At 64.9% G+C, this 55,844-nt stretch carries 52 protein-coding genes (1 of these 52 cut by a window edge); 35 read left to right on the plus strand and 17 right to left on the minus strand.

Annotated features, from left to right (window positions below; genetic code table 11):
- From MRBLMC3_RS12850 to MRBLMC3_RS12890, 9 genes are all read left to right on the plus strand, one after another.
- Nucleotides 1-1,048: the 3' portion of a PepSY-associated TM helix domain-containing protein gene (locus MRBLMC3_RS12850; protein ID WP_363829334.1), read on the plus strand. It extends 2 nt beyond the left edge of the window; 1,048 of the gene's 1,050 nt are visible here — the last part of the coding sequence; its start codon straddles the left edge of the window (only 1 of its three bases is visible, at nucleotide 1); its stop codon occupies nucleotides 1,046-1,048.
- Nucleotides 1,045-1,971 (plus strand): 2-hydroxyacid dehydrogenase, encoded by a 927-nt coding sequence (locus MRBLMC3_RS12855; protein WP_363829336.1) that lies wholly within the window; start codon nucleotides 1,045-1,047, stop codon nucleotides 1,969-1,971. Before MRBLMC3_RS12850 ends, MRBLMC3_RS12855 begins: the two co-directional genes overlap by 4 nt.
- Before the next feature lie 139 nt (nucleotides 1,972-2,110).
- On the plus strand, nucleotides 2,111-2,779 hold the full coding sequence (locus MRBLMC3_RS12860) for a haloacid dehalogenase type II (protein ID WP_133651522.1): 669 nt from the start codon (nucleotides 2,111-2,113) through the stop codon (nucleotides 2,777-2,779).
- A gap of 203 nt (nucleotides 2,780-2,982) precedes the next feature.
- Nucleotides 2,983-3,840 (plus strand): GNAT family N-acetyltransferase, encoded by an 858-nt coding sequence (locus tag MRBLMC3_RS12865; RefSeq protein ID WP_363829339.1) that lies wholly within the window; start codon nucleotides 2,983-2,985, stop codon nucleotides 3,838-3,840.
- A complete protein-coding gene (locus tag MRBLMC3_RS12870) occupies nucleotides 3,837-5,300 on the plus strand; it encodes an NAD-dependent succinate-semialdehyde dehydrogenase (protein WP_363829341.1) in 1,464 nt (487 codons plus the stop codon). Before MRBLMC3_RS12865 ends, MRBLMC3_RS12870 begins: the two co-directional genes overlap by 4 nt.
- A 91-nt stretch (nucleotides 5,301-5,391) precedes the next feature.
- Nucleotides 5,392-6,462: a tartrate dehydrogenase gene (locus MRBLMC3_RS12875; protein WP_363736571.1), complete on the plus strand. Its 1,071-nt coding sequence runs from the start codon at nucleotides 5,392-5,394 to the stop codon at nucleotides 6,460-6,462.
- Nucleotides 6,463-6,603: 141 nt separating this feature from the next.
- On the plus strand, nucleotides 6,604-7,989 hold the full coding sequence (locus MRBLMC3_RS12880; RefSeq protein ID WP_363829343.1) for an aspartate aminotransferase family protein: 1,386 nt from the start codon (nucleotides 6,604-6,606) through the stop codon (nucleotides 7,987-7,989).
- A gap of 18 nt (nucleotides 7,990-8,007) precedes the next feature.
- The gene (locus MRBLMC3_RS12885; protein ID WP_133651527.1) at nucleotides 8,008-8,502 is read left to right on the plus strand and encodes an Lrp/AsnC family transcriptional regulator; all 495 of its coding nucleotides are present in this window, start codon (nucleotides 8,008-8,010) and stop codon (nucleotides 8,500-8,502) included.
- A gap of 9 nt (nucleotides 8,503-8,511) precedes the next feature.
- Nucleotides 8,512-9,660, plus strand: a complete 1,149-nt coding sequence (locus MRBLMC3_RS12890; protein ID WP_363829346.1) for a M20 aminoacylase family protein — start codon at nucleotides 8,512-8,514, stop codon at nucleotides 9,658-9,660.
- Between the two features lie 111 nt (nucleotides 9,661-9,771).
- Here the strand turns inward: MRBLMC3_RS12890 and MRBLMC3_RS12895 are convergent, their stop codons facing one another.
- The 7 genes from MRBLMC3_RS12895 to MRBLMC3_RS12925 all read right to left on the minus strand — a co-directional run bounded on the left by MRBLMC3_RS12895 (nucleotide 9,772) and on the right by MRBLMC3_RS12925 (nucleotide 18,174).
- A complete protein-coding gene (locus tag MRBLMC3_RS12895) occupies nucleotides 9,772-11,097 on the minus strand; it encodes an NAD(P)/FAD-dependent oxidoreductase (RefSeq protein WP_363829348.1) in 1,326 nt (441 codons plus the stop codon).
- 26 nt (nucleotides 11,098-11,123) lie between these two features.
- Nucleotides 11,124-12,584, minus strand: a complete 1,461-nt coding sequence (locus MRBLMC3_RS12900; protein WP_414714643.1) for an aldehyde dehydrogenase family protein — start codon at nucleotides 12,582-12,584, stop codon at nucleotides 11,124-11,126.
- The gene (locus MRBLMC3_RS12905; protein ID WP_363829350.1) at nucleotides 12,581-13,861 is read right to left on the minus strand and encodes an NAD(P)/FAD-dependent oxidoreductase; all 1,281 of its coding nucleotides are present in this window, start codon (nucleotides 13,859-13,861) and stop codon (nucleotides 12,581-12,583) included. Before MRBLMC3_RS12905 ends, MRBLMC3_RS12900 begins: the two co-directional genes overlap by 4 nt.
- Before the next feature lie 38 nt (nucleotides 13,862-13,899).
- The gene (locus MRBLMC3_RS12910) at nucleotides 13,900-15,075 is read right to left on the minus strand and encodes an alanine racemase (RefSeq protein WP_363829352.1); all 1,176 of its coding nucleotides are present in this window, start codon (nucleotides 15,073-15,075) and stop codon (nucleotides 13,900-13,902) included.
- 31 nt (nucleotides 15,076-15,106) lie between these two features.
- Entirely contained in the window at nucleotides 15,107-15,973 is an 867-nt protein-coding gene (locus MRBLMC3_RS12915; protein WP_363829355.1) for a GNAT family N-acetyltransferase, read from the minus strand.
- Nucleotides 15,974-16,246: 273 nt separating this feature from the next.
- Entirely contained in the window at nucleotides 16,247-16,957 is a 711-nt protein-coding gene (locus tag MRBLMC3_RS12920; RefSeq protein WP_363829358.1) for a cupin domain-containing protein, read from the minus strand.
- Between the two features lie 266 nt (nucleotides 16,958-17,223).
- Nucleotides 17,224-18,174 (minus strand): ornithine cyclodeaminase family protein, encoded by a 951-nt coding sequence (locus MRBLMC3_RS12925; RefSeq protein WP_363736584.1) that lies wholly within the window; start codon nucleotides 18,172-18,174, stop codon nucleotides 17,224-17,226.
- Between the two features lie 161 nt (nucleotides 18,175-18,335).
- Here MRBLMC3_RS12925 and MRBLMC3_RS12930 point away from each other — a divergent pair, with 161 nt between their 5' ends.
- From MRBLMC3_RS12930 to MRBLMC3_RS12940, 3 genes are read left to right on the plus strand one after another with little or no spacing between them, the layout of a single operon-like run.
- On the plus strand, nucleotides 18,336-19,079 hold the full coding sequence (locus MRBLMC3_RS12930) for a UTRA domain-containing protein (protein WP_363829361.1): 744 nt from the start codon (nucleotides 18,336-18,338) through the stop codon (nucleotides 19,077-19,079).
- 58 nt (nucleotides 19,080-19,137) lie between these two features.
- On the plus strand, nucleotides 19,138-19,485 hold the full coding sequence (locus MRBLMC3_RS12935) for an ArsR/SmtB family transcription factor (RefSeq protein ID WP_133651537.1): 348 nt from the start codon (nucleotides 19,138-19,140) through the stop codon (nucleotides 19,483-19,485).
- Nucleotides 19,478-19,957, plus strand: coding sequence for an SRPBCC family protein (locus MRBLMC3_RS12940; RefSeq protein ID WP_363736588.1), 480 nt, complete (start codon nucleotides 19,478-19,480; stop codon nucleotides 19,955-19,957). Before MRBLMC3_RS12935 ends, MRBLMC3_RS12940 begins: the two co-directional genes overlap by 8 nt.
- A 281-nt stretch (nucleotides 19,958-20,238) precedes the next feature.
- On the opposite strand, the gene MRBLMC3_RS12945 is transcribed toward MRBLMC3_RS12940, so the two are convergent.
- Nucleotides 20,239-20,919 carry a spermidine synthase gene (locus MRBLMC3_RS12945; protein WP_363736589.1) on the minus strand — a complete coding sequence of 227 codons (681 nt, stop codon included), beginning with the start codon at nucleotides 20,917-20,919 and terminating at the stop codon, nucleotides 20,239-20,241.
- A gap of 71 nt (nucleotides 20,920-20,990) precedes the next feature.
- Here MRBLMC3_RS12945 and MRBLMC3_RS12950 point away from each other — a divergent pair, with 71 nt between their 5' ends.
- The 6 genes from MRBLMC3_RS12950 to MRBLMC3_RS12975 all read left to right on the plus strand — a co-directional run bounded on the left by MRBLMC3_RS12950 (nucleotide 20,991) and on the right by MRBLMC3_RS12975 (nucleotide 24,843).
- Entirely contained in the window at nucleotides 20,991-21,443 is a 453-nt protein-coding gene (locus MRBLMC3_RS12950) for a hypothetical protein (RefSeq protein WP_133651540.1), read from the plus strand.
- A gap of 66 nt (nucleotides 21,444-21,509) precedes the next feature.
- Nucleotides 21,510-22,655: a cupin domain-containing protein gene (locus tag MRBLMC3_RS12955; RefSeq protein ID WP_363829364.1), complete on the plus strand. Its 1,146-nt coding sequence runs from the start codon at nucleotides 21,510-21,512 to the stop codon at nucleotides 22,653-22,655.
- 6 nt (nucleotides 22,656-22,661) lie between these two features.
- Nucleotides 22,662-23,201: a pseudouridine synthase gene (locus MRBLMC3_RS12960; RefSeq protein ID WP_363752530.1), complete on the plus strand. Its 540-nt coding sequence runs from the start codon at nucleotides 22,662-22,664 to the stop codon at nucleotides 23,199-23,201.
- A 76-nt stretch (nucleotides 23,202-23,277) separates the two neighbouring features.
- On the plus strand, nucleotides 23,278-23,451 hold the full coding sequence (locus tag MRBLMC3_RS12965; RefSeq protein ID WP_363736592.1) for a hypothetical protein: 174 nt from the start codon (nucleotides 23,278-23,280) through the stop codon (nucleotides 23,449-23,451).
- A gap of 31 nt (nucleotides 23,452-23,482) precedes the next feature.
- Nucleotides 23,483-23,845, plus strand: a complete 363-nt coding sequence (locus MRBLMC3_RS12970; protein WP_363829366.1) for a hypothetical protein — start codon at nucleotides 23,483-23,485, stop codon at nucleotides 23,843-23,845.
- 176 nt (nucleotides 23,846-24,021) lie between these two features.
- The gene (locus MRBLMC3_RS12975) at nucleotides 24,022-24,843 is read left to right on the plus strand and encodes a MucR family transcriptional regulator (RefSeq protein WP_363829369.1); all 822 of its coding nucleotides are present in this window, start codon (nucleotides 24,022-24,024) and stop codon (nucleotides 24,841-24,843) included.
- A gap of 159 nt (nucleotides 24,844-25,002) precedes the next feature.
- On the opposite strand, the gene yaaA is transcribed toward MRBLMC3_RS12975, so the two are convergent.
- Nucleotides 25,003-25,755 (minus strand): peroxide stress protein YaaA, encoded by a 753-nt coding sequence (gene yaaA, locus MRBLMC3_RS12980; RefSeq protein WP_363829371.1) that lies wholly within the window; start codon nucleotides 25,753-25,755, stop codon nucleotides 25,003-25,005.
- A gap of 307 nt (nucleotides 25,756-26,062) precedes the next feature.
- On the opposite strand from yaaA, the gene MRBLMC3_RS12985 reads away from it, so the two are divergent.
- The 8 genes from MRBLMC3_RS12985 to MRBLMC3_RS13020 all read left to right on the plus strand — a co-directional run bounded on the left by MRBLMC3_RS12985 (nucleotide 26,063) and on the right by MRBLMC3_RS13020 (nucleotide 38,943).
- Nucleotides 26,063-26,392: a hypothetical protein gene (locus MRBLMC3_RS12985; RefSeq protein ID WP_363829374.1), complete on the plus strand. Its 330-nt coding sequence runs from the start codon at nucleotides 26,063-26,065 to the stop codon at nucleotides 26,390-26,392.
- Entirely contained in the window at nucleotides 26,392-27,129 is a 738-nt protein-coding gene (locus tag MRBLMC3_RS12990; RefSeq protein ID WP_363829376.1) for a cellulose synthase operon protein YhjQ/BcsQ, read from the plus strand. The genes MRBLMC3_RS12985 and MRBLMC3_RS12990 overlap by 1 nt, the downstream gene beginning before the upstream one ends.
- Complete coding sequence (bcsA, locus tag MRBLMC3_RS12995) at nucleotides 27,129-31,454, plus strand: UDP-forming cellulose synthase catalytic subunit (RefSeq protein ID WP_363829378.1); 4,326 nt, start codon at nucleotides 27,129-27,131, stop codon at nucleotides 31,452-31,454. The genes MRBLMC3_RS12990 and bcsA overlap by 1 nt, the downstream gene beginning before the upstream one ends.
- A gap of 2 nt (nucleotides 31,455-31,456) precedes the next feature.
- Nucleotides 31,457-34,846, plus strand: coding sequence for a cellulose biosynthesis protein BcsC (locus MRBLMC3_RS13000; RefSeq protein ID WP_363829380.1), 3,390 nt, complete (start codon nucleotides 31,457-31,459; stop codon nucleotides 34,844-34,846).
- Nucleotides 34,846-35,322: a cellulose biosynthesis protein BcsD gene (gene bcsD / locus MRBLMC3_RS13005; protein WP_363752550.1), complete on the plus strand. Its 477-nt coding sequence runs from the start codon at nucleotides 34,846-34,848 to the stop codon at nucleotides 35,320-35,322. The genes MRBLMC3_RS13000 and bcsD overlap by 1 nt, the downstream gene beginning before the upstream one ends.
- A complete protein-coding gene (locus MRBLMC3_RS13010) occupies nucleotides 35,312-36,331 on the plus strand; it encodes a glycosyl hydrolase family 8 (protein ID WP_363829382.1) in 1,020 nt (339 codons plus the stop codon). The genes bcsD and MRBLMC3_RS13010 overlap by 11 nt, the downstream gene beginning before the upstream one ends.
- A 101-nt stretch (nucleotides 36,332-36,432) precedes the next feature.
- On the plus strand, nucleotides 36,433-36,822 hold the full coding sequence (locus tag MRBLMC3_RS13015; RefSeq protein WP_363829384.1) for a nuclear transport factor 2 family protein: 390 nt from the start codon (nucleotides 36,433-36,435) through the stop codon (nucleotides 36,820-36,822).
- Nucleotides 36,823-36,906: 84 nt separating this feature from the next.
- A complete protein-coding gene (locus MRBLMC3_RS13020) occupies nucleotides 36,907-38,943 on the plus strand; it encodes a M3 family metallopeptidase (RefSeq protein WP_363829386.1) in 2,037 nt (678 codons plus the stop codon).
- Nucleotides 38,944-38,979: 36 nt separating this feature from the next.
- On the opposite strand, the gene MRBLMC3_RS13025 is transcribed toward MRBLMC3_RS13020, so the two are convergent.
- The 4 genes from MRBLMC3_RS13025 to MRBLMC3_RS13040 all read right to left on the minus strand — a co-directional run bounded on the left by MRBLMC3_RS13025 (nucleotide 38,980) and on the right by MRBLMC3_RS13040 (nucleotide 42,233).
- Entirely contained in the window at nucleotides 38,980-39,711 is a 732-nt protein-coding gene (locus tag MRBLMC3_RS13025; RefSeq protein WP_363829388.1) for an SDR family oxidoreductase, read from the minus strand.
- 21 nt (nucleotides 39,712-39,732) lie between these two features.
- Nucleotides 39,733-41,022, minus strand: coding sequence for an MFS transporter (locus MRBLMC3_RS13030; protein WP_363736613.1), 1,290 nt, complete (start codon nucleotides 41,020-41,022; stop codon nucleotides 39,733-39,735).
- 116 nt (nucleotides 41,023-41,138) lie between these two features.
- Nucleotides 41,139-42,092: a cation diffusion facilitator family transporter gene (locus MRBLMC3_RS13035; RefSeq protein WP_363829389.1), complete on the minus strand. Its 954-nt coding sequence runs from the start codon at nucleotides 42,090-42,092 to the stop codon at nucleotides 41,139-41,141.
- 6 nt (nucleotides 42,093-42,098) lie between these two features.
- Nucleotides 42,099-42,233: a hypothetical protein gene (locus MRBLMC3_RS13040; protein ID WP_363829391.1), complete on the minus strand. Its 135-nt coding sequence runs from the start codon at nucleotides 42,231-42,233 to the stop codon at nucleotides 42,099-42,101.
- 96 nt (nucleotides 42,234-42,329) lie between these two features.
- On the opposite strand from MRBLMC3_RS13040, the gene MRBLMC3_RS13045 reads away from it, so the two are divergent.
- Complete coding sequence (locus tag MRBLMC3_RS13045; protein WP_363829393.1) at nucleotides 42,330-43,181, plus strand: SDR family oxidoreductase; 852 nt, start codon at nucleotides 42,330-42,332, stop codon at nucleotides 43,179-43,181.
- 187 nt (nucleotides 43,182-43,368) lie between these two features.
- Here the strand turns inward: MRBLMC3_RS13045 and MRBLMC3_RS13050 are convergent, their stop codons facing one another.
- Complete coding sequence (locus MRBLMC3_RS13050) at nucleotides 43,369-45,162, minus strand: putative bifunctional diguanylate cyclase/phosphodiesterase (RefSeq protein WP_363829396.1); 1,794 nt, start codon at nucleotides 45,160-45,162, stop codon at nucleotides 43,369-43,371.
- A gap of 69 nt (nucleotides 45,163-45,231) precedes the next feature.
- On the opposite strand from MRBLMC3_RS13050, the gene MRBLMC3_RS13055 reads away from it, so the two are divergent.
- Nucleotides 45,232-45,519, plus strand: a complete 288-nt coding sequence (locus tag MRBLMC3_RS13055; RefSeq protein WP_363736619.1) for a hypothetical protein — start codon at nucleotides 45,232-45,234, stop codon at nucleotides 45,517-45,519.
- A 127-nt stretch (nucleotides 45,520-45,646) separates the two neighbouring features.
- On the opposite strand, the gene MRBLMC3_RS13060 is transcribed toward MRBLMC3_RS13055, so the two are convergent.
- Together MRBLMC3_RS13060 and MRBLMC3_RS13065 are read right to left on the minus strand one after the other, a co-directional pair.
- Nucleotides 45,647-47,746 (minus strand): TonB-dependent receptor, encoded by a 2,100-nt coding sequence (locus tag MRBLMC3_RS13060; RefSeq protein ID WP_363736620.1) that lies wholly within the window; start codon nucleotides 47,744-47,746, stop codon nucleotides 45,647-45,649.
- A 184-nt stretch (nucleotides 47,747-47,930) separates the two neighbouring features.
- A complete protein-coding gene (locus MRBLMC3_RS13065) occupies nucleotides 47,931-49,280 on the minus strand; it encodes a cytochrome P450 (RefSeq protein ID WP_363829398.1) in 1,350 nt (449 codons plus the stop codon).
- A 136-nt stretch (nucleotides 49,281-49,416) separates the two neighbouring features.
- On the opposite strand from MRBLMC3_RS13065, the gene MRBLMC3_RS13070 reads away from it, so the two are divergent.
- From MRBLMC3_RS13070 to MRBLMC3_RS13095, 6 genes are all read left to right on the plus strand, one after another.
- The gene (locus MRBLMC3_RS13070; RefSeq protein WP_363736622.1) at nucleotides 49,417-49,983 is read left to right on the plus strand and encodes a helix-turn-helix transcriptional regulator; all 567 of its coding nucleotides are present in this window, start codon (nucleotides 49,417-49,419) and stop codon (nucleotides 49,981-49,983) included.
- Between the two features lie 110 nt (nucleotides 49,984-50,093).
- Nucleotides 50,094-50,885 carry an acyl-homoserine-lactone synthase gene (locus MRBLMC3_RS13075; RefSeq protein ID WP_363736623.1) on the plus strand — a complete coding sequence of 264 codons (792 nt, stop codon included), beginning with the start codon at nucleotides 50,094-50,096 and terminating at the stop codon, nucleotides 50,883-50,885.
- Nucleotides 50,885-51,187 carry an acyl carrier protein gene (locus MRBLMC3_RS13080; protein WP_363752566.1) on the plus strand — a complete coding sequence of 101 codons (303 nt, stop codon included), beginning with the start codon at nucleotides 50,885-50,887 and terminating at the stop codon, nucleotides 51,185-51,187. The genes MRBLMC3_RS13075 and MRBLMC3_RS13080 overlap by 1 nt, the downstream gene beginning before the upstream one ends.
- Nucleotides 51,184-52,050 carry a cyclopropane-fatty-acyl-phospholipid synthase family protein gene (locus MRBLMC3_RS13085; protein ID WP_363829401.1) on the plus strand — a complete coding sequence of 289 codons (867 nt, stop codon included), beginning with the start codon at nucleotides 51,184-51,186 and terminating at the stop codon, nucleotides 52,048-52,050. The genes MRBLMC3_RS13080 and MRBLMC3_RS13085 overlap by 4 nt, the downstream gene beginning before the upstream one ends.
- Before the next feature lie 26 nt (nucleotides 52,051-52,076).
- Nucleotides 52,077-53,864 carry a fatty acyl-AMP ligase gene (locus MRBLMC3_RS13090; protein WP_363829403.1) on the plus strand — a complete coding sequence of 596 codons (1,788 nt, stop codon included), beginning with the start codon at nucleotides 52,077-52,079 and terminating at the stop codon, nucleotides 53,862-53,864.
- A 127-nt stretch (nucleotides 53,865-53,991) separates the two neighbouring features.
- A complete protein-coding gene (locus MRBLMC3_RS13095; RefSeq protein ID WP_363752572.1) occupies nucleotides 53,992-54,603 on the plus strand; it encodes a hypothetical protein in 612 nt (203 codons plus the stop codon).
- Between the two features lie 77 nt (nucleotides 54,604-54,680).
- On the opposite strand, the gene MRBLMC3_RS13100 is transcribed toward MRBLMC3_RS13095, so the two are convergent.
- Entirely contained in the window at nucleotides 54,681-55,622 is a 942-nt protein-coding gene (locus MRBLMC3_RS13100; RefSeq protein ID WP_363829406.1) for a LysR family transcriptional regulator, read from the minus strand.
- 83 nt (nucleotides 55,623-55,705) lie between these two features.
- Here MRBLMC3_RS13100 and MRBLMC3_RS13105 point away from each other — a divergent pair.
- Nucleotides 55,706-55,844 (plus strand): CoA-transferase (locus MRBLMC3_RS13105; protein ID WP_363752594.1); only part of this gene is annotated, 139 nt, incomplete at its 3' end.

The raw sequence follows: 55,844 nt of genomic DNA on the forward strand, positions 1-55,844 counted from the left end.
GACCCGGGCGCAATGGCTTCGCCTGCACAAATATACCGGCCTTGCCATGGCGACTCTGCTGGCGGTGCAGGCGATGACAGGCATGCTGCTGCTCTATCGTGGCCCGGTGGCGCGCTGGATCGATCCAGCGGGGATGGTCAGCCACGGATCGGCGCCCGGCATTTCCCCCGGCATGGCGGCAGCGCGGGCGGCGGGCGCGTTCCCCGGCTTTGCCGTCACCCGCCTCTACGCGCCCAGCGGGAAAGGCGCGACCTTTCTTGCCGAACTCACCGGCCCCCATGGGGCACAGCGCTATGCATCGGTCGATCCGGCCGGCGGGCGCATATTGCGGGCCGGATCGACCTGGGCCTTCCCGATCGAGGCCGCGCTCCAGATCCACTACCGGCTGATGACGGGCAAGGCGGGCGCTACTGTCGTACTGTTGAACGCGCTCGCCCTGCTGGCGATGGCGGTGACAGGCCTTGCCTATTGGTGGCCAAAGCGCGGCCCGCTTTCAAAGCAGCTCTCGGTCCGCTGGACGCTGGCGTTTCGACTGGTGCTGCGACAGTTGCACCGGACCGCCGGCGTGGTCATGTCGGCGCTGCTGGCGTTCATGGCGTTGACCGGGCTGCTGCTGGCGACACCCGACCTGTTCGACGCAGCCGCCCCCATATCCTTGCGGCCCACGGCGAGCGCGACGACGATCGACCGGGCACTGACGCGGGCGCACAGGGCCTTCCCGCGCAGCGCCCTGCGCGATTTCCGCCTGACCGGCGATCGCATCATCGTCAATTTCGCCGCCCCCGAACGCAATCCGCGCGCCGTGCATCGCGCGGTGCTGACGATCGCCGGGCCGAATATTGTCCGCGTAACGAGGGCCGAAGACAGCCGCGCGCTCTGGATGACGGTGTTGCCCCTGCATGCCGGCGACAGTTTCGGCGCGATCGGCCCGGTGGTGCTGATGGTCGCGGCGCTGACGCTGCTTGCCCTTTCCCTAACCGGACCGCTGATGTGGTGGCAGGCGCAGGCCGCGCGCCGCCGGTCCTCCTCCAGAAAGCAGACTGCATGACCCTCCTCTACACCTCCGAAACAGAGCGCGGACGCGTATGGCGCGACATCTTCGCGGCGGAGGCGCCCGATGTCGGCTTCATGACGCTGGACGAGATGCGCGATCCGGCGGCCGTCCGCTATCTCGCCGCCTGGGATCCCTCCCGCGAACTGCTCGAACGGTTGACCGGCCTGGAAGTGCTGTTTTCGATCGGAGCGGGCGTCGACCAGTTCGACATGAGCAAGTTGCCGCCGCATGTCCGGCTGATCCGCATGATCGAACCGGGGCTGATCGAGGGCATGGTCGAATATGTCTGCGGCAGCGTGCTGATGCTGCACCGCCACTTCATCGATTACGGCATTGCGCAGCGCGAGCATCGCTGGGACGCGATCAAGCTGGTTCCCGCCGCCGCCCGCCGGATCGGCGTGATGGGACTGGGCCAGATGGGGCAGGCCGTCCTGCAGGCGCTGCGCCCGTTCGGCTTTCCGCTTTCGGGATGGAGCCGGTCGCGCCATGCGATCGAGGGCGTCACCTGCCACGCCGGACCGGAGGAGATGGACGCCTTCCTTGCGGGTTGCGACATATTGATCTGCCTGTTGCCGCTGACGGCTGAAACCAGGGGCATATTGTGCCGGGAAACCCTTTCCGGATTGCCGCGTGGCGCCGCGCTGATCAATGCTGGCCGGGGCGGGCACCTGGTGGAGCAGGATCTGCCGCCGCTGCTGGACGAAGGCCATATTTCCGGCGCCGTGCTGGATGTGACCGAAACGGAACCCCTGCCCCGGTCCCACCCCTTCTGGGACCATCCGCGCATCATCCTGACCCCGCATATCGCCAGCTCAACCCGCGCGGACAGCGGCGCGCGCGCCCTGATCGCCAATATCAGGCGGCTTCAGGCGGGCCTGCCGCCCGATGGCGAAGTCGATCGGAATCAGGGATATTGAAGGCACGGCAAACTATGCCGAAAGGCCCCGACAAAAAGCCCGAACAACCGTCCTGCCCGGACCAATCGGAAACATGTTGCGGGCAGGACGTGGCGTAATGATCCTGTTGAACAGCGACCCAATCAGGGGGAATTGATCCATGACTGATTTCCGACCGAAATATATCAGCTTCGACTGTTACGGAACCTTGACCCGTTTCCGCATGACTGAAATGGCCACCGAATTCATGGCCGATCGCATCGCCGCCGAAAATCTTCCGGCCTTCTGCCAGGATTGGGCCACCTACCGCTTCGATCAGGTGCTTGGCGCGTGGGAACCCTATCAGGAGGTCCTTCGCAACTCGCTGCGCCGCGTCTGCAAGCAGTGGGGCGTGGATTATCGCGAGGCGGATGCCGATGCCGTCTACCACCGCGTACCCACCTGGGGTCCGCATGCCGACGTGCCCGGCGGCCTGTCGAAGATCGGCGACAAGATTCCGCTGGTCATCCTGTCCAACGCGATGAACGACCAGATCCACCACAATGTCGCCCTGCTGGGCGCGCCATTCCATGCGGTCTATACCGCGCAGATGGCGCAGGCCTACAAGCCCCGCCGGCAGGCGTTCGAATATATGTTCGACCAGCTGGGCGCGAAGCCGGAAGAAATGATGCATGTTTCCTCCAGCTTCCGCTACGACCAGAATACCGCCACCGACCTGCATTTCGGTTGCCGGGTGTTCGTGGGTCGCGGGCATGAACCGTCCAACGCCTTCTATCGCGACGTGGAAATCCCGCACATCGGTTGCCTGCCAGCGGTCGTCGGCCTCTGACATTGTCGAGGAAGGCCGCCCTGCCTGCCTTCCCTCTCCCTGGGGCAAGCAGGGCGGCATTTGCCGGGGCGGGCAGGAAAATCTCCGCGATTTTCTTCCAAAAATTGAGCGAAGGCAGCAGCTAATGCTTGTTGGCGCAGCCTAGTTTCCCGGCCATCGATTCAGGATCAAGGGCGGTCTTCGCCGCCGAAGGAGCAAGGTGCATGGTGGCAGGCATAGAAACGAGGGTGGATCTGCGGCGCATGGTCGCCGGGGATCTGGCCGCTGCCCGCGACCTGTCCCGCGAACAGAAATGGCCGCACAGGATCGAGGACTGGGAAATGCTCTTCCAGCTCGGTTTCGGCTATGTCGCGGAATGCGATGGCAAGGTGGTCGGCACGGCCATGGCCTGGCTCTATGGCACGGATGCGGCCACCCTGGGCATGGTCATCGTCTCGCCCAGCGTGCGGGGCGAGGGAACGGGCCGCCGCCTGATGGATGCGGTGCTGGACGAACTGGGCGACCGCACCGTTTTGCTGAACGCGCCCGCTGAAGGCGTGCCACTCTGCCGCGCGCTCGGCTTCGAAGAGGTCGGCCCCGTCTTCCAGCATCAGGGCGCCGCCTTCGCCGTGCCCATGGCCGAACTGATCCCCGACGAACGGGTCCGGCCGCTGGGCAGCAAGGATATGGACATGTTGCGCGCCCTCGCCCGCGAAGCGACCGGAATGAACCGTGACGCGCTGCTCGATGCGCTGGTTCCCGGTGCACAGGGGGTGGTCCTGACGCGCGGCAACCAGCCTGTCGGATTCGCGCTGTTCCGTCGGTTCGGGCGCGGCTATGTGGTCGGGCCGACCGTCGCCCCCGACACCAGCGGCGCCAAGGCGCTGATCTCCCATTGGCTGGGCTTCAACAGCGGCATGTTCTGCCGCCTGGACGTGCCAGAGGAAAGCGGCCTTTCCGACTGGCTGGAGGAGCTTGGCCTCCCCCGCGTCGGCAGCGTGTTGCGCATGCGGCGCGGCAGGCCTGTCAAAGCCGGCTCGTCCGTCAGGACTTTCACTCTAACAACACAGGCACTCGGATGACTCTCTCCCTGAACGACCCCTCGCTGCTCGTGGAACGCGCCTCTATCGGCGGCGAATGGGTCGGTGCGGCATCCGGCGCGACACTGGACGTCGACAACCCGGCAACCGGCGCCGTGCTGGGCACCATTCCCGACTGCGGCGAGGATGAAACGCGGGCTGCCGTCGACGCGGCGCAAGCGGCCTGGGGGCCGTGGCGGTCCAGGACAGCGGGCGAGCGGGCGGCATTGCTGGAGCGCTGGTATGCGCTGGTGATGGACAATGTCGTCGATCTCGGACGGATCATGACGGCCGAGCAGGGCAAGCCGACCGCCGAGGCGGAAGGCGAAATCCGCTACGCCGCCAGCTTCATCAAATGGTTTGCCGAGGAGGGCCGCCGCATCGACGGCAGCATGATCCCCGCCCCTGAAGCCAATCGCCGCATCCTGGTGATGAAGGAGCCGGTCGGCGTGTCGGCGGCGATCACGCCCTGGAACTTCCCCTCCGCGATGATCACGCGCAAATGCGCGCCCGCGCTTGCCGCAGGATGCCCGGTCGTCGTCAAACCGTCCGAACTGACCCCCTTCAGCGCGCTCGCCCTGGTGAAGCTGGCCGAGCGGGCGGGCTTTCCCAAGGGCGTCTTCAATATCGTGACCGGGCAGGCCGCGCCGATCGGGAACGTGCTGACCGGCAGCGACACGGTGCGCAAGCTTTCCTTCACCGGATCGACGCGGGTCGGGGCGCTGCTGATGCGCCAGAGCGCCGACACCATCAAGCGGCTGAGCCTGGAGCTGGGCGGCAATGCGCCGCTGATCGTGTTCGACGACGCCGATATCGACCTTGCCGTCGCCGCCACCATGGCCAGCAAATTCCGCAATGCGGGCCAGACCTGCGTCTGCGCCAACCGCATCCTGGTCCAGGACGGCGTCTATGATCTCTTTGCCGGGAGACTGGCAAAGGCGGTATCCGCGCTGAAGGTCGCGCCCGGCGATCAGGACGGCGCGACAATCGGCCCGCTCATCAACCGGGCGGCCGTCGACAAGGTGGAGGCGCATGTCGAGGATGCACTGGCCCGCGGCGCCACCCTCTATGCCCGCGCGCCTGAGGGCGCACGCGGCGATCGCTTCGCGACGCCCGTCATTCTTACCGGCGCGACGCGCGACATGCGGCTGGCCGATGAGGAAACCTTCGGTCCCGTCGCACCGCTGTTCCGCTTCACCCATGAGGAGGAGGGGATTGCCCTCGCCAACGACACCAGCTTTGGCCTCGCAAGCTATTTCTACACCGAAAACCTCCACCGCGCCTTCCGCGTAGGCGAGCGGCTGGAGGCGGGCATGGTCGTGCTCAACACCGGCGGCATTGCAATGGAGATGGCGCCTTTTGGCGGCATCAAGCAGTCCGGGCTGGGCCGCGAGGGCGCCCATGCCGGGATCGAGGAATATCTGGAGACCAAGACGTTCCACATCGGGGGTCTGAAGCTCTAATCATCCTCTCGTCATGTTCCCGCGCCGTGGGAACATCCTTTGCTGACGACCCATCGAACGCCTGCCCATTTCGCCGAAAGGAACGACCGCCATGACCCGCACCTACTCCATCTCCGTCATACCCGGCGATGGCATCGGCAAGGAGGTGATGGTGGAGGGCATTCGCGTGCTGGAGCGCGCGGCCAGCCTCTACGGCTTTTCGATCGAGCAGAAGTGGCAGGATTTCGCCTGCTGCGATTATTACGCCCGGCACGGCCAGATGATGCCCGATGACTGGAAGGCGCAGATCGGCAATCCCGACGCGATATTCTTCGGTGCTGTCGGCTGGCCGGACACGGTGCCCGATCATATCTCGCTCTGGGGCTCGCTGCTCCAGTTCCGGCGTGAATATGACCAATATGTCAATCTGCGTCCGGTCCGGCTGATGCCCGGCGTTCCCTGCCCGCTCGCCGGACGCAAGCCCGGCGACATCGACTTCTGGGTCGTGCGCGAGAATACGGAGGGCGAATATAGTTCGGTCGGCGGCAAGATGTTCGCCGGCACGGATCGCGAGGTGGTGATCCAGGAAACGGTGATGACGCGCCACGGCACCGACCGCGTGCTGCGCTATGCCTTCGAACTCGCCGCAACGCGGCCGCGCGGGCATGTCACCTCGGCCACCAAGTCCAACGGCATCGCCATCACCATGCCCTGGTGGGACGAGCGGGTGGAGGAGATGGCCAGAAATTATCCCGCCATCACCCATGACAAATATCATATCGACATCCTGACGGCGCAGTTCGTGCTGAACCCCGATCGGTTCGATGTCGTCGTGGCGTCCAATCTGTTCGGCGACATTCTGTCCGATCTGGGCCCCGCCTGCACCGGCACGATCGGCGTCGCGCCATCGGCCAACATCAATCCGGATCGCACGGCCCCCTCCCTGTTCGAGCCGGTCCATGGCTCCGCCCCCGATATCGCGGGCAAGGGGATCGCCAACCCCGTCGGCCAGATCTGGTCGGCGGCAATGATGCTGGACCATCTGGGCGAAAGCGAAGCCGCCGCCGCGATCATGCGCGCGGTTGAAACGGTTCTGGCCGAACCGGCGCTCCGCACCGCCGACCTCCAGGGCAAGGCCAATACCGAACAATGCGGCCGGGCGATCGCGGACGCGTTGAGCTGATCTGCATCAGCGGCCGCGGCATAAAGTGCCGCGGCAGTCGGCGATTAGGCACGCCGCCGGCCGCCGCCCGCCTCAGATCGGACTTTCGCCCTGCGATATCGGGCTAGTTTTACCTTCAGTACCACCAGGGCGAGCCTTCCGATGACGCTGCAAACCAACCGCTCTCTGATCGATATCGACCGCGACCACCTGATCCACCCCGTCACGTCCTTCCGCGGTCATGAGGCGCATGGCGCGCTGCTGCTCGAAAGCGGCAAGGGCATGTGGCTGAAGGACATGGAGGGCCGGGAACTGCTCGACGCCTTTGCCGGCTTGTGGTGCGTCAATGTCGGCTATGGCCAGGAGAGCGTCGTCGAGGCGGCGGCCGAACAGATGCGCCGCCTTCCCTACGCCACCGGCTATTTCCACTTCGGCAGCGAGCCGGCGGTGCGGCTGGCGCAAAGGCTGGTCGAACTCAGCCCAGAGGGCCTCGACCATGTCTATTTCACGCTGGGCGGGTCCGATGCGGTCGACAGTGCGATCCGCTACATCACCCATTATTACAATGCCATCGGCAAGCCGGACAAGAAACAGTGCATCGCGCTGGAACGGGGCTATCACGGTTCCAGCAGCACCGGCGCGGGGCTGACCGCGCTCGCCAATTTCCATCGCGGCTTCGACCTGCCGCTGCGCTGGCAGCACCATATCCCCTCGCCCTATCCCTATCGCAGCGACCTGGAGGACGACGCAGCCATCATCGCCCGCTCGGTCCAGCAGCTGAAGGACAAGGTTGCGCAACTTGGCGCGGACAACGTCGCCGCCTTCTTCTGCGAGCCGATCCAGGGATCGGGCGGCGTGATCGTGCCGCCGGTCGGCTGGCTGAAGGCCATGCGGCAGGCTTGCGACGATCTCGACATATTGATGGTGGCGGATGAGGTCATCACCGCCTTCGGTCGCACCGGCCCCATGTTCGCGTGCGAGGCGGAGGATGTGACGCCCGACCTGATGACCGTGGCGAAGGGGCTGACCTCCGGCTATGTGCCCATGGGCGCCGTGCTCATGTCGGACGCCGTCTATCAGGGCATAGCCAATGGCGCTGCGGCTGAAGTCGTGATCGGCCATGGCGCGACCTATTCCGGCCATCCGGTAAGCGCCGCGGTCGGGCTGGAGGTGCTGCGCCTCTATACCGAGGGCGGGATCCTTGCCAACGGACGCAGGGTCGCTGCGCGTTTCGATGCGGGGCTGGCGGGGCTGGCCGACCATCCGATGGTGGGCGACACGCGCGGGCGCGGCCTGCTCGGCGCGATCGAACTGGTGGCGGACAGGCAGAGCAAGACCCGCTTCGACCCGACGCTTGGCCTGCCCGACCGGCTGTTCGCGAAGGGTTATGAAAATGGCGTCATTTTCCGCGCCTTCGGGGACAATATCATCGGCCTGGCCCCCGCGCTCTGCGCGTCGGACGGCGAGATGGACGAGATTTTCGGACGTATCCGCAAGACGCTGGACGATCTGCTCGAAGAGGCGGATATTCGGGCCGTGTTACGATAGCACATAAGGGGGACGAGAATGTTGGTTGGACCCAAGCTGGACAGGATCGACCTCAAGATCCTTGCCCAGCTTCAGCAATTCGGCCGCATCACTAACGTCGAGCTGGCTGACGCGGTCGGCCTCTCCCCCAGTCCCTGCCTGACGCGCGTGAAGCGCCTGGAAAAGGCGGGCTATATCACCGGCTATGGCGCCGAGATAAACCTGCACAAGCTGGGCGAATATCTGACCGTCTTTACCGAAGTCACGCTGACGGAGCATCGTTCCGGCGACTTTTCCCGCTTCGAAGCGCGCATCCGGAAGCTGGACGAGATCGTCGAATGCCATCTGGTGAGCGGCGGTTATGACTATCTGCTGAAATTCGTGACGCGTGGCGTCGCCCATTACCAGTCGATCATCGAAGGAATGCTGGAAAGCGACTACGGCATCGAGAAATATTTCAGCTATGTCGTGATCAAATCCCCTTTCATCAAACATCATTATCCCATCCAGCATCTCTTCGGCGAGCAGCGATAGAATATGGCCATGACGGACATTGCCGACCTGATCGAACCGCTGGTGGCGTTCCGCCGCGACATTCACGCCCATCCCGAACTGGGCTTCCGCGAACATCGAACCGCCGGACGAATTGCCGAACAACTCCGCGCGCTGGGGCTGGAGGTGCATGAGGGGATCGGCCGGACCGGCGTGGTGGGCGTGCTGCGCAACGGCACGTCTTCGCGCAGCATCGGCCTTCGCGCCGACATGGACGCGCTGCCGATCGAGGAGCAGACCAACCTGCCCTACGCCAGCAGGACGCCCGGCACTTTTCACGGATGCGGTCATGACGGGCACGTCGCCATGCTGTTGGGCGCAGCGCAGCATCTGAGCAGAACCCGCCATTTCGACGGCACCATCCATTTCATCTTCCAGCCCGCGGAAGAAGGCCATGGCGGCGCCGGCGAAATGGTGCGGGAGGGGCTGTTCGACCGCTTCCCCTGCGACCGGGTGTTCGCCCTGCATAACTGGCCCGACCTTCCCGCGGGTACGATCGCGACGCGTCCCGGACCCATTATGGGCGCGGCCGACAAGTTCGAGATCCGGCTGGAGGGTCGCGGCGGCCATGCGGCGATACCGCACAGCACGCCGGACGCCATACTGGGCGCCGCCGCGCTGGTGCAGCAATTGAACAGCATCATATCGCGTCGAATCCCGCCGACCGCCTCGGCAGTTCTGTCGATCACGCAGATCCACGGAGGCCACACCCATAATGTGATCCCCGACGCCGTCACCGTCACCGGTACGGTGCGGACATTCGATCTTCAGGTCCAGGACCGGATCGAAAACTCGATACGGCAGATCGCCGCAGGCGTCGCGCAGGCGGGGGAGCTCACCGTCTCGGTCGATTACACAAGATATTATCCCGCGACGATCAACGATGCCGAGTCCGCACAGGAGGCATTCGCCGCCGCCGCGTCGGTGGGCACTGCGATCCTTGCGCCGGACCCGGCCTTCACTTCGGAAGATTTCGCCTTCATGCTACAGGCCTGCAAGGGGGCCTATATCTGGCTGGGGCAGGCTAGGGCGGAGGGATCTGCCCCGCTGCACAACCCGCATTATGACTTCAACGACGATGTACTGGAACTGGGCGTTCGGCTCCATGTGGCGCTGGCCGAGCGTCATCTGGCGCCCTGACCCTTTGCCTGGCGGGCCGTTGGCTGTGACCCGGCGTCGATCCGTTGCGTTTTTTCTCGCGTCCGGAGGAGACATTGATCGCCCCCTCCTGCCCGTTCCACCTGCAGCGCCTCAGAATTCCGAGACGTCGATCTTCTCGCCCGGCGTGAAACGCGCCAGCCGGTAGGGGTGCGGATCGACAATTGGGTCATGGCCCGTGGCGATATCGGCGACCAGATGCGCCGCGCCGGGTCCGATACCAAAGCCGTGGCCGCTGAAGCCCGCCGCAAGGATAAGGCCAGGAACGGCCGGTATCTCGCCAATCACCGGAACGCCATCGGGCGTGCTGTCGACAAAGCCTGCCCACGCCCCCACCATGGGCGCCCGCGCCACTTCCGGGATCAGCCGAGAAACGCGCTCGACAGTGAGCCGGATAGTCTTGGGATCGGGAACGGGATCGAGAATGCGGCGCGCCTCCATCGGCGTCGGCCGGTCGAGCACCCAGCGCGAAAGCGTTTCGTGCCCTGCGCGAAAGCCCTGCAGCCCGCCGGGCGACACCTTCTTCCAGCGCTGCCTGAACATCGGGATGAACTGCTTCTGGAACCGCAGGAACTGCATGGTCGGATCGACCTTGGCCCGCCCGCTATAGGCCAGGCTATGGGCCCCGTCGCCGCGCCGCGTGATCGACATGGAATCGCCATAGAACGCGTCCGGCAGACTCATGTGGCCGGTGCCCACCGCAAGGATCGACTGGCGCACGGTGGCCTGCGGAAAACGCACATCAAGCTGCCGCATGAACGACGATGCCCATGCTCCGCCCGCATGAATCACAAGGTTCGTGGCGATGGTGCCACGTTCGGTCACGACGCCGCTCACCGCGCCGCCGGTCGTCTCGATCCCGCGGGCCGCGCAGGCCTGGTGCACCGTGCCGCCCAGGGCCATTACCGCGCGCGCCACCGCGGGAACGGCCAGGCCCGGATCGGCGATGCCGTCCATCTGCGAGTGCACGCCGCCCTTCCAGACCTGCTTCGTGAACTGGCCCCTTTCAGTCGCTTCCTGGCTGTTGAGCATTCGCGTCTTTACGCCGATCGAGCGGGCATATTCGCCCCAGCGCGCCCAGGTCTCTATCTCGGACTCGTCGTTGCTGACATAGAACAGCCCGCAGCGGCGGAACCCGGTCTCCTCGCCGCTCTCAATGCCGAATTGTTCCCAAAGGTCGAGCGCCTTGGTCGCAAGCGGCAGTTCGCGCTCATCGCGGTTCTGCTGCCGGCACCAGCCCCAATTGCGGCTCGATTGCTCCCCGCCCACGACGCCCTTCTCGACCAGCGCGACCTTCAGGCCGCGCTGCGCCAGATAATAGGCCGCGAAGGTGCCGATGATGCCACCGCCGATGATGACGGCATCGGCCTCCGCAGGCAGGGTTGGCGAGGATTGGATGAAACGCATCGGCGCGGGCATGATGAAGTCTCCAGTAAGCCGAAAGGTCAGGCGAAGCCGAGGATGGACTTGACCTCAAGATATTCCTCGAAGCCGAAGGCGCCATATTCGCGTCCATTGCCGGATCGCTTGTAGCCCCCGAACGGCGCGTGCGGGTCCCAGGCGGGATGGTTGAGGTGCACCTGGCCGGTGCGGATGCGCCGGGCGATGCTGCGCGCCTGTTCCATGTCCTTGCCCTGAACATGGCCGCCAAGGCCGAACATGCTGTCATTGGCCATGTCCACCGCCTCATCGACATCATCATAGGGCATGATGACGAGTACCGGTCCAAATATCTCTTCCTGGGCTATGCGCATGGCGCAGGTCACGTCGGAAAAGATCGTGGGGCGGACGAAAAAGCCCTGCTCCAGCCCCTCCGGCTGACCGGCGCCGCCGCAGACCAGCCGCGCGCCATCGTCCAGGCCCGCGGCGATCATCGTCTGCACGCGATGGAACTGCGCCCGGTTCGCGATCGGACCCATCACGGTCGCCTCCTCCCCCGGAGGGCCGACGACGATGGATTCCGCCGTGGCGCGCGCGATCGCCTCCACCTCGGCCAGGCGGTCGCGGGGAACGATCATGCGCGTGGGCGCGCTGCATGACTGGCCGACATTGCGGAAGGCGGCCATCACGCCGAGCGGAACCACCCGTTCGAAATCCGCGTCGGGCAGCAGGATATTGGGCGATTTCCCGCCCAGTTCCTGCGTCACCCGCTTGACCGTGGGCGCGGCGGCCTGCGCCACCAAAACGCCCGCCCGGTTGGACCCGGTGATCGAGATCATGTCCACATCCGGGTGAGCGGCCATGGCGGCACCGACCTCCGATCCCGTCCCGTTGACCAGGTTGAACACGCCGGCGGGCGCACCCGCGTCATGCACGATCTGGGCGAACATCATCGCGCTCAGGGGCGACAGTTCGCTGGGCTTCAACACCAATGTGCATCCCGCCGCCAGTGCCGGCGCGACCTTTGCCGTAATCTGGTAGAGCGGCCAGTTCCAGGGCGTGATGAGCGCGCAGACGCCGATCGGCTCGCGCACGATGGCGGTGCTGCCGCGCATCGTCAGAAAGTCATAGTCGCGCAGCACGTCGATCGCCGCCTGGACGTGCGCGGCCGCCAGCGAGACATGCGCCGCCCGCGCATGACCGATCGCCGCGCCCATTTCCAGCGTCAATATCCGCGCCAGCGGCTCGGCGCGTTCGAGGATCAATGCATGGATCCGCTCCAGCAGCGCGATGCGCGCCTCCATCGGGGAATCGGCAAAGGCCGGAAAAGCGCGGCGCGCGGCGGCAACGGCGCGATCGAGGTCAACCGACGTCCCTGCCGCCACTTCGGCGATGCTTTCGCCGCTCGACGGATCGATCACCGGCAGCGTCTGCGCGCCAGGGAGCTCGACCCAAGCACCGTCAATATAGGCGCAACCCATATTGTCCACGACGGACCCCATGATTTCGGCCAGGTTCGTCGTCATTCCACCATGTCCTTGAAGCGATAATAGGCGCCCACGAACGGCAGGAACCACGGCTTGCCGAAATGGCCGGGGATGGCGGGCCAGTCGAAATCGCGCCAGGGGTTCAGATCGGCGCGGCCGTCAAGCACCTCCGCCATGATCGCGCCCATATAGGTCGCCATGTGCGTGCCGTGGCCGCTATAGCCCATGGAATAGAACAACCCGTCACGCTCGCCCGCGCGGGGCAGCCGGTCGCGGGTCATGTCGACCATGCCGCCCCAGCAATAGTCGATCCGCGCATCCGCCAGTTCCGGAAAGACCTCCACCATCGAACGACGCAGGATGATCCCGCTCTTCGCGTCGGCTCTGGGATCGCTGCGTCCTGAAAACCGCGCGCGGCCACCGAAGATGAGCCGGTTGTCCGGCGAAGTGCGGAAATAATTGACGAAATGACGCGTGTCGGTGGTGTTGCGGCGACGGGGGGTCAGCCGGTCGAGCTGTTCGGTCGACAGGGGCTCGGTGGCGATCAGATAGGCGCCCACCGGCACGATCCGCCGCCGGAACCAGCCCAGCGGGCCGGTCGCCGATGTACCCGTGGCCAGCAGCACCTGGCTGGCGCGCACGCTTCCGTGCGGCGTCGTCAGCTCATGCGCCTGGCCGGCGGTCCGCCTGATGCGGACCAGCGGATTATGTTCATGGATGATCGCGCCATGCCGCGTCGCCGCCTCCGCCAGTCCCTGGCCGAACATGCCCATGTGCATGTTCGCGCTCTTTTCGTAGAGCATGCCCCCGAAATAACGGTCGGACCCGATTTCCGCGCGCATCTCCGAACGCGGCACCATACGGGTCTGTGGGTCCACCTCGCGGGCCAGCAATTCCTGCGACCGGGCGATCTTGTCATAATGTTCCGGCTTGGCGGCCAGCTTCAGCTTGCCCACGCGGCCGAAATGGCAGTCTATCCCTTCCCGGGCAACGATCGTCTCGACCAGGTCCACCCCGGCGTCGAAGGCGCGATAGAGCATGTTCGCGCGTTCCGTGCCAAGGCGCGCGCACATGCCGGCATAATCCTGCGCGAACCCGTTGTTGCACATGCCCCCGTTGCGGCCGGAGGCCGCGCCGGCGACGCGATCCGCCTCCAGCACGACGACCTTCGCCCCCTTCCTGGCCAGCGCAAGCGCGGCGGAGAGGCCGGTGAAGCCCCCGCCCACCACCGCGACGTCGGCGGTACCCTGGGGCCCGCCCTGCGCACCCGATGCGAAGGGGGTTGCCGTATCGAGCCAGTAGGAAGTCATCTTCATGCGCGTCTATCCATTGCAAGGAACAGCGATCACAGTCTTTACCAGCCCCGCATGCGCGGCCAGGTCATGGCGATGTCGCGGCCGCCATTCGCCACCACCTTGTAGCAATCGTGCTGCGCGCCGGTGGCGCAGGCATGGTTGGGCAGCACCCGGACGCGCGTGCCGATGGCGAGATCGGGAAGCGGCGCGTCGCTGCCCGGCCGTACCTTGATGATGCCATGTTCCTGGCTCGCATCCTCGATGATGAGGTCGTTGAAGGGCCTGCCGTCAATATCGCAGACCAGGCCATAGCCCTGGTCGACGGGATGCTTCTGCGTGCCGCGGTCCCGCGACATAGCCATCCAGCCTGCGTCGGTCAGGATCCACCCCTTCTCCCGGCGATGGCCGATCACGGTCGCCACCACGGAAAGCGCGATATCGTCGATCCCGCATACCCCGATGCCATGCATGACGAGATCGAAGAACATGAACACTCCGGCGCGCACTTCCGTCACGCCCTCCAGATTCCGGGCGAAATGGGCCGTCGGCGTCGATCCGACACTGACGACGGGCACCGGGTGCCCGGCTTCGCGCAAAAGCTGTGCCGCCGCCACCGCCGCCGCCCTCTCGCCCTCGGCCGCTTCCGGCAGGCCGACGCCGCCGCGCGCGCCATAGGATTCGCCCGCATGGGTCAGCACGCCGCGCAGATCGACACCCCCCGCCCGCAGTGCATCGGCGATGACGAGCAGCATGGAATCGTCGGGCAGCAGGCCGCCCCTGTGCCCGTCACAGTCGATTTCGATGAGGACAGCCGGCATGGCCTTGCCGTCCCGAGCCGCATCGACCAGCTCCTGCGCCTGTTCGATGGAATCGATCAGGACGGACAGGTCGACGCCCCGTGCCACCAGGTCGCGCGCGCGCTGTATCTTGTCGGGGCCAAGGCCGACGGCATAGGTGATGTCGGTAAAGCCGCCTTCGGCGAAATATTCCGCCTCCGCCAGGGTCGAGACGGTAATCGGTCCGCGCCCGTCCGGGAACAGTCGCCGGGCCACATCGATCGACTTGGCACTCTTCACATGCGGACGGAAAGCGACGCCCAGCGAGGCAAGGCGCGCGCGCAGCCGCGCGACATTCCTGTCGACCTTCGACACGTCCAGGACAAGGGCCGGAGTCTCGATCGTCTCCAGGCTTTCGGCGATCGGGGCATCGCCAATGGGGAAGGAATTCTGGGTCATGATATCCACCTTGCTGAGGTCATGGCGCGGATCAGCCGAGCGATTGATTGGAAAGGGCGTAGAGGCGCGCTTCCGGTCCGCCCTGGGGCGGCTCGCCAAGCGACATGGACAGGACCTGATGTACCCGCGGCAGGCCGATGCTTTCCAGCCAGGGGGAGAGGCCGCAGCTTTCCGTGACATCGATCCGGACGAAGTCGCCGACATGCCTTGCGGCAAGCGCGGCGATCAGCGCGCGCGCATCCGTCGCGTCGCGGGCAACGACCGGTCCGATCACATGGCCGCGACCCCAGCGGCGCACGCAGCCATAGCCCGCCACGCGACCGTTCCGCACAACCAGCCGCATGTCGGCGATAGCGGCAAGCCCGTCCAGCAATGCCGCGCGGTCCATGCCGGAAGCTTCCCTGTCGAGCGCTATCAGCGCAGCCCGATCCTCCGGACCGGCGGCGCGAAGCAGCTCCGACGGTCCGATCTCGGGCGCCTGCGCCAATATCGCCTGATGCTGGTACACCGCATCATAGGGCGTGAAGCCCAGCCGGCGGTACAGCGCCTCGCCCTCCAGCGTCGAATTCAAAATAACCGTGCGCCCTTTCGCATCAGCCAGCAGCGCATCCATCAATTTCGCGCCGATCCCCTGCCGCTGCGCCTTGTCCGCGACGATGATCATCCCGGCGGAACCATGGTCGGCGCCATAGGGCCACCACAGCGCGGTGCCGACAAGTTCGCCATCAGCCTCGACCGCAAAGCCCCGGCCCAACTGGAGGGCGAAGGCCCAATCCTCGATGCGATAGGGCCAATCGAGAGCCTGCGACAGGGCATGCGCCTGGGCAAGGTGACGAGCCTCCAGCGGAATCGCGTCGCCCGCCGTCGGCCGGGCTGAGGAAGAGGCAGATATCGTCATCTGGAACGTTCACCCATTTTCATTTCCGCGCACGATCCGCGACGAGGATCATCCGCACCCCTGGTCGATTATGCTGCACGTCTGCGGCATGCTGGCAACCGTCATTAAGCCCGTTACTGCTGGCAAAATCTCCTGAATGTCTCGATAAGGCGAAGCTGTCCTGCGGTGCGATGCATTTGGCTCGACAGATGATGCCGTGACAGGGATGCCATCCGGAAAAGGGCGCGTGCTGCCTGACGGAGCGGTTCGCGCCCTGCCACTTTTCGTTCCGCCTCAGGCGACCGGACGCTGGATCGAATAGAGCTTCCTGACATATTCCTCGCTCAGCCAGGCGCAGCCATCGCCCCGGACGAACATGAACACATCACCCTTCTGGAAAGTCACGCTGCCCTTGTCGTCGGTGAAGGTCACCTTCCCGTCGAGCAGCAGCATCAGTTCGACCTGCCGATAGGGAATGAGACGACGATGATAGGGCGTCGAATCCCAGATGCCGCAGGCAAACTCCCTGTTGGCGGAAATATAGTCCGAGTGGGAGCGGCAGGTCGGAACCGGGCCAAGCAAATTTTCCGACGCCGGCGGGTTCGAGGGCGACAGTACCGCATTCTTGTCGATCAGCACCGGTTCCGAAACATTGCCGGCAGCCTGGGTCGGCGCGGCGTAGATGATGGCCAGAAGATCGTCCGATGCGCGCCAACGGAAGCTGCTGCCGACCGGCAGCACCGCGCCATTGTCCGCCTCGACCACCAGCCTGCCGGCCCCGCTCTCGATTTCGAGGCGCCCCTGAAGGACGAGGACGCATTCGTCGGTCAAAAGCCTGTCGACCTGCCCTTCGCCGCGCAGCGCGAAAGCGGCAACTTCCACCGCCGCATCGGAAAAGGCGGGTTCCGAACGGCCCTGAAACCAGTCGCCGGAAGGTGTCGCGCCAGCCGCATAGGCGCGCATGTCGATGACGGCGTCAACCTGCCGGTCGATAACGATGCTCATAATCCGAAAGCTCCTGAAAGGTCGTGAGGATTGGTCATGCCATTTCCCTTCAGGACTGCCGCCTATCTGGCCCGGACATCGCGCCGCAGGGCGATGCCGCGCCTTGAAAACCATCCAGTCGGCCGCAGGGAATTCATGAATGCGATGTGCCTGCCGGGCATTCTATGGATATGACTTTGTCAAAGACGCCATAATTGCCCCCGGCATTGGCATAGGCTGATCCTGCGCCTGTCGGAATCGGCATCATCTGCCGCGACGAAAGCGGTTCAGCCGCCGTCTGAAAGTTCAGCGGGGATCGCGGACCTGTTGCGCGCCGCTATCAGATGTTGGGCAATCGTCAAATCCTGCAATGCAATTCCCGAACTGTCGAAAAGCGTGATCTGTTCGGCAGAGGTGCGGCCCTGCGCCTGTCCGCTCAGGACGTCGCCGATGGGGGTGATCAGGCGATGATCGCCCTCAAAATGCTGAAGGTCACCCATTACCACAGCCTGCGGCACCAGGTCGCAGAACAGCGAAGCCCGCTCGAACAGGGCCGGCGGAAGCTCCTGCTTGCCAGCCGCATCCGACCCCATGCTGGCGACATGGGTGCCGGGCCTGATCCAGTCCGCGTCGAACAGGGGCGCGCGCGAAGGCGTCGCGGTCACGACGATATCGGCCCGCCGGCAAGCGGTTTCCGCATCGGCGCGCTCTGCGTCCAATCCTGCCTTCGCCAGCAGGTCGACGAAGGCATCCCCCTTCGCCTCGTCCCGCGCCACCACCAGGACCTGCTTGATCGGGCGGATGCGCGCGAGGGCAACGCACTCGTAAAAGGCCTGATTGCCGGCCCCGAAAACGGACAGGATCGACGAATCTTCCCGGGCGAGCGCGTCCGCGGCAACGGCATCCCCAGCAGCCGTGCGATAGGCGTTCACCTTCCCGGCCTCGATCACCCATTCGATCCGGCCGACATCCTGATCGAACATCAATATCAGCGAATTGTGCCGGGGAAGTCCCTGTTCGGCATTACCTGGCCAGAACGAACCCACTTTCAGGCCTGCAAAGGTCGACGTCGACGCAGACTTGATCGACATCCGGTTCGTGGGCGCAGAGCCATGAGCCAACACCGCAGGAAAGATGACGGCGTCGCGTCCGACCGCGATGAATGCCTCACGCGCAGCCTGATACGCCATTTCGTGCGAGATGAGCGACGCTGACATTTCCTCGGATATGAATTTCATCTTGATCGTCCTGACGATGGTGGAATCCTGCCGGCACAGAACCGTTGCGCCGCACAAAATGTATATACAGATTTTCCTGGGCCCGCCAAGCAGTTGTTGACGCACCCTCGCAAGCGCAAAAGCGGTTCCCACTCTGCCCCGCGATGCTCTAGGACCATGCGATGGACAGGACAGAGCTTTCATCGGGAATGCGCGGTCAGATCATCGCCCATGTCACCAGCCGGATCATGAGCGGCGAGTGGCAGGCCGGGGATCGCATTCCGTCCGAGCAGGCCCTGACCGACCTGTTCAGGGTCAGCCGCATGACGGTTCATCACGCGTTGCGCGACCTGGCGGCGCGCGGATTCCTCATTCGAAGGGCAGGGTCCGGCACCTTCGTCGCCGGACCGAGCGAATATGTAACGGAATATCGCCACCATGACATCATCAAGGAGATCACGCGCCGTGGCGGGCGCCACAAGGCCCAGGTGCTGCGTCGCGAATTGCGGGAGTCGTCGCCTGAGGAAGCTGCGGCGTTCAACATGTCTCCGCGGGAGATGCTGTTCCATGCCATTGTCCTTCATCATGAAGACGATCGGCCGATAGAGCTGGAAGACCGGCTGATCGCGCCGCGATTCCTTCCGGACGCGATGGAGATGGACCTGACGAGCCAGACGATGTTTTCCCGCCTCATGCTCGTCAAACCCAATCGCCAGGGAACGGAGGTCCTGCGCGCCGTCACAGGATCCCAGCGCGAAATGGCGTTGCTGGACATCGACGCCGGCACGCCGCTGCTTGAAGTCGTGCGCCGGACCTGGTCGCCCGAAGGGGTCGTGACCGTCGCGCGCATGTTGCGGGCAGGAAGCCATTCCGCACTCACGGGCTCCATCCGCAATCTCGATCCCAGGGACAATCAGCACCGCTGAAGCTGCAGGATCGCAACCAGTTGCGGTTTCCGCGCGAATCGCGTAGATACTGAACCATATGGTTCAGTGTTTAACACCTCCCCTCGATCTCTCCTTTGCGGCGCTGGCCGATGCGACCCGCCGGGGAATCGTGGAGCGGCTTGGCCGGGGCGACGCGTCCATCACCAGCCTTGCCGACCAGTTCCAGATGACGCTGACGGGCATGAAGAAGCATGTCCAGGTGCTGGAACGGGCGGGACTCGTCGTCACGCGGAAGATCGGACGGGTCCGCAAATGCGCGCTTGGAAAATGCGACCTCAGCGCGGAGGCCGAATGGATCGAGTCCTGTCGCAAGCTCTTCGAGGCCCGCTTCGACGCCCTGGACGCCATCATCGACGAAATGAAGCAGGAGAGAAGGGATGAATGAGCAAAACCGCACGACCGTCGAACGCAAGGGGACTCGCGAACTTCTCGTGACGCGGCTGTTCGACGCGCCGCCCAGCATGGTCTACCAGGCGTGGAGCCAGCCCGAATTGTTCCAGCGCTGGTGGATGCCCAGATCCGCATCGGGCATTTCGCTCCTCTCATGCGACATGGACGTCCGCACGGGTGGCAAATATCGCCTGGAATTCGGCACCGGCGGTTCGGACAGCATGGCCTTCTACGGCAAATATCTCGAAGTAGTGCCGAACGAACGCATCGTCTGGACCAATGATGAAGGCGAAGAGGGTGCGATCACGACCGTGACTTTCGAGGATCAGGGCGGAAAGACATTATTGCGCTTCCACGAAATCTATCCATCCGCCGCGGCGCTGGAAGAAGCGCTGCAAGGTTCGGCAGCGACATTGCCGGAACAATTGGCGCAGCTCGACCAATTGCTGGCCGGCATCGGCGATTGAGGCCACTTGGCGAACGCCTTCGGGAGCAGGCCTGCTCCCGGAAAGCGGGCGGCTCCCGGTCCGGACGGTCGCCCGCCTTCAGTTCTGCCGATCTGATGCGGCGGGTGGCTCAGCCCTTTCCAGAAAGCGCTGAGCCAGGCCGCGATAGAGTTTTTCCTTGCACACAAGCTGCGCTGCGAAGTCCGCCACCTGCATTGTGACAGCCCACCTCCAGCTAGAGCGATTTTCCAAGCGATAGGAACCGATCACTGGTCGAACACCCGCCGGCGATCAGCCAGGCGTCAGCTTCGCGGGCCCTTCGTGGCGAACCAGATGACATGCCTTGGCCCCTTCCCGTTGCTGCGGGCGCGCACGGCGACCTCCTCCACGGCCAGGCCGGCGCGGGAAAGGCGGCGGGCGAAGCTTGCGTCGGGAGCAGCGGACCAGATCGCCAATATGCCGCCCGGCTTCAGCGCGGCGATGGCGGCCGCGATGCCCTGCGCCGAATAGAGGCGGTCGTTCGCCTGACGCACAAGCCCATCCGGCCCGTTATCGACGTCGAGCAATATGGCGTCGTACACGCCGCGCGCCGCGCCGATCACATCGGCCACATCCGCCTGGACCAGACGCACGCGCGGATCGTCCAGGCACCCTGCGGCCAGTTCCACCATCGGCCCGCGCGCCCATTGGATGATCTCCGGCACCAGTTCCGCCACTGTCACGCTTCCCGTGTCGTCCAGGGCCGCCAGCGCCGCCCGCAACGTGAACCCCATGCCATAACCGCCGATCAGCAGATGCGGACGCGCCCGGCCGCGCAGCCGCTCGCAACTGAGATTGGCCAGCGCCTCCTCCGATCCGCTCATCCGGCTGCTCATCAGCTCGTTGCGGTCGAGCACGATCATGAAATCCCCGCCCCGCCGATAGAGGGTCAGTTCCTCGCCACCGGGAACCTGCGCCGATCCTATGAATTCGCGTGCCTGCATATCATCTGCTCCCGGCGTTTCGTCGCCAGCGGGGGCTTTACGGCAATGCGGCGCGGCGTCAAAGGAGCGAGATGCGATATTTCCTCGATACAGAATTCAACGGCTTTGGCGGCGCCCTGATCAGCCTGGCGCTCGTCCCCGAAATCGGAGACCAGGATTTCTACGTCTCGCTTCCCCTGCCGGCCGAAATCCATCCCTGGGTGGAAAAGAATGTGATTCCCTATCTGCGCTTCGTGCCCCCGGGCGTCGACCATCAGTTGAACCGGGTGGAGGCGGCCCAGCATCTGGAGGCCTATCTGGCTCATGACCGCGATCCCGTGATCATCGCTGACTGGCCCGATGACCTGGCCCATTTCTGCGCCCTTCTCGTAACCGGTCCCGCCGAGATGATCAGGCTGGACGGGCTGCGCCTCGAACTCATCAACGGCGCGGGGTTCAGCGCCGCATCCAACAGCCGGATGCCGCACAATGCCCTCCATGATGCGCATGCGCTCAAGGACTTCTATCTCAACTGGGCCATCTGAACGGCGCCGGGGCGCCGCTCGAGGGCGCCTTTTGACAGCAGCCGCCGGACGGCGCATGGGCGGGGCATGCACCTCGCCCATTTCGACATCGACCTGTTCCTGCGCGACTATTGGCAGAAACGTCCGCTGCTGATCCGCAACCCGTGGAGCGTGTGGCGCAATCCGCTCGATCCCGACGATCTGGCCGGGCTTTCCTGCGAGGAGGGCATCGATTCGCGCCTCATCACCCGGCGGACGGATCGGCTCGCCATGGAAAGCGGCCCGTTGCCGGAGGATCGTTTTACGGAACTCGACGGCGCCTGGACGCTGCTGGTGCAGGCGGTCGATCATCATGTGCCCGATGTCGCGGCGATGATCCAACCCTTTCGCTTCATACCCGATTGGCGCATCGACGATGTGATGGTCAGCTACGCGACCGACGGAGGCGGCGTCGGGCCGCATTTCGACCAATATGACGTGTTCCTGGTGCAGGGCCTGGGAAGAAGGCGCTGGCGCGTCGGCCCGCGATGCGATTCCTCGACACCGCTGCTGCCGCATGACGACCTGCGCCTGATCCCCGATTTCGAGGCGACGGACGACTATATCCTCGAACCGGGCGACATTCTCTATGTTCCGCCCTGCTTCGCCCATGACGGCGTGGCGATCGGCGGGAACTGCATGACCTATTCCATCGGCTTTCGCGCGCCATCCCGCGCCGAGCTGGTCGAAAACTGGTGCCGGCATCAGGCCGACGACATGGCGGACGAGGATCGCTACGCCGATCCCGACCTCCGCCGCCAGCCCAATGCCGGCGAGATCGCCGCGTCAGCCCTCGACCGGATGCATGCCATGGTGCTGGAGGCTCTCTCCGACCGCAGCGCCTTCGCCCGCTGGTTCGGCCTATATAACAGCCTGCCCAAGTCGGCCGACATGGACTGGCGGCCGGACGAACCGACCGACGAACAGACGGTGCGCGCCCTCCTGGCCCAAGGCGTTCCGCTCAGCCGCAATCCCGCCAGCCGTTTTTCCTTCATCCGGCAAGGCGAACCGGACCTGCTGCTGTTCGTGGACGGCCATGACTTCGACTGCGACGGGGACACGGCGCGGCTGGCCGAGGGGCTGTGCAGAGAACCGACCATGGTCGTGGACGCCAGGCTGGCTGCCTCCCCGCCCGTGATCATGCTGGTCGCGGCGTTGATCGACCTGGGCAGCCTGGCGTTCGACGCGGACTGATCCGTCATGGCACTCATCCTGTTCAACAAGCCCTATGGCGTGCTCTGCCAGTTCACCGATGAAAGGACGGGACCACCCCGTCCCACGCTCGCCGCCTATATCGACCGTCCCGGCCTTTATCCTGCAGGGCGGCTCGACCTCGACAGCGAGGGATTGTTGCTGCTGACCGACGACGGCCGCCTTCAGGCGCGGATAGCCGATCCGCGCTTCAAGATGCCCAAGACCTATCTGGTACAGGTGGAGGGCGATCCGGACGAGGCCGCGCTGGCGGCGCTGCGGCGTGGCGTGCGCCTGAAGGATGGCCTGACCCTCCCCGCTGAGGTCGAACGCATCGACGCGCCCTCCCTCTGGCCCCGCGATCCGCCCGTCCGGTTCCGAAAGAGCGTTCCCGACTGCTGGATAAGGCTGACGATCCGCGAAGGACGCAATCGGCAGGTCAGGCGAATGACGGCGGCTGTCGGCTATCCCACCTTGCGGCTGGTCCGCTGGAATATTGGCGACTGGGCGCTGGACGGCATCGCGCAGGGCCAATGGCGCGAGGCGTGAACGCGGAAGGGGCGGCTTGATCTGGATGACGTCTTTTGCAGTTGCCCCAGGCAGGCGGTGTCCGCATAGCGAAGCCATGGACGAGAAGTTGACGAATCTCATCACGACTATTGTCGGCCGGGTACCCCAATGGATACGGCACGACCTGCTGTCCAAGGATGCAGCCGTCAAGCAGCGGGCGGAAGAAACGCTGGCCGCGATGATCGCCAATGCCCTTGCCGCAGGAACCGACGAATCCGCGGCGAGTTAGCAGGAGAGTTCGTCTCAACAAGGCTCCGGCAATGACCTCCGGCTCTTTCTTCGCCTCCCTCATGCCCGCCGCCCTCATGCCCGTGGCCATGATCTGCGTGGCCTTGCTCGCCACCGCGCCCGCCAGCGCGCAGGGAGCGGCCCGGGGCATGGAGGTGCAATGTGCAGCCGGACGGCGCTTTACCCTCCATGTCGATGATGCCCGGGCAACGATCATCTGGACGGAGGGACGACTCACGCTGGAACGCGGGACCTTGTCGCTGGGCAGATATTATCGCGGCCCGACGGCCGCGCTCATCATAGACGGTGACTATGTGTCGTTCGTGCCGAAGGGCGACCGGAACTGGCGCGACTGTCATTTCATGCCCAGGATGGGTGCCGTCGAAAACCAGTGATCAAACCCATTTCCGCACAGAAAATTCGACGATCGCGGAACGGGATCGACTTTCCGAGAATTGATTGACTGGGCGCAAGCACGAATATTGCTGACCATTACTGGAAATGCGGCGTTTACAATCCGCGTTGATTTCCGCAAATAGCGCTGACATCCTCACGAAACGGGTCCGCTCACATGGCTGAAGAAGACAAGAACGATATCACTGCCCTCACCGTCCAATTGCTTAGCGCCTATGTCTCCAGAAACAGCGTTTCGAGCGAAAGCCTCGCCGATCTGATCAGGACCACCCGGACGGCGCTGACGGAAGACGCGGCCGCGGCCATTGCCGAACCCGCTGCCCAGAGCTTCACGCCTGCGGTTTCCGTGCGCAAGAGCCTCGCCTCGCCTGACCATATCCTCAGCCTCATCGACGGCAGACCCTACAAGACCTTGAAGCGCCATCTGGCCGCTCATGGCCTGACCCCGGAACAATATCGTGAGCGCTACAGGCTGCCGAGCAGCTATCCGCTGGTCGCCCAAAGCTATTCGCAGACCCGGCGCGCCGTCGCGGAAAAGACAGGCCTCGGCCGGAAGCCAGCCGTTGCCGGAAGCACCGCCTCTCCACAGGCACCGGTCGCTGCCGCAAGCCCGGCCCCTTCTCCCGGCACAAAGGCGGCGGCGCCCAAAGCCCCGGCAAAGGCCGTGACCCCGAAAGCTGCGACCCCGAAAAAGGACAAGGCCGACGCGCCCGCCCCGGTCATTTCGAACCGTGGCAGTCGCGCCGCCCCTGCGTCCGCCAGCAAGCAGTCGCGCAAGCGCCTGTCGATCGCCGCGCCGAAAAGCGACAAGGAGAACGGCAAGACTGCTACGTCCCCCAAGGCGTCCAGCCAGGAAAAGAGCGTTGCTAAGAAGGCCGCCCCTGCCAAGCCCAAATCATTGAAGGCAGCGCTGGAAGCGGCGAACTCGCATCTGGGAAACGATGGAAAGGCCGCTGAGACAACAGCCGCCAAGTCCTGATCATGGGCGGGAAGCAAGATGCGAAGTTCTTGCTTCCCGCCGCCTACGACTTCACCATATGGCTGACACCAGCGTTCCCGCAACCACAGGCCCGGTATTCAATGCCTGTCGCGATGACGACGCAAGACCCGTTACTTCGGCCCCGTCACGTCCGCCCCATCACTTCCGAACGAAACGCCAGCGATCGGGCGTGCTTTCCTCTGGATCGAAGCGATAGCCGTCGCTGTCGAAACCCTGCATCGCATCGACGTCGCCGATATGATGCTCGCACATCCAGCGCGCCATCATGCCCCGAGCCCGCTTCGCATTGAAACTGACGAAACGAGGCCCCTCGGGACCGGGCTCACGAAAATCGACATCGATGACCCGGATGCCCGCCAGCTTTCCTTCCACCGCCGCGAAATATTCCTGGCTGGCCAGGTTCAGCACCACGCCTGATCCTTCCTCCGCCACCTGCATGCGCAGCAGGTCGGCGATGCGGCCACCCCACCAGTCGGTCAGCTTCCTGTGGCGCGGCGCCCAGCGCGTTCCCATTTCCAGCCGATAGGGCCTGATGGCATCCAGCGGCCGCAGCAGGCCATAAAGGCCCGACAGCATCAGGACATGGTCCTGCGCAAAGGCGATGCCCGCTTCGTCCAGCGTCTGCGCTTCAAAGCCCGCATAGACGTCGCCGGCGAAAGCGAACAGGGCCTGCCGCTCGGGCTGCTCAGGGAAATCGCGAAATCGCTCCGCATTGAGCTTTGCCAGACGCGGCGAAATATGCATCAATTCCGACAGTCGCTTTTGCGACAGCCTCGCGGCCGATCTGGCAAGACTATGGGCCTCCTCGACGAAATGCGCCCTCGTGGCGGGCAGAGGTGGCAATGCGCTTTCGAAATCAAGCGTCTTGGCGGGGGATAGCAGCACGATCATGACGCCTCCCTAGCGATCACCCGACCATGCGTCAAAATGCCTGGGGGCTCTCCACCCTGACGCAAGGCCGATACGTCCCGCGGAACGATCAGTCGTCCGAAGAGTAAGGGCCAGTATAGCGCTGGCCGCGCACGAGCGGATGAGAGCTGCTGTACAGAAACGAAACACCAGGACAGCCCAGCGTCTCAGCTTGATACACATCAAGTTTGAAATTTTTGTCGCATTGCGCTGTCATTCTATTAAGAAAGATATAGTAAATTAGATATAAGTAACGATCAACTTTTGTTTTACGCATTTTGGGGGGCCAATGCGCCGCGACGCTCGCAAACTGCTGGAGAAGCTGAACCGCAAGGACTTCGCCTATCGCGACTTTGAGGACAGATTCTCCGAAACCGAATTATGGCCTATCTTCGCCGCCGTGCTGGGCGACAGCAAGATTGTCGGCGATGAAGCGGCGCCCCTGCCTGTCTGGCAGGCCCGGCAGGACGAAAAGCCGGCCCCTGTACGGCTGGCACCGCAATCTTCGCCCGAACCCGGTCAGATCTTTGCCCAATATGGCAAGTCCCAACACCGGCCCGCGCCGAAAAGCGATGTCGACCTCCGGGAATTCTTCAACCGCTTCTCGGAGTTGGATTGATGACCGTCATCCTGGTTCAATCGCCCAAGGGTGGCACCGGCACCACCTTCCTGACGGCCCAGCTTGCCCTGCACCTTGCAGGCAAGGGCTATGAGGTGAATGCGCTGGACTGCACCTTCCAGGATTCGCTGAAGATGCATTTCGGCTTCATGCCGGCGCAGGCCGTGCCGGAATGGGGCGCAGGCGGCGGCGAACCGCTCGTCGCGTTCGGCGTCAGCGTCCTGCAGGGCCATGGCCAGAGCCGTTCCGCTACATTTGCGACGCGCGTGGAGGGTGAACTGGACCGGATCTTCGATTCCGGCCATGTGTGGATCCTGGACGTCGCGTCGGAGGACCGGCATCTGCTGGAACTGCTGACGCCACGCTGCGCACTGCACATCTGCCCGCTGCTGCCCACCGCCGCTTCGCTCGCCACGCTCAACCGGCTCAGCGCGACGGCTCCGGCAATGAAGCTCGACCGCACTGTCTTCGTCCTGAACCAGCTCGACGACAGGCAGAAGCTGTCGCGTCACAGCCACAGCTTCGTCCGCGACCTGTTCGGGGACCAGTTGCTCGCCACCATCCGCCGCGACGAGGCCGTCAATGAAGCGCTCGCGCGGTTTGAACTCATCAGCAAATATGCACCGACCAGCGCCGCGCTGCAGGACCTGCGCCTGTTCGCGGACGCGGTAGAAGAGCGCATCGGACTGACACCTGCCACGGGAGAGGCGAACATCGAGGTTACAGGAGACGCCTGATGTCCCTCCCTTCCCATTTCGCGCCGCAGGCCCTGTTCAGGCTTGCGGTGGGGCTCTTCGTGGCCGCCGTCATCATCGCCGTCGTCACGGTCCCGCTCGATTTGGAGTCGCAGTGGATCTTCGCGCTGACGACCATGGCGGGCGTGATCCTGTTCAACCGTTCGCCCGGGAAGCGGTCGACCATCGCCATCGGCATATTGTCGCTGCTGGTGTCGACCCGCTATCTGTTCTGGCGCACGACCCACACGCTGGACTTCGACAGCCTGCCCGCGGCCCTGCTGGGCACGGGCCTCTATCTGGCGGAACTCTATGCCTGGGTCATCCTGGTCCTGGGCCTTTTGCAGACAAGCTGGCCGCTCGACCGCCCGGTTGTGGAGATCGAGGGCGAACCTGATCAATGGCCGGTCATCGACGTCTATGTCCCGACATATAATGAGAGCCTGGCGATCGTCCAGAACACGGTCTTCGCCGCGATGGACATGGACTATCCGCGCGACCGGTTCCACGTCTATATCCTCGACGACGGCCGGCGCCCCGAATTCCGGGCCTTTGCGCGCCAGGCGGGCTGCGGTTATCTGACCCGGGCGGACAATCTGCATGCCAAGGCAGGCAATCTCAACGCCGCGATGAAGAAGACGGACGGCGAACTAATCGCGATCTTTGACTGCGACCACGTTCCCACCCGCGCCTTCCTGCAGATGACGGTCGGCTGGTTCCAGAAGGATGCGCGGCTCGCGCTGATGCAGACGCCGCACCATTTCTATTCGCCCGATCCGGTGCAGCGGAATCTGGGCAATGTGAAGGAACTGCCTGGCGAAGGCGATCTGTTCTACGGCGCGGTGCAAAAGGGCAACGACCTGTGGAACGCCACCTTCTTCTGCGGGTCATGCGCGGTCATCCGCCGATCCGCGCTGGAGCAGACCAACGGCTTTGCCGGCGAGACGGTGACGGAGGACGCCCATACCGCGCTCAAGCTGCAGCGCATGGGCTGGAACACCGCCTATATCGGCGTCCGCCTGTCGGCCGGCCTCGCGACCGAGCGGCTGGTGCTGCATGTCGGCCAGCGCATCCGCTGGGCGCGCGGCATGACGCAGATCATGCGGATCGACAATCCGCTGTTCGGACCGGGCCTCAACTGGCATCAGCGGTTTTGCTACCTGAACGCGATGCTGCATTTTCAGTTTCCGCTGCCGCGCATCGTGTTCCTGACCTCCCCGCTCGCCTATCTGATCGGCGGACAGAACATCATCCATGCCTCGGCCGCACTGATCTTCGCCTATGCGCTGCCGCATCTGTTCATCTCCACCATGTCCAGCGAACGTATCCAGGGCGGCGACCGCCGGCCCTTCTGGGGGGAAATCTACGAAACGCTGCTCGCCTTCCACCTGGTGAAGCCGACGCTGTTCACGCTGCTGAACCCGCGCAAGGGCAAGTTCAACGTGACCGACAAGGGCGGCCTGCTGGACCAGACCTATTTCGACGGCACAACCGTGCGGCCGCATGTCATCACCGCCCTGCTGCTGATGTTCGGCGTGGTCTTCGGCTTCATCAAGCTGAATTTCCCGCTCCTGTTCGACGCGCAGTGGGACACGGTGCTGCTCAACACCGCTTGGGCCAGCTTCAGCCTGCTGATCCTGATCGCGGCCATTTCCGTCGCGCGCGAACAGCGTCAGGTGCGCGAGAATATCCGCATCACCGCGCAAATGCCGGTCACGCTCTATTTCGACGACGGCTATGTCGTCGACGGCACGACCGTCGACATTTCGCTGGGCGGTCTGGCGGCGAATCTGCCGGACGGTTTCGCGCTGCAGGGGCGCCATGTCACGGACATCTCGCTGCCGATGGGTGACGAGACGCTGACCATTCCGGTCGACACCGTTCGCATGGACAATGGCCGGGCAAAGCTGCGCTTCCAGCCGCTCGACATGGTGCACGCCCGTCATCTGGTGCGCGCCGTCATGGGCCGCGCCGATGCGTGGCAATCGGACAAGCCGCTGGCGCCGGTCGCCGGCTTCAAATCCATCAAGGATATCTTCAGCGTGGGCATCGACACGATCATCGACATTTGGCGCCTGCCGCGTCGCCGCAAGAAGGCGATGCGCGCCATGGCCGCCGCCGCGGCCGCCGGCGCGCTCGCCACCACATCCGCCAACGCGGTTCCAGCCGCGCCGGCCAGTGCGCCCGCCGCGGCCGCTCCCATCGCTTCATCCAGCGGCAGGCAGCAACGATTGCTGCTCAAGGACCTGCAGGTCAAAAACCCCATTCGCCTTGCCGGAACACGCGGCGAATATGGCATTCCCTTCGGCCTGCGCAGCAACCAGGTCGTGACCGGTGCCTCGCTGACCCTGGCCTTCAACTTCTCCCCCTCGCTGCTCGGCGACCTCAGCCAGATCGTCGTCCTGCTGAACGGAGAGGTGGTCAATGCCCTGCCGCTCCGGCCTTCGGACGGCACGGCGCAGACGGTGACGGTGCCGATCAATCCGGCGCTGTTCCTGCCGGGCGACAATTCGCTCAATCTGCGCTTTATCGGACATTATACCCGCGACTGCGAAGACCCCTTCCACAGTTCGCTCTGGGCCAATGTCAGCAACACGCGGTCGGTGCTGAACATCACCACCCAGTCGCTGCCGCTGAAGCCCGATCTTGCGCGCCTGCCCGCGCCCTTTTTCGACCGTAACGACAATGTGGCGCTGAAACTGCCCTTCGTCTTCGCGGGCAAGCCGACCAATGGCGAGTTGGAGGCCGCAGCCAGCACCGCGTCCTGGTTCGGCGGCATGGCCAGCTATCGCGGCTATTCCTTCAAGCCTAGCTTTGGCCAGATCCCCGCCGGCAATGCCGTGCTGTTCGTGACGCCGGGCCGCCGCATCCCCGGGATCAACCTTCCCGCCGGCCCCGCCGCGACCATCATCACCAACCCGGTGGACAGCGAGGGCCAGTTGCTGGTCGTCAGCGGCAGCGACGAAAAGCAGCTGAAGCAGGCTGCGGCAGCGCTCGCCATCGGGCGCGGCATGCTCGGCGGGGCGAGTGCGTCGCTGGACGGCGTGCGCCTGCCTTCCTTCCCCCGCTATTCCGCGCCGCGCTGGCTGCGGACCGACCGGCCCGTGCGCCTGGGCGAGATCGTGCCGCGCTACGCCCTGCAGGGCATCGGCCTGCCACCCGGCCCGCTCAGCGCCGGTTTCCATGTGGCGCCCGACCTGTTCTTCTGGCCGCGCCAGGGGGCCAAGCTCGACCTGCGCTACCGCTATCCCTCCGCTCCCTGGCTCGACAAGTCCCGCTCGCGCCTCGACCTGTCGATGAACGGCCAATATCTGACCACCTTGCCGCTGACCGGCGAACATTGGTGGGACAAATGGTTCGGCGGCGGGCGACCCACGGCATACACGTCGCGCGCCGACGTCATCCTGCCTCGCTATGACCTGTTCGGCCAGAACTCGCTTGTGTTCGACTACAACCTGCTGGTCCAGTCCAAGCAGCGCTGCGAGGGCATGCTGCCCGACAATGTGCGCGTGAGCATATTGCCGGAAAGCTCGATCGACCTCAGTCACGCCTATCATGCGCTGCACATGCCCAACCTTGCGAGCTTCGCGGGCGGGGGCTATCCCTTTACCGTGCGGCCGGACATGGCAGAGACGGTCGTCTTGCTGCCCGGCGATCCCACGCCCGGCGTGGTGGAGGCCTTCCTGAACGTCATGGGTCGCTTTGGTGACGCCACCGGAACCCCGGCGATCCGGATCAGCGTCACCCGTTCGATCGATGCCGCCCGCATGGCGGGCAAGGACCTTTTGGTGATCGGTCCGGTCCAGATCGCCCAGTCGGAATCGCTCTTCGCCGGCGCGCCCGTCTTCTACCAGGATGGTCGGCTGCGCGTCACCGAACGCACGCCGGTGGAGCGGGTCTTCGACCTCTTCTCCCCTTATGAGCGCAGCGACAGCGCCACCGTCGACGGCTTCTTCTCCGGGACCGACAGCTTCAGCGGCATCGTCGGCTTCCGGTCGCCCTTCGACGCCGATCGCAGCGTCGTCGCGCTGCTGGCCAGCGATCCCGAAGCGCTGCCCGCTCTGGTCAACGGCCTTAACGACACCAAGATCAACGCCCAGGTCCAGGGCGACCTTTCCGTGGTGGACGGCGAAAGCATGGCCAGCTTTGCGGTGGGCAACGGCTATTGGGTCGGATCGCTGCCGGTCTGGATGAAGATCGCCTTTTGGATGAGCCAGCGGCCCTTCCTGATCGCCCTGGGCGGCCTGCTGGTCGCCTTCCTCATCTCCGCCCCGGTCTATCTGCTGTTCAAACGGCAGGAAGCCAAGCGCCTCGAAGCGGTGAAATGATCATGAAGAAGACGATCTCGATCCTCGGCCTGCCTCTGCTCGCCATCACGACCATGCCCCTGGCGCATGCGGAGGTGCAGGGTGTCGCCCCGCTGCTGAAGCAGGCTCGCTATTGGCAGTCCAAGGGACGCGGCGACCTGGCGCGACAGGCCTATAACCGGGTGCTGGCCATTGACCCCGCCAATGCGGAGGCACGGCGCGGCCTTGCCGGCAATGCGCCCCAACCCAAAGCCGCAGCCAAGCCGCAGCCCGCACAGGCCGCTCGCCCCGCCGCACCCGCGCAGGCGGCCGCCGCACCATCCGGCCCGGCCCGCCCGACCCGCAGCGACCGGGGCGGCGATGCCCGCGCCGCCGGCTTCCGGGCGCTGGAGGCTGGACAACTCGACACCGCGGCCGCCCGCTTCCGCACGGCGCTTTCCGCCAATCCCAACGACGCCGACGCGCTGGGCGGCATGGGCATCGTACGATTGCGCAAGTCCGAATTTGCACAGGCCCGCGACCTGCTGGCCCGCGCCTCCCGCACGGGCAGCGCAGGCAAATGGGCCGAGGCATTGCAGTCCGCCCGCTTCTATGCCGATCTCGACTCGGCCCGAACGGCGCTGGACAAGGGCGATCTGGCGCGCGCGGAGCAACTCGCCACCACGCTCACCCAGTCGAACGTCCGCGACAAGGGGCCTGCCATATCGGTATTGGCCAGCGTCTATGAACGGCAGGGCCGCTATAATGAGGCGGCCGAACTCTACCGGCAATTGGGCAAGTCCGGCGGGGCCGCCGGCTCAGGCGCCGCCATCGCCCAGGCCAGCGCCACCCGCAACGAGGCACGCGCCGCGCTGGATAGCGGTGACGCAGCGCGCGCCGAACAATTGCTGCGCGCTGCCATGGGCAGTGCGCCCGACGACCCATGGGTCGCCTATGATCTCGCCGGCCTGCTCCAGCAGCAGGGCCGCGTGGCGGAGCAGGACGCGCTCGTCCGCCAGCTTTCCTATTCGGACAAGGCCGAGCCGCTCTACGCCGCTGCGCTGATCCTGGACCGTGCGGGCCGCACCGGCGATGCGCAGGCTGTCGCCGCGCGCATTCCGGAAGGGCAGCGCACGGCGGAGATGCGCAATTTCATCGCCGGCCTGGGCATATCCGCCACCATAGTCCAGGCGAAGGCCGCAGGGGCCAGGGGCGCGCAGGGACAGGGTCTCGCCATGCTGCGCCAAGCGTCGGAGATGCGGGGCATTTTCGCCGACCGCATGGGCGCGCTGGCCCAGGGCATGCTGGAACTGGGCGACGCGCGCGGCGCAAGCCAGTTGGCGGCCCAGGCTCTGGACGCCCCCGCCAATGATGCGGGCGCCTATGACGCCGCGGTGCGGGTCCTGGCGCAGACCGGGCAGGACGGCCTGGCCATGAGCGCCGTGCAAAAGGCGTCGGCACTGGCCGGCCCGTCGCTTCAGGGTCAACGCAGCCTCGGCAATCTGAAGGCGACGCTCGCCGCCGCGCAGGCGGACCGAATGCGGCAGGCGGGTCAGTTCGCCCCGGCCTTCGACATGTTGCAGGCGGCATGGAACGAGACGCCGGGCAATGAGGAAATCCTCTCCGCCCTGGCGCGGCTGTACCAATCAGGCGGCCTCAACGCGCAGGCGGCGCAGACCTTCCGCATGCTGCTGGCGCAGAAGCCGTCCGATCGCGACGCCATGGTGGGCCTGATCGACACGGCCAGCGCGTCGGGCGACATGGATACGGCGCGCGCCGTCACCCAGCAGGCGATCCAGATGCACCCGGCCGATTACCGGGTCTATATGGCGGCGGCGCGCATGGCCCGTACCCGCGGCAATGACGGCGATGCGGCGCGTTACCTCAAGACCGCCAAGGCGCTCTACATGCGTGAGACAGGCATGGCGCCCGACACCATGATGGCGAACGGCAATCCCTTTGCGGCGGCGCCCCAGTCGGCCAACCCCTTCCGCGCCATGGCCGCGCCGCAGCCGGTCAATCCATTCGCACTCGGCAGCAATCCCACGGCCATATCGGCGCCCTATGCGCCGCCCATGGGCTTCGCCCCGCAGCAGCCGGCGGCATCACCCTATCCCTTGCCCGCTGCCGCGCCCGCCTACCCAACCGCGCCAGGCTATGCCGCCCCGACCGGCTTCCCCGGCATGGCGGCACCAGCGCCCTCTTACGGCAACCCCGTCTATGGCGATCCGGTCTACGGCGTTCAGGGCAATGGCATGACGAACGTCCCCGCCGATCCGGTACTGGCGGAGATCGATCAGCAATTGCAGGAATCGGCCGGTGAAAGCGGCCCGCGCGTCGATGTCGACACCGGCTTCCGCTCCCGCTCCGGCGAGACGGGCCTCAGCAAATTGCGCGAAATGACAGGCAGCGCCTCCGTCTCCACGCCCTTCGCCGGGGGCCGGGTCGGCGTCAAGGCGACGGCGGTCGTGCTGGATGCGGGCCGCCCGACAGGCTCCGGCCTCGCCCGCTTCGGCACCAACGCCACGCCCGAAGCGCAGGGGATCGTGGACGAGCAACCATCCGTGCTGACAAATGCCGAAACGCAGCACCAGTCCGGCGTCGCCGTCACCGCCAGCTATGTCAGCAAGCTGCTGATGCTGGAAGCAGGCGTCACGCCGCTCGGTTTCCCCAAGGAACATGTCACCGGCAGGATCGAGGTGACGCCGCGCCTGTCGACCAACGCGACCGCCCGCATCTGGGCCGACCGCAAGCCCGTGACCGACAGCATCATTGCCTATGCCGGCACGGAGGATCCTCGCACCGGCGCCTTCTGGGGCGCGGTCATGAAGAGCGGCGGCGGATTGTCCCTGTCCTATGACCGCAACGGCAATGGCGTCTATGCCGACGGTTCCTTCTATCATTATGACGGCACGGCAGTGCGCGACAATGACAGTGTGGAGATCAACGCCGGCGGCTATTTGCGCGCGTGGCAGAATGCGCGCTCGGGCGTTTCCGTCGGCTTCAACGTCAATTACCAGAATTACGACAACAACCAGAATTATTTCACCTACGGCCATGGCGGTTATTTCAGCCCGCAAAGCTTCCTCAGCGTCAATTTCCCGATCCGCTATTGGACGAATGACGGCCCGATGAGCATCCAGGCCAGCGTCGCGCCGGGCTATCAAAGCTATGATCAACAGGGTGAGCCGGTCTATCCGACGGAGCCGGGCGCGCAGGGCGTTCTGGATTTCCTCAAGAGCCAGAACAGCGATGTCCGCTCCCGCTATGACAGCATCAGCAAGACGGGCTTCGGCCTGTCGGCGACCGGCGCGATTTCCTACCGGGTCAGCCCGAATACCCGGCTGGGCGGGGAACTGAATATAAACACTTTCGGTGAATATAAGGAATTCAAGACACTTATCGGGCTCAAGCAGAATATCGGAGGCAATTGATGTTGTTCGTGAAGGACTTCCCGGTCGCGGGTGATCAGGACATCGCCATGCTCGCCTCCAGCGGGGAGGCTGCGCAGCGCTTCGTCAGCCTGATGCTCGCCGAAATCGCCTCCGCCGCCACGGCGGAGCAGATGCAGGGATTTTTCCGGGCCCTCGGCGCCCGCCTCGCGAAAAGCCATCCGATCGACAACGCCAGGAACATGGACAGGCTGACGCAGCACGGCAACATGGTCTGGGACAGGCTGCATTGGGGCAGCGTCCGTTTCGAACTGGACGATGAAGGAATCGACATCTTCCACCATGGCCTGCCCGAAAGGCTGGAGGGCGATGCTGAGGGAATCTGGGCAAAAGTCGCCCCCTTCATCCTGGAAGGAGCCTATGACGCATGGTTTCGGCAGATGGGCAGCGGCGAACGGCTCAGCACCAGGATTTCGCGCAACCAGGACGGGCATATCGAACTGCGCCATGGGATTTGAACGGCGGACGGTCCTGACCGTCCTCGCCTTCGCGCTGACGACCGGTTGCGCCCGTGCCAAATCTTCCAGATCCGCTGATGGCCTGATGCTCGATCCCGCGCTCTGGCAGGGCTACAAGGCCCGCTTCCTGGCGCCCGAAGGCAGGATCGTCGACAATGGCAATGGCGGCGTCAGCCATAGCGAGGGCCAGGGCTATGGCATGGTGCTGGCGCAGGCGGCGGGCGACAGTGCCGCCTTCGACGGCATGGCGCGCTGGACCGCCCAGACCCTGTTGCGCAAGGACGTGGCGCTGCACAGCTGGCGCTTCACCCCCGGCCGCGCCGATCCGGTGGCCGATCCCAACAATGCGACCGATGGCGACCTGCTGATCGCCTGGGCGCTGCTGATGGCGGGCCGCCGCTGGGGGAAGGCGGATTATCTGCATCAGTCAGCGGCCATCCGCGGCGCGATCGCGCAGAAGCTGATCGTGCAGCGTCACGGCTTCTCCCTGCTGCTGCCGGGCCTGGTCGGTTTTGCCAGGCCGGACCGGGTGGTCATCAACCCGTCCTATTATGTGTGGCCGGCGATCGACAGCTTCGTCCGGCTGGAACCCCGTTTCTGGGGTCCGCTGGCGTCCGACGGCCTCAAGATCCTGAAGGCCGCGCGCTTCGGCCCGTCGGGCCTGCCCGCCGACTGGCTCGACATCAAGGGGAAGGGCGTGGTCGAACCGGCGGAGGGACGCGATCCGGTCTTCGGCTTCGAGGGCATTCGCGTGCCGCTCTATTGCCTGATGAGCGGCCGACGCAGCGCATGCGACACCATCGCGCGCTACTGGTCCGCGCTCAACCGCGCCGGCAAGCCGTTGCCGGCCTGGGTGAATGTCGTGACCGGCGAAACGGCCCCCTATGCCCTGTCCGCGGGCGCCACCGCGATCGCAGGACGCCTGCTGGATCGCAACCTGCCGGCCGCCACCGCTGATCAGGACTATTATGCCGCAACGCTGGGACTGTTGAACCAGATGCGGATTTAGGCAGTATTTCCGCCGGTCTGCCGCCGTTCAGCCTCCCGGAAGCACGGCGTGCCTGACGGCAGCCATTGGCTATTCCTGCTCAAAAATCCTAAAGAAGCCCGATGACCTCCTCCCCCGAACTTGCCATTCGCCTGCGCCGCGCCGACTTCAACCGCGCCCTGGCAGAAGCGGACCTGAACGCCATCGCCCCCCTGCTCGCGCCCCAGGCCCTGCTCGTCACCGGATCGGACAGCGCGGTCATCTCCGGCCGCAAGGCGCAGCTCCAGGCCTGGAAGCGGGAATTCGCGGCCGCAAAGCGCGCCGTCTACACCCGCACGCCGGAAAATATCATCGTCTCGCCGGTCGAACCCATCGCGATGGAACATGGCCGGTGGCAGGGCGTGACCGCCGGTTCGGACCATGTCCTGGCATCGGGAAGCTACAGCGCCAAATGGCGGCAGATCGGCGCCGACTGGATCATCGAGGCGGAAATCTATGTGACGCTCGCCTGATGGGAAATGCTTGAACAGTGGCGCGCCCGCGCCCAATTAGAGGCTGTTCCTCCTCCCACGGGGGCCAGCAGTCCACGAGTAGCCATGACCACCGCCAATCCCCTTCTTGCCGACAGCGACCTGCCCGATTTCGCCGCCGTCCAGCCTGCCCATGTCGTCCCCGCCATAGAGGAGGCGATCGCAGCCCACCGCGCCGCCGTCGAAGGGATCACCGCCAGCGGGAAGGATGATTTCGAAGCGGTCATCCTCGCCGCCGAGCGTGCCGATTTCCTGTTGTCGCGGGTCTGGTCCCCGATCGGGCACCTCTCCTCCGTGGCGGATACGCCCGAATTGCGGGAAGCGCATGCCGCCGCCCAGACGCTGATGACCGCCTATCTGATGGAGGCGGGGCAGAACCGGGCACATCACGATGCCGTTGCCCGGTTGGCCGCCCGCCCCGATTTCGCCGGCCTGCCGCCCGCCGCCCGCCGCGCCGTCGATCTTGCCCTGCGCGGCTTCCGCCTGGCGGGCGTCGCGCTGGAGGGGAAGGCGCGGCAACGCTTCCTCGACATCGGCGTCGCCTTGAGCGACCTCAGCACCAAATTCGGCAATGCCGTGCTCGATGCGACCGAAGCCTGGAGCGAGCATGTCACCGACGAAGCGGCGCTCGAAGGGGTGCCGGACAGCGACAGGGCGACCCTCGCCGCCTATGCGCAGGAACGCGGGCTGCCAGGCTGGCTCATCACCCTGCGCCAGCCCAGCGTGCTCGCCATCCTCTATCACGCCAGGGACCGGGCGCTGCGGGAACGGGTCTATCGCGCCTACAACACCCGCGCCTCCGACCAGGCAGAGGACAGCAGCCACGACAACAGTGAACGGATCGACGCGATCATGGCGCTGCGCCATGAGGCGGCGCAGATATTGGGCTTTGCCGATTCCGCCGCCCATTCGCTGGAAACCAAGATGGCCGCCGACGCTGACGAGGCGCTGGCCTTCCTGACCGATCTCGCCCGGCGGGCACGGCCGGTCGGGGAGCGTGAACTGGCCGACGCGCGCGCCTTCGCCGCCGACCATCTGGGGCTGGACGATGTGCGGCCCTGGGATCTTTCCTATGTCGCCGAAGCGATGCGCCGCACCCTGCACGGCGTCGATCAGGAGGCGCTGAAGGCCTATTTCCCCCTGCCCCGCGTGCTTGCGGGAACGCAGGCGCTGATCGGCCGGCTGTTCAACGTCCGCCTGGTCGCGCGCCAGGGCGTGTCGACCTGGCATCCGGACGTGCTGTTCTATGATGTGCTGGACGCGGACGACAGCGTGGTGGCGGGCGTCTATCTCGACCTGTTCGCGCGCGCGGGCAAGCGGGGCGGCGCATGGATGGACGTTTGCCGTTCGCGCTTCCGCGACGCCGATCGGCTGCATCTTCCCGTCGCCTATCTCACCACCAATTTCGCGCCACCGTCGGGCGAACGGCCTTCGCTGCTGACGCATAACGACGTGGTGACGCTATTCCACGAATTCGGCCATGTGCTGCATCATCTGCTCACAGAGGTCGACCTGCCCTCCATCGGCGGCATCAGCGGCGTGGAATGGGATGCGGTGGAACTGCCCAGCCAGTTCATGGAAAATTTCGCCTGGGACAGGGACACGCTGATCGGGCTGTCCGGCCATGTCGACAGCGGGGAACCGCTGCCGCAGGCGATGTTCGACCGGCTGCTGGCGGCGCGGCAGTTCCAGGCAGGCCTTGCCATTTTGCGCCAGATCGAATTCGCGACCTTCGACCTGCTGCTCCACCGCGACTATGATCCGGCGCAGGGCGCGCGGGTCAACGCCATGCTCGATCAGGTGCGCCGGGCGGTCGCCGTGATCCATCCGCCGGAATGGAACCGCTTCGCCCATGCCTTCAGCCATATCTTCGCGGGCGGTTATGCGGCGGGCTATTATTCCTATCTCTGGGCCGAACTCCTGTCGGCCGACGCCTTCGAGATTTTCGCCCATGCCGACATCCCCGGCGGCGGCGCGACCGCTTTCCGCCGCGAAATCCTCGCGGCTGGGGCCAGCCGCCCTGCGGCGGACAATTTCCGGGCCTTTGCCGGCCGCGCGCCAGAGGTCGACGCCTTGCTGCGCATGCGGGGCCTGGCTGCCTAGGGTTTGTTCCTGTGAGATTGCGCGCTGCGCTGCCGTTCAGAAATGGGCGGTATATCCACCGTCCACCGCCAGCACCTGCCCGGTCACATAGGATGCCGCGTCCGACACCAGGAACAGCACCGGGCCGACAATCTCCTCCGGCCGTCCCCATCGCCCCAGCGACGTTCGCCGCGCCAGATGATCCGCAACGCCCGGATCGGCGATCATCTCGTCATTGGCCTCCGTCGCGAAATAGCCAGGCGCGACGGCATTCACCGTGATGCCGCGAACGCCCAGTTCCGCCGCCAGAGCCCGCGTCAGCGCGTCCAGCCCGCCCTTCGCCATGGTGTAGGCGGCATCACCCGATCGGGCGATCTGGCCCGCGATGGATGTGACGTTGACGATCCGCCCGCCTTCCCTCATGTCGCCAGCCACCGCCCGGACAAGATCGAAGGGCGCGACCAGATTGACTTCCAGCATCCGCCGTACCGCGAACCTGTCCAGCTCTCCGATCGGCCGGCGGTCGCGATGGCCGGCATTGTTGACCAATATGTCGATCGGGCGGCGGCGATCCAGTGCCGCCCGAAGCGCCTCCCCATCCTCCAGGTCGAAGATCAGCGGCTCGCCCGTCCCGCCTGCGGCGGCGATGGCGGCGGCCGTGTCCTGAAGCTGCGCCGCCCGTCGGCCATGGAGCAGGACATGCGCGCCCGCCCCCGCGAGGCCCAGCGCGATTTCGCGTCCCAAGCCGCGCCCGGCCCCGGTGACGAGGGCGATCTTCCCTTGCAACATTCAACCTTCTCCACCAGCCGGTCAGGCGAGGGCGAAGGCCTTGCCCCGCCCACGATTGATGAACAGCACCAGCCCAGCGCCGATCAGGCACAATATCCCCGCCGCGACGAAGGCGGGCATATAGCTTTGCCAGACCGTCCGGGAAAGACCGCCCGCCAGCGCCGCACTCGCGGCGCCCAGCTGGTGACCGGCGAAGATCCAGCCGAACACGACATTGGCCCGTTCCGGCCCAAAACGCTGCGCCGTCAGCTTGACGGTCGGCGGCACGGTCGCAACCCAGTCCAGACCATAGAAGGCCGCGAAGATCGACAGGCTGTAAAGCGAGAAATCGCTGAACGGCAAATAGAGCAGCGACAGCCCCCGCAGCCCGTAATAGCAGCACAGCAGCCAGCGATTGTCGAACCGGTCCGACAGCCAGCCCGACGCGAGCGTACCTGCAAAGTCGAACAGCCCCATCATCGCCAGCATCGACGCAGCGCCCACCGCCGCCAGCCCATAATCCCCGCACAGCGCGATGAAATGCGTCTGGACCAGCCCGTTGGTGCTGGCGCCGCATATGTAGAAGGTGAAGAACAATATCCAGAAGCTCGGCACCCGCGCGGCGTCGGCCAATATGCGAAGCGGGCTGATCAGCAGGGCGCCGAAACCGGCTGGCTGGGCTGGCACGGGATGGACCTCGCTCTCGCCATAGGGCGGCAGGCCGAGGTCGGAGGGACGATCCCGCATCAGCAGCAGCACGGCCAGCGCCGCCAGCAGGATCGCTCCGCACACCAGCAGGATGGCGGCCCGCCAGCCGAAACGCTCCGTCAACGCGGCAAGCAGCGGCAGGAACGCCAGTTGGCCCGTCGCGGTGCTGGCGGACAGCAGTCCCATGACCAGCCCCCGCCGATGGGTGAACCAGCGCGTGGCGACGGTGGCGCCCAGCACCATGGCGGTAAGGCCCGTGCCTATGCCGATGACCACTCCCCATAGCAGGACCAGTTGCCACAATTGGGTCATGCCCATCGACAGCAGCAGCCCACCGATGACGATCGACAGCGAGATCAGCATCATCCGCCGCACGCCGAAGCGGTTCATGAAGGCGGCGGCAAACGGCCCCATGCAGCCGAACAGGACGAAGCGTATGGCCAGCGCCCCGGAAATATCCGCCGCGCTCCAGCCGAATTCCTTCTGCAGCGGGATGATGAACACGCCGGGCGCGCCTACCGCGCCCGCGACGACCAGCATGGTGAGGAAGGTCGCGGCCAGCACCGCCCAGCCATAATGGATTTGCCGCGCGCCCATATGGCGCGCGAGGATGGCGGACAGCATGCAGGCCTCGGTTCCGGATCGACAGACCGGCATTTGATGGTGATCATCGTCAAATGGTCAAGGGGCCAGTTGGCGCGCCATGGACATGAACGACCGGCGCTGGCGGGTGCAGCGTCTTACCGCGCAGGCGGCTGAATGACCGCATCCTCCCACTTTTCCGGACGGATGTAGATGGAGGTGAGTTCGGGGATGGCGCGCTTCAACTCGCTCTCCATCTCCTCGATCAGGCTTTCGGCCCGGCCCATGAGCAGGTCGTCGTCGAAATCGGCGCTGATCGCCACGAAGACGGCATCGGGCGCTGTGTGGATGGTGCGGATGTGATTGACGGCGGTGATCTCCGGCCGCCGGTCGAGCAGCCGCCGCACGGTGTCGATGATCGCTCGGTCAGCGCTCTCCCCGATCAGCAGGCCCTTTGCCTCCCGCGCCAGCAGGACCGCCACCCCGCCCAGCACCAGCCCGATGATGATGGAGGCGACGCCGTCCAGTCGGGCATCGCCGAAATAATGGCTCGCCCAGACGCCGATCGCCGCCACGACCAGACCGATGAGAGCGGCGCTGTCTTCGAACAGGACGATAAAACCCGCCGGATCCTTCGACCGGCGGATCGACTGCCACCAGCTGCTCGGCCCCCGGCTGCGCCCGAATTCGCGCACGGCGATGGTCCAGGACGTGCCCTCCAGCAGGAAGGCGATGGCCAGGACCGCGTAATTGACGGCCGGATCGCGCAGCGGCTCCGGCCGCGCGACATGCAGCCAGCCCTCATAGACCGATACGCCCGCACCAACCGCGAAGATCAGGATCGCGACGACGAAAGCCCAGAAATACAGTTCGCGCCCATAGCCGAAGGGATGGGCCGCATCGGCCGGCCGCTTCGCCTTGGACTGACCATGAAACAGCAGCAGCTGGTTGCCGCTGTCGACCAGCGAATGCACCCCCTCCGTCAGCATGGAGGAGGAGCCGGTCAGCGCGGAGGCGATGAATTTGGCGACTGCTATCCCGACATTGGCCAGCAGCGCGCCATAAAGGACGATATTTTCCCGGACATGCGCGGCGCGACCACCCTTCTCCACGAACGTTCAACCCGGATAGGGGGCGAACTGGAACAGGCGCGCCGCACGCGCCATGTCGTCCGCAATCATCGCATCGGTCGAGCTCGACCGCCCCTCCACCGCCTTCCGGGTAGAATTGAGAGCCAGAGCTTTCACAACCATCGCCTATCTCCATCTGCCCCATTCGCACGGCGAATCGGGTTCCGGCCAATGAACTCCCCGGCGGGGGATGAGTTCTTCGGGCAGAGGAGATTTGCAATGCCCGAAATCCAGGAGATGATCCACGAAGATGGCCTGCCCGGTCATGAAAGCCGGCTGGAACCCAGGCCCGAATGGGAACCCCGCTATCCCGGCTCCGGCCGTCTGGAAGGCAAGGTGGCGATCGTCACCGGCGCCGACAGCGGCATCGGGCGGGCGGTTGCCGCTCTCTACGCCCGCGAAGGCGCCGATGTCGCCATATTCTATCTCTGCGAACATGACGACGCGGCCCGGACAGCGGCGATCGTCCGCGCGGAGGGACGGCGGGCGCTCACCGTGGCGGGCGACCTGGGCGACCGGGACTTCTGCCAGCGGGCGGTGGCGCAGGTGGTGAAGGAGCTCGGCCGGATCGACATTCTCGTCAACAATGCGGGCGAACAGCATCCCGACAGCGATATCACCGACATCAGCGAGGAACAGCTGCGCCGGACCTTTCAGACCAACATCTTCGCCATGTTCTTCCTGACGCAGGCGGTGCGGCCGCACCTGAAGCGCGGGGCGGCGATCGTCAACTGCACCTCCGTCACCATGTATCAGGGGTCGAAGGAACTGCTCGACTATTCGAGCACGAAGGGAGCGATCACTGCCTTCACCCGGTCCCTGTCGGAAAATCTGGTGGGCGACGGCATCAGGGTGAACGCCGTCGCGCCGGGGCCGATCTGGACTCCGCTCAACCCCAGCGGCGGGGCCAGTCCGGAAAAACTGGCGCATTTCGGGGAGAGCACGCCCATGGGCAGGCCCGGCCAGCCCAATGAGGTCGCCCCCGCCTTCCTCTTCCTCGCCTGCGACGACGCCAGCTACATGTCGGGCCAGGTGCTGCACCCCAATGGCGGCACCATCGTCAACGGTTAGAGCATTTTCAAGTTGACCGTTTACGGTCGGCGGCTCGGAAAATGCGGCATCAAAAGACCGGAGCGTTTCTGCTCATTCAGATCGCCGCTCTGGATTCCTTGTTTTCCGCGATTTCTTGACCAGCGATCGGTTCCGATCGCTTGGAAATCGCTCTAGCCGGCATGATCGGAGGTTGCCGCGCCGTCTCTCAGGCGATCCGCGATCCCGCCCAGCCTTCGCCCCCTCTTCCCAGTGAAGACCGGGGGACCGCTCGCCGGTTCAGGCTGATGACGGCGCTGTTTTCGCTCCATGACTGGATCAGCGCGGGAATGGTCTCCGAAGGGGCAGGGCGGCTGAAATAGAAACCCTGGGCATAATCGCAGCCCATCTCGCGCAGCCTGATCGACTGGTCCGCCTCTTCCACGCCTTCGGCCACCACCTTCATGTTGAGCGCCCGGCCCAACGTGATCAGCGCGGATACGATGGCGCCGTCGCTCTCGCGCGCGGTGACCCCGCTGACGAAAGATCGGTCGATCTTCAGCGTGCTGACCGGCAGGGACCGCAAATGGGTGAGCGAAGCGAAGCCGGTCCCGAAATCGTCGAGCGCCAGCGGGATGTTGCACATGTGCAGTTCGTCGATGGAACGGCGGACCGCGTCCGATCCGGCGCCCAGGAACACGCCCTCCGTGATCTCGATCTCGATCGAATCGGGCGCGATCGAAAAACGCTCCATCGTCTCGATCAATCGTCCGGCAAAGCGCTCCCGCCGCAATTCGGCGGACGAGACATTGATGGCGACATGCCCCACGGCCAGGCCGCGCGCGCGCCAGGCGGCCATGTCGGAAAAGACCTGGCTGGTCATCGTCTGGCCGATCATGTCGGCGACGTCATGATCGTCGAACGCCGCGTAGATCTCGGCCGGCGACCGGATGGTGCCGCAACTGTCGCGCCACCGCAGCAGCGCTTCAAATCCGACCAGCTCGCCGGTCTGCAACGACACCTTGGGCTGATAATAGCTTATGATAGTGCCGTCGCGCACCGCGGTCCTGGCCCGGTTGATCATCGCCACCCGTTCCTGCATGTCCTCCAGCAACGACTGCTCGAACATCTGCACCCGCCCGCGCCCCAGCGACTTGGCGCGGTACAGCGCCAGGTCGGCATGACGCAGCAATTCGGTCGCCACGCGCCCGTCCTCCGGGAATGCGGCGACGCCGACGCTGACCCGGCATTCCAGCGAACGTCCCGCTGCGAACAGCGTCTCGCGGATGGTGAGCGCGCGATCGGCAAGATCTGCCAGTTGCTGCCGGTTGTCGGCATTCTCGATCAATATGGCGAATTCGTCGCCGCCCAGACGCGCCACCACTCCCTCGCCGGCGAAGATCGCCTTCAGGCGCGCGGCAAAGCTCTTCAGTAGGTCATCACCGGCATGATGGCCCATCAGGTCGTTGACGTCCTTGAAATTGTCGATGTCCAGCAGGAACACGCCGACCTTCTTGAAATCGGTCAGCGCCCTTCCCAGCGCCTTGTCCAGGCAGGCGTTGAACATCGCACGGTTGGGCAACTCCGTCAGCGAATCATGGTCGGCATTCCAGCGTATCTGCTCCTCGATCAGCACGCTTTTGTGGATATCCTCGGTATAGCCATACCAGCGGATGATCCGGCCTTCATCGTCCCGCCGGGGATAGGCCTGGGCCCGCATCCAGCGATACTGGTCGTTGACCATCAGCCGAACGCGCACGTCGAACGGCTCGCCGGTCGCATGGGAATGGGCGACGCGTTGCGTCACCGGCTCGACATCGTCGGGATGGGTGGCGGCAAGCCAACCGGAACCTGCCGCCTCATCCCGCTCAAGTCCGGTATTCTCCAGCCACCGATCGGTGAAATCGATGATCCGCCCCTCCGCATCGGCTATCCAGGGTAGTTGCGGATTATATTCGACGATCAGCCGCAGATTTTCCATGCTGCGCCGGAGCAGGTCGATTTCCGCATGCTCCGACGTCACGTCGACCGCCACCAGATCGACGACTGGCCGATCCGGCCCCCGATGCCGGGCCTGCGCAAGAACGCGGATATGCCTGAGGTCGCCGGCACCGCCGTGCAGCGTAAGAGTCGCTTCGGCTTGCTGCTCCTGGCGAACGACGCGGATAATCTCAAAGATCGGCTTGCGGAGGGCGCCCCGAACCCCACGAAGCCAGTTAAAAAGGGGTTGCGATGGCGCCAGGCCAAAATGATGCGCAGCGGCGGGATCAGGGTGAAGCCGGCAATCGCCATCCACCACGCACCGCAGAACGCCAGCCGACGCCAGAATTTTCTGGTCGCCATCCATCGGGTCTTGCCTGCCTTTCCATTCGTCAGGTGACCGCGATGAAATGTGGTCCGCCATTATACTCCTGCTGTTCCGACGCCAGGGGCGTTGCAAATGATTCACCATCTGCTGGCTAAGATTTGATTAATGACCGGCCCTCATGCACCGGCGGCCAGCATGCTCAAAATGTCGAAGAAAGGCTGATGCCGTAGGTGCGGGGCGCACCATAGGCGGCCGTGCGAAAAACGCCCAAACCGGATCGATCGTCGGCATAGGTCTTGTAGATCTTGTCGGTCAGGTTCTTGACCCAGGCAGCGACCTCCCAATTGTCGTGGCGAAGCCCGAGACGAAGATTGGCCAGGGTACGCGGACCGGACTTGAAGCTGTCGGAATTGGTCGGTTCGAAATAGACGGTCGAGCGGTAATCCATGTCGGCGCGGGTGAAGATCGTCCCGAACGCGACCGGCACCTCATAGGTGACCGCGCCATATGCCGAAAAATGCGGCGCCAGCACCAGGTCCTTGCCCGAACAGTCCATGCTGCCGCCACCGACCGACGCAGGCACGCCGCAATTGTCGAACCGCTTGTAATGCGCATCGAGCACCGCCGCATTCCCCTCGATCCGCAGACGGGAGGAGATTTGAAGGGCCATCTCTCCCTCCACCCCCTGGATCTGGGCGCGTCCGGCATTGGTCAGCGCCAACCCGGTGCCCAGCACCTGCGAGACCTGCAGCCGTTCATAATCCGTCACGAACGCCGCCAGGTTCAGCCGCAACCGCTTGCCAAAGGTCAGCGCCTTGAAGCCGACCTCATAGCTGGTCGCCTTTTCCGGGGTGGCGGTCAGGCCGCTCAACGACGAAGCGATGTCGACATTATAGGCCGCACTCTTGAAGCCCCTGGAAAAGCGGCCGTAAAGATTGGCGTCCGGGGCAATCTCATAGGACAGGGTTGCGCTCGGCGACAGATCATTGTCGGTCGAATGCCCGTCAAAGGTCAGCGCGGGGAATCCCAGCAGCGGGAATATGCCGGAAACGTCATCCTGCACGAAATGGGCGCGCTTCTTCTCCCGCGTATAACGCAGGCCCGCCGACAGGGAGAGACGATCGGTCAGCGCATAATCGAGCCTCCCGAACAGCGCACCGCTCTCCGTCTTCACGCTGCCCATGGTGGTCAGCACGGGGTTGCCGGGAACGCCGGTGTCGGCGCCCAGTCCCAGTCCCCGGTCGGTCCGCACCATCTGGTCGAAATAATAGGCGCCGACCAGATAGTGTAGCTTCCCCGTCCCGCCGGCCAGCCGCAATTCCTGGCTGAAGAAATGCGAATCATCGCTGAAATTGTCGGCCGAGACGAAGTCCACCTGTTCCTGATCGTCGTCCAGCGACGCTTCATAGGAAGAATCGCGATAGGCCGTGATCGACGTCAGCGACATCGTGTCGGACGTCCATTCGGCCGTCAACGAAAGTCCCTGGCTGTCGCGATGCAGCCGGTTGGGTCGGTTGTTGTTGATATGCAGCGGCTGCCGCGAGGGAAAGTCGGCCGGATAGCCCGCCAGCGCATCCGCCTGGAAAAAGGCCGGCACGCCCCGGTCGCGCAGGCCGTCCCAGCGCGCAATGAAAGACAACTGGTCGGTCGGCGCGAATTTGGCCGAAAGGCGCCAAGTCAACAGGTCGGTCGACCCGGCATCCTGACCGCCCGACAGATGCCGGTAGAAACCGTCCTGCCGCGCATAGGCGACCGCCCCGCGCACCGAAAAGCGGTCGTCAAGGCGCGCGCCCAGCACGGCTTCGCCGCGGCGATAGTCGTAATTGCCCGCGTCCAACCGGACGGACAGGCCCGGATCGGCGTCCGGCTGGATGGTCTGGACATTGATCACGCCGGCTATGGTGTTCTTGCCATATTCCGTGGCCTGCGGCCCGCGGGCGATCTCGACCCGATCGATGTCCAGCAGATGCTGGACGAAATTTTCCGGCCGGCCTACATAGACCCCGTCGACATAGATGCCCACGCCGGTTTCCAGCCCGATATTGCGGACGAGCGTGGAAATGCCGCGAATGGAAATCTGCCCCTGCAACTGGCCCGCAATGCCGCCGCTGATATCGACATTGGGCGCGAAGCGGGTCAGGTCGGTAATGCTTTGCAGGCCGGCGGCGACGATCGTGTCGCCCGAAACGCTGGTGACAGAGAGGGGCGCCTTGAGCAGCGGTTCAGGCACCTTGCGCGCTGTCACCAATATGTCGGCGTCAGGAACGGCCTGCGCCCATGCAGCGCCGGGCGGCGCCATCGCAAACACAGCCGACGTGAGAAGCAGCCGCTTCCAACACCCCTTATAACCCCAAATATGCATGGCCCACGATCCGTTATATTCTTGATGATCCTTTCCTGTAACCGGGCTTGGTAAATTGCAGGTTAAACGCCATCCCCATCCTTCTCCGGATCGGACGCGCGCGGCAATGTTCGAGCAGTGTTCAATAGGACGTCAGTTCGACCTCCATCTGCCGGAAACCATTTACGAAATTGGCGTGAACGCGGCGCAGCTCGCCAACCACATTCACTTGCAGTCGCCGCTTCATCAATTCCTCCAGAAGGATCCGAAGCTGCAATTCCGCCAGGCGGGCGCCCACGCAACGATGAATGCCATGCCCGAAGGAAAGATGGCGCCTGGCATTGGCGCGCGACAGGTCCAGCCGATCAGCGTCCGGAAAGACGGCTTCGTCGCGATTGGCGGAAATATACCACAGCGCCAGCTTGTCGCCCGCGGCGATCCTCTGCCCCGCCAGTTCGCAATCCGCCGTCGCCGTCCGCCGCATATGCGCGATGGGCGTGTGCCAGCGGATGATCTCCTGGACGGCGTTGGGCAACAGGCTCTCGTCCGCGATCAGCTTCGCCCGCTCATCGGGAAAGCGGTCCAGCCCCAATATGGCGGCCGACATGCTGGTCCGGCTGGTGTCATTGCCGCCGACGATCAGCAGGGCCAGATTGCCGATGAATTCCATGGGCCCCATTTCCGACATGCTGTCGCTGCGGATCATCATGCCCAGCAGGTCGGTCCCCTCCGGACTGGCCCGGCGCTGTTCCCACAACAGGTGGAAATAGGTCGCCATCTCCGTCAGCATCTCGCGCCGCACCTGGAACAGTTCGGCTATGCGGGCCGCTTCCATATGCCCGGCCCAGTCGGACCAGAACGTCAACAGATGGCGGTCCTCCCACGGAAAGCCCAGGATCGTCGCCAACATGCTGGTGGCAAGCTCGATCGAAACCTTCTCCACCCAATCGAAACGACTGCCCACGGGCAGGCTGTCCAGCACCGTTGCGGTATGCGCGCGCAGCTTCACCGCCAGTTCGGCGATATGCGCGGGCGTAAAGGCGGGCGCCACGGTCTTCCGCTGCGCGCTGTGTTCCGGTTCATCCATTGCGATGAACATCGGAAGCTGGAATTCCTCGCCCGGCGCGGGGTCGGCAATGGTGATGCCGCCATATTTCCAGGAGGAGGAAAACAGGTCCGGCTTCCCTTCCACCTCCATGATCAGCGAGTGGGAACAAACGTTCCAATAATCGCCATAGGCCGTGCCCTCCACCCGATTCAGTGGCGCCGCCTCGCGCATCTGCCGGAACAGCGGTTCCCAACGCGCCTGGGAATAGAGTTCCGGACGACTCGTGTCGCCCGCGATGGCCGGCGCGCCCTCATCCTGTCCATGCGACGCCAGCCATGCATCGACCGCATCATCCGCGGAAGGTTCGGTTCGGTATGTCGGCAGCATGTTGTCCCCATCGTTGATGTCCGGTCTGTGGCCGACCTTTTGCCTTTCCGTCTCCATGTCAAGCGCCGGTCGACCGACATCCCGCCCAGGGCTCGCTCTGCCGCAAAGAAGAAGCACGGCGCGGGGGAGCAGGCTTAACCCGCCTTTAAGACCTGGCGCTGCATGACGACAGGCATAGCCTGCGCGAGGAACCATGAGCGAATATATCCCCAGCACCCAGCTTCGCGCCGGAAGCTCGACGACCGCCGCCGATTTCATCGCCGGGGTCGACGGCATGCTCAGCATCGACAGCCTCGTGACCCGCTTCAGCCAGGCGCTGGGCCTTCAGGCCGCCAGCCATGCCTGCTACGACGTCAGCGACGGCGGCAGGCGCTTCCTGTTCGGGGAAACCGGCCTGTTCGGGGAGGCCGGCTGGCGCGGCCCCATCGCGCAGCCCGATGCCCTTCCCCGGCTCTGTTTCCCGATCACCGGATGGGACGAGCGGCCCTATGAGGTGGAGATCCGCCTGCTCAGCATGCTCGAAAGCCCGCAGGAGCATGCGAACCTGCACGCCATGGCGACGCTCTATCTGTGCAGGGGCATCGCCCTGCTCGACGCGCGGGATGATCCGGCCGCCACAGACCTGACGGAGACGGAAATTTTCTGCCTCGACCGGCGGCAGGCCGGATGGTGCGACCTCGACATTGCAGAAGCGCTCGACCGCTCCGTGCAGGCGATAAAGGTCCATGTGCAGCGCGCCCGGCAGAAGCAGGGCGCCTGAAAGCATCCGAATTCCTTGCGCTCGGATGGATTGCACAGCGCAACTTTCCGATGACCTGCCGCGTATAATATGCTAGAGGCGCTGCCGCTGCTTGCGGGGGACCAACGGATTTGATTCATCTGATTTCGAAGGACAATTCCGCCCTTTACCAGGAAGAGATCAGAGATTTGCACCAGGCCCGCGCGGAGGTGTTCGTTAACCAGCTTGGCTGGGATCTCACGGTCAAGGACGGATTGGAATATGACGAATATGATGATGCGCGCGCGAGCAACATCATAGGGTTTTCGGCGGAAAACCAGGTCGTCATGGGGCTGCGCTTCCGCCCCACGGACGACTGTTCCATGCTGCTCGACCATTTTTCGCATGTCCTGCCGGCCGGCATCCGTCCGATCGACGATGGGCGCACCTGGGAATTGAGCCGCGGGTTCTGCGTCGAGCGGGGCATGCGCCGTCACAATCTGCGGCGCAAGGCCGCCTGCATGATCGCGCCGCTGGAGCTTGCCTATGAGGCCGGGATCGACCGCTGCGTGGGCTTCACCGACGTGCGCATGCTCAGCTTCTGCTATGGCGTCGGCTGGAAACTGACCCTGCTCGGCTCCGCCACGGACTATGGCCAGGGGGAGGCCGTCGCCTATGAGGTGGAAGTGTCGCAGGCGGCGCTCGATGAGATGCGCCAGATGTGGGGCCTGCCCCGGCCCTCGCACATCTTGATCGACAAGCTGCTTCCAGGTGAAGACAATGTGCATGTCGCGGCGGCCCGGCTGACGCGCGAGCATCCGGAACTGCAGAAGATCGCCGCCCAGCCGGAGATCGAGTCCGGCACACATCCGTCCGCCACGACCGGGGCGGACGTCTATTATGGCAGATTCGGGGCATCCCGTTCGGCTTCAAGGGGACATTGATGAATTCCGACCTTATTCGACAGGCATCGGCAGAGGAAATCGAAAGCTGGATCGTCGCGCACATCGCCGAAATCGTGAATGTGGCGCCGGCCGCCATCTCGCCCGATGCGCCTTTCGACAGTTTCGGGATTGATTCCGCCAAGGCGATCTCGCTGATGGTGGAGCTGGAAAACTGGCTGAACCTGCCCGACGAACTGCCGCTGGAACTGCTGTTCGAGGCGGAATCGATCCGCGACGCGGCGACGGGCATCGCCGCGGCGGTCAGCGACATGGCGATGCAGCAGGGCGGCGCCCCGCAATGATCCAGGACGAACAGATCGAATATGGCGGCTCGGCCGCCGCCATCCGCCACCATTATGATGTCGGCAACGATTTCTATTCGGCGTGGCTCGACCCCAGCATGACCTATTCCAGCGCGATGTGGGACGGCCTGCCAAAGGACGCCCCGCTGGAGGAGGCGCAGCAGCGCAAGCTCGACTATCATGCGGAATCGGTCGGCGCGGGCGAAGGCATGCGCATATTGGACGTCGGCTGTGGCTGGGGCGGCATGATGCGCAACCTGCGCAGCACCCATGGCGTCAGCGAATGCGTCGGCCTGACGCTGAGCGAGGAACAACTCGCCTATATCGAGCAATTGGGCGATCCCGGCATCAGCGCGGTCCTTTCCAACTGGCACGACTATTGCCCCGACCGGCCGTTCGACGCGATCATCTCCGTCGGCGCGTTCGAACATTTCGCCCATCCGCAGCAGAGCGTGGAGGAGCGTCGCGGCGTGTACCGTGAATTCTTCCAGGCCTGCCGCGGCTGGATGGAGGGCAAGGGCCGCCTCTCGCTCCAGACCATCGCCTATGGCAGGATGTCGCCGGAGGATGCCAATCCCTTCATTTCGAACGAGATCTTCCCGGCCGCGGAACTGCCGACGCTGGAGGATATCGTCGTCGCATCCAAGGGGCTGTTCCGCATGGAAAGGCTGCGCGACGACGGGCTGGACTATGCGCGCACCTGCGAGATGTGGAGCAACCGGCTGCGCGGCGCGGTGCGCGGCGGCGTGGTCGATCCCGCGGTCCATCCGGTCGAGAAATATTCCCGCTATCTGCGCATGTCGGCAGCCGGTTTCCGCATGCGCAAGATCGGCCTGCTTCGGATAGCCTTCGCCGCAGAATGACCAGAATATCGGGTTCGCATAAAGAAATGCAGATAGACTTCAGCCGGTCGATCGTCGACATCGTCCTCGATCATGGCAACAGCGTTCCGGATCGGACGGCGCTGATATTCGACCAGGGCGACGGCGCGCAGAGCAGCCTGACCTATGCCGAGTTGGCGACGCGGATCACGCAGCTTGCCGGCGCCCTGTCGGCCCGGGGGCTGGCGGGTCGGCGGATCGCCCTCCTCTTCTCGGCGGGTACTGATTTCGCACTCGCGCTGCTCGCCTGCCTTGCGGCCGGCGGCGTCGCCATTCCGCTCGCCCCGGTCGGCCGGCGCAAAGCAAGGCTCCAGAATATCCTGAACATGCTGGGCGACATCCGGCCCGACTGCATCCTGCTGGACGACAGCATGGCCGCGCTGTTCGGGGACGAACTGTCCGCCGCCCTCGCCGTCGGCCCGGTGCGCTATCTGGAATTTGCCGCGCTCGCGGCCGAACCGCACCCCTTTGCGGCGCTGACGCTCCGGCCCGACCAGCTTGCCGTACTGCAGTTCACCTCCGGTACCACGTCCAATCCCAAGGGGGTGATGATCAGCCATGGCAACATCATCGCCAATGAGGCGATGATCCAGGTCGCCTTCGGCCATGACCAGGATTCCCATTTCGTCGGCTGGGTGCCGCATTATCACGACCAGGGCCTGTTCGGTAATATCCTGCAGCCGCTGTTCCTGGGCTCCACCTGCGTGATCACCTCGCCCGCCGCGTTCATCAACCGGCCGATGTTCTGGCTTCAGCTCATCACCCGCTACGGCGCGCATACCAGCGGCGGCCCGAATTTCGGCTACGACCTCTGCGTCGATTTCGCCACGCGCCGGGGTATGCCGGACGATCTCGACCTGTCGGGCTGGCGCGTCGCGTTCAACGGCGCGGAACGGGTCCGGCCCGGCACGCTCGACCGCTTTGCCGAATGCTTTGCCGATGCGGGCTTCGACAAACGCGCCTTCCTGCCCTGCTACGGCCTGGCCGAATCCACCCTCGTGACCATCGCGGTCCCGCCGCAAAGCGACCCGATCGTCAAAAGCTATGACAGCCGCGCTCTGGCGGCGGGACGGGCGGAGGAAAGCAAGGACGGGGAAGGCGTGCTGGAGCTCGCCTGCTGCGGCCCCGCCATGGCGGGGGCGGAGGCGCGGATCGTCGATCCTGCGACCGGCGCAGCGCTCCCCGACGGCGCGGTGGGCGAAATCTGGCTGCGCGGACCGCACATCACCGCCGGCTATATCGACAACCCCGCCGCGACGGAGGCAAGCTTCGGCCGGCTGGACGAAGGGGCCCCGTTCCTGCGCACCGGCGATCTCGGCTTTGCAACGGCCGAAGGATTCTTCATCGTCAGCCGTCTCAAGGACCTGATCATCGTCCGCGGCCGCAACCATGCGCCCAGCGACGTCGAGCAGATCTGGTCGGAACTCTCCGGAACGGTAGGCCAGGCGAGCGCCGCCGCCGTGGAGATCGAGATGGGCGATACTCAGCACATCGTCCTGATCGCGGAAATGAAGCGCGACGACGCCCGCGCCCTGTCCGACGAGAAGGTGCAGGAGATGGCTGGCCGGCTGCGCGCCATGGCCATGGAACGGCTGGAACTGGCCGTCACCGATCTGGTGCTGGTGTCCGCCAGCACGATCCCCCGGACGACCAGCGGCAAGGTGCAGCGCAAGCAGGCGGGCCGGATGCTGATGGACGGGGAACTGACCGTCCTCGCCATGGCAGGCCCGCTGGCGCAGGCGTTCGAGCCATCCGAACAAGGCGCATCCACTGCCGGCCAGAGCGCGCTGCGATAGATCAGAGGCAGGTCGCGCTCCGGGGTCGGGGCACGACGGACCGGACTCATTCCTTGAAGCCGCGGCCCGGCAGGCGTAAATTGCCATGGACTGCATAGCCCGTGCCCGAAGCGGAGAGGATGACCCGATGACTGGCCTGTCGCCGACGCGCTGGAGCGGCTCATGGAGCGCCGCCGCCCTGCTGCTGGCGGCCGCCCCCGGCCCAGCCCTGGCCCAGTCGATGATCCTTCCCGAAGGCATGGCGATCCAACTGGAGACGCGTCAGGAAATATCCTCCAAATCCGCCCGCGTCGGGGACCGGGTCGAGCTGGCGGTGGCCAGGCCCGTGACCATCGGCGGCGTCACGCTCATCCCTGCGGGCAGCCCGGCAGTCGGGGAAGTCAGCCGGGTCAGGGACAATGGCCTGCTCGGCCGCTCCGGCAAGCTCGACATCAAGGTCAGCACCGTCAAGGCGGGCGGAACGGATGTGCCCGTGCGTGGCCAGCGCAATGCGCAGGGCAAGTCCGGCACCCTGGGCGCCGTCGGCGCGGGCATCGTCTTCCTCCCGCTCGCGGTCCTCGTGCACGGCAAGGATGTCAAGCTACCGGCCGGCACGAAGTTCGAGGTCTATGTGGACAAGGAGCTGTCTCTGGGTACTGGCACGGCGCCGGCCCAACCCGCGATCGCCGTCCCGCCCGAAACCGGGGCGACGTCCGGGGCCATCAGAACCGTCGATCCCAATCAGGCGCTCGGTTCCTAGAGCGATTTCCAAGCGATCGGAACCGATCGCTGGTCAAGAAATCGTGGAAAACAAGGAATCCAGAGCGGCGATCTGATTCAGTCAGATCGAAACCCGCCCCAGGGCGGCGGCGCGCCCGCCTCTGCCCCACCCTGCCCCAGTCTCAGGGCGCTGGCCTGCTCGAAAATCGCGGCGACCACCGGATCATTGTCGGACACCCGTCTGGCGACATGGAATTCGATCGGCGCCAGGTCCGGCATGTCGCCCAGTTCCACCAGAGCCCCGTTCATCATGTCGGCGCGCGCCATGGGTTCTGGAAAGATGCCGATGCCGCCGCCCGCCTTGGCGATGTCGATCATCATCCGGGCATTGTTGCATAGGTTGAGCGATTTGTGGGCGATCCGGGAGGCGGCGATCGCGTCGCGCATCCGCCCATAGATCGGGGAATGGCTGGCCAGCGACCAGATCGGAATGGTGCGGTCCCCTCCGCCGTTGCGAAATGACGCGGCGATCGCCGGACTGGCAAGCCAGACGAGCCGTACGCCGCCAATGGGACTCGACTGCAGCGCAGGATGCGCCACCGGCCCGGCCGCGAAGGCGATGTCGGCGCGCCCGACCAGCAATTGCTGGATCAGATTGGCGGTCAGGTCGATGTCCAGCTCCAGGCTGACATGCGGCATCTGCGCCTTCAGTCGCGCCACAAAGTCCGGAAGGCAGCTTGCCGCCGCAATCTCGCCCGTACCGATGCGGACCACGCCGCTCGCCTCGGCCAATCCGCCGCAACGCAGCAACACGCTCTGCAGATCGCTCCAGAGCGGCGCGCAATCGCGCACCAACTGGCGCCCGGCCGGGGTGAAGGACATGGTCCGGCCCTCCCGGCGAAAGAGGCGCGCGCCCAGATGCGCTTCCAATTCCCGCACCCGCGCGGAAATGGCCGGCTGCGTGGTGTTGAGCCGCTCTGCTGCAGACGCAAAGGTGCCGAGCCGGTCGATCCACAACAGAGTTTCCAGATGAAATAGACCGATGCGATTGATAGCCATCACTTATTATTATTCCAAAAAACAAATCATTAGAAATGATAATTCACCTGCGCCAGAACAGGCCACGAAGGAGAGGCTTGCTCATGGTCAAGAAACTTTACCCCGATGCTGCGCGCGCGTTGGAGGGGCTTCTCTTTGACGGGATGCATTTGTGCGCGGGCGGATTTGGGCTGTGCGGGATACCGGAACGGCTGATCGACGCGATCCGCGACAGCGGGGTCA

Source organism: Sphingobium sp. LMC3-1-1.1 (genome assembly GCF_040676285.1).
Lineage (GTDB): Bacteria > Pseudomonadota > Alphaproteobacteria > Sphingomonadales > Sphingomonadaceae > Sphingobium.

Bases quoted from the DNA above. Each gene is read 5' to 3' on its own strand.
- MRBLMC3_RS12855 (WP_363829336.1), top strand. From the start codon at position 1,045: ATGACCCTCCTCTACACCTCCGAAACAGAGCGCGGACGCGTATGGCGC.
- MRBLMC3_RS12860 (WP_133651522.1), top strand. From the start codon at position 2,111: ATGACTGATTTCCGACCGAAATATATCAGCTTCGACTGTTACGGAACC.
- MRBLMC3_RS12865 (WP_363829339.1), top strand. From the start codon at position 2,983: ATGGTGGCAGGCATAGAAACGAGGGTGGATCTGCGGCGCATGGTCGCC.
- MRBLMC3_RS12870 (WP_363829341.1), top strand. From the start codon at position 3,837: ATGACTCTCTCCCTGAACGACCCCTCGCTGCTCGTGGAACGCGCCTCT.
- MRBLMC3_RS12875 (WP_363736571.1), top strand. From the start codon at position 5,392: ATGACCCGCACCTACTCCATCTCCGTCATACCCGGCGATGGCATCGGC.
- MRBLMC3_RS12880 (WP_363829343.1), top strand. From the start codon at position 6,604: ATGACGCTGCAAACCAACCGCTCTCTGATCGATATCGACCGCGACCAC.
- MRBLMC3_RS12885 (WP_133651527.1), top strand. From the start codon at position 8,008: ATGTTGGTTGGACCCAAGCTGGACAGGATCGACCTCAAGATCCTTGCC.
- MRBLMC3_RS12890 (WP_363829346.1), top strand. From the start codon at position 8,512: ATGACGGACATTGCCGACCTGATCGAACCGCTGGTGGCGTTCCGCCGC.
- MRBLMC3_RS12895 (WP_363829348.1), bottom strand. From the start codon at position 11,097: ATGCCCGCGCCGATGCGTTTCATCCAATCCTCGCCAACCCTGCCTGCG.
- MRBLMC3_RS12900 (WP_414714643.1), bottom strand. From the start codon at position 12,584: ATGACGACGAACCTGGCCGAAATCATGGGGTCCGTCGTGGACAATATG.
- MRBLMC3_RS12905 (WP_363829350.1), bottom strand. From the start codon at position 13,861: ATGAAGATGACTTCCTACTGGCTCGATACGGCAACCCCCTTCGCATCG.
- MRBLMC3_RS12910 (WP_363829352.1), bottom strand. From the start codon at position 15,075: ATGACCCAGAATTCCTTCCCCATTGGCGATGCCCCGATCGCCGAAAGC.
- MRBLMC3_RS12915 (WP_363829355.1), bottom strand. From the start codon at position 15,973: ATGACGATATCTGCCTCTTCCTCAGCCCGGCCGACGGCGGGCGACGCG.
- MRBLMC3_RS12920 (WP_363829358.1), bottom strand. From the start codon at position 16,957: ATGAGCATCGTTATCGACCGGCAGGTTGACGCCGTCATCGACATGCGC.
- MRBLMC3_RS12925 (WP_363736584.1), bottom strand. From the start codon at position 18,174: ATGAAATTCATATCCGAGGAAATGTCAGCGTCGCTCATCTCGCACGAA.
- MRBLMC3_RS12930 (WP_363829361.1), top strand. From the start codon at position 18,336: ATGGACAGGACAGAGCTTTCATCGGGAATGCGCGGTCAGATCATCGCC.
- MRBLMC3_RS12935 (WP_133651537.1), top strand. From the start codon at position 19,138: ATGGTTCAGTGTTTAACACCTCCCCTCGATCTCTCCTTTGCGGCGCTG.
- MRBLMC3_RS12940 (WP_363736588.1), top strand. From the start codon at position 19,478: ATGAATGAGCAAAACCGCACGACCGTCGAACGCAAGGGGACTCGCGAA.
- MRBLMC3_RS12945 (WP_363736589.1), bottom strand. From the start codon at position 20,919: ATGCAGGCACGCGAATTCATAGGATCGGCGCAGGTTCCCGGTGGCGAG.
- MRBLMC3_RS12950 (WP_133651540.1), top strand. From the start codon at position 20,991: ATGCGATATTTCCTCGATACAGAATTCAACGGCTTTGGCGGCGCCCTG.
- MRBLMC3_RS12955 (WP_363829364.1), top strand. From the start codon at position 21,510: ATGCACCTCGCCCATTTCGACATCGACCTGTTCCTGCGCGACTATTGG.
- MRBLMC3_RS12960 (WP_363752530.1), top strand. From the start codon at position 22,662: ATGGCACTCATCCTGTTCAACAAGCCCTATGGCGTGCTCTGCCAGTTC.
- MRBLMC3_RS12965 (WP_363736592.1), top strand. From the start codon at position 23,278: ATGGACGAGAAGTTGACGAATCTCATCACGACTATTGTCGGCCGGGTA.
- MRBLMC3_RS12970 (WP_363829366.1), top strand. From the start codon at position 23,483: ATGACCTCCGGCTCTTTCTTCGCCTCCCTCATGCCCGCCGCCCTCATG.
- MRBLMC3_RS12975 (WP_363829369.1), top strand. From the start codon at position 24,022: ATGGCTGAAGAAGACAAGAACGATATCACTGCCCTCACCGTCCAATTG.
- yaaA (WP_363829371.1), bottom strand. From the start codon at position 25,755: ATGATCGTGCTGCTATCCCCCGCCAAGACGCTTGATTTCGAAAGCGCA.
- MRBLMC3_RS12985 (WP_363829374.1), top strand. From the start codon at position 26,063: ATGCGCCGCGACGCTCGCAAACTGCTGGAGAAGCTGAACCGCAAGGAC.
- MRBLMC3_RS12990 (WP_363829376.1), top strand. From the start codon at position 26,392: ATGACCGTCATCCTGGTTCAATCGCCCAAGGGTGGCACCGGCACCACC.
- bcsA (WP_363829378.1), top strand. From the start codon at position 27,129: ATGTCCCTCCCTTCCCATTTCGCGCCGCAGGCCCTGTTCAGGCTTGCG.
- MRBLMC3_RS13000 (WP_363829380.1), top strand. From the start codon at position 31,457: ATGAAGAAGACGATCTCGATCCTCGGCCTGCCTCTGCTCGCCATCACG.
- bcsD (WP_363752550.1), top strand. From the start codon at position 34,846: ATGTTGTTCGTGAAGGACTTCCCGGTCGCGGGTGATCAGGACATCGCC.
- MRBLMC3_RS13010 (WP_363829382.1), top strand. From the start codon at position 35,312: ATGGGATTTGAACGGCGGACGGTCCTGACCGTCCTCGCCTTCGCGCTG.
- MRBLMC3_RS13015 (WP_363829384.1), top strand. From the start codon at position 36,433: ATGACCTCCTCCCCCGAACTTGCCATTCGCCTGCGCCGCGCCGACTTC.
- MRBLMC3_RS13020 (WP_363829386.1), top strand. From the start codon at position 36,907: ATGACCACCGCCAATCCCCTTCTTGCCGACAGCGACCTGCCCGATTTC.
- MRBLMC3_RS13025 (WP_363829388.1), bottom strand. From the start codon at position 39,711: ATGTTGCAAGGGAAGATCGCCCTCGTCACCGGGGCCGGGCGCGGCTTG.
- MRBLMC3_RS13030 (WP_363736613.1), bottom strand. From the start codon at position 41,022: ATGCTGTCCGCCATCCTCGCGCGCCATATGGGCGCGCGGCAAATCCAT.
- MRBLMC3_RS13040 (WP_363829391.1), bottom strand. From the start codon at position 42,233: ATGGTTGTGAAAGCTCTGGCTCTCAATTCTACCCGGAAGGCGGTGGAG.
- MRBLMC3_RS13045 (WP_363829393.1), top strand. From the start codon at position 42,330: ATGCCCGAAATCCAGGAGATGATCCACGAAGATGGCCTGCCCGGTCAT.
- MRBLMC3_RS13055 (WP_363736619.1), top strand. From the start codon at position 45,232: ATGCCTGAGGTCGCCGGCACCGCCGTGCAGCGTAAGAGTCGCTTCGGC.
- MRBLMC3_RS13060 (WP_363736620.1), bottom strand. From the start codon at position 47,746: ATGGCGCCGCCCGGCGCTGCATGGGCGCAGGCCGTTCCTGACGCCGAC.
- MRBLMC3_RS13065 (WP_363829398.1), bottom strand. From the start codon at position 49,280: ATGGAGACGGAAAGGCAAAAGGTCGGCCACAGACCGGACATCAACGAT.
- MRBLMC3_RS13070 (WP_363736622.1), top strand. From the start codon at position 49,417: ATGAGCGAATATATCCCCAGCACCCAGCTTCGCGCCGGAAGCTCGACG.
- MRBLMC3_RS13080 (WP_363752566.1), top strand. From the start codon at position 50,885: ATGAATTCCGACCTTATTCGACAGGCATCGGCAGAGGAAATCGAAAGC.
- MRBLMC3_RS13085 (WP_363829401.1), top strand. From the start codon at position 51,184: ATGATCCAGGACGAACAGATCGAATATGGCGGCTCGGCCGCCGCCATC.
- MRBLMC3_RS13090 (WP_363829403.1), top strand. From the start codon at position 52,077: ATGCAGATAGACTTCAGCCGGTCGATCGTCGACATCGTCCTCGATCAT.
- MRBLMC3_RS13095 (WP_363752572.1), top strand. From the start codon at position 53,992: ATGACTGGCCTGTCGCCGACGCGCTGGAGCGGCTCATGGAGCGCCGCC.
- MRBLMC3_RS13100 (WP_363829406.1), bottom strand. From the start codon at position 55,622: ATGGCTATCAATCGCATCGGTCTATTTCATCTGGAAACTCTGTTGTGG.